Here is a 55485-nt window from a genome sequence, read left to right on the forward strand (position 1 = left end):
CGCTGGATCAACCACGCCATCGCTAACAATATCGGCATCGACGGCGCTTCCGACCATCTGGTCAGCGAGGCGCTTTACCTGACCGATCCTGAGGGCAACGGCATCGAGATCTATGCCGACCGCCGCTATGAGGACTGGAAGTGGAATGGCGACAAGGTGGCGATGGCGACCGAACGGCTGAATATTTCGTCGGTCGTCGCCGAAGTGCCTGCCGGCGATGCCGGCTGGCAGGGGATGCCGGACAACAGCATCATCGGCCACGTCCATCTGCGCGTCGGTCGTCCGGAAGACGCCGAGGCCTGGTGGCACCAGGAGTTCGGCTTCGATACGGTGGCAAAATATGGCAGCGCGGCGGTATTCCTGTCGTCAGGCGGCTACCACCACCACATCGGCGCCAATTCGTGGCAGAGCGCCGGCGCCGGCAGTCGCGATCCTTCTCGGTCCGGCCTGGCCTGGGTCGAAATGCGTTCCGACAATGTGACTGATGCAACGACCCGCGAGGATCCATGGGGAACGGTGATCAGGACCGTTCCCGGCAAGGCCTGAGCGTTTGGAAGCCTGTTAGAGCCGGGCTTTTTCCAACAAGCGGCCGAGCATGAGCAGGCCCGCCGGCCAAAGGCCGAGGCGGGTTTCGTTGCCCATATGGCCGAGGTCGCCGGCGTCGGCGAGGTCCGCGCCCCAGGCGGCGGCGAAGGCCGTCGCCTGGTCGAAGGTGACGCGCGGATCGGTACGGCTGGCCACCACCAGGGTCGGAAACGGCAAGCGTTTCAGCGGCATCGGCGCAAAAGGGCGAACCAGGTCGAAGGAAGGATCAGGGTCGTCGACATTGGTTGCGGCAACCAGCAATGCGCCCGCAACCTTGTTGAGTTGGCTTTCGCTGGCGATGGCCGCCCACTTCACCGCCGTCGCCACCGCCAGTGAGTGCGCAAGCAGCACCACGCGCCGAGGTGCCGCGGCAATCGCTGCGTCCACCCGGCCAATCCAGTCCTCAGGGGTCGGCCTGTCCCATTCGGCCTGCAGCACGCGGCTCGAATTGGGGAACGCCCGGCACCAATGCGACATCCAATGATCCGGCCCGGAATTGCCGCGTCCCGGCAGGGCGAGAAAATCGATCTCCAGCCGCGGAAATCATCAGGCTTCTCCGAACACGCGCTTGAAGATCGTGTCGACATGCTTGGTATGATAGCCGAGGTCGAATTTTTCACGAATCTCGGCTTCGGGCAGGGCTGTCGTGACCTCTTTGTCGGACAAAAGTTCCTCAAGGAAATCAGCGCCTTGCTCCCATACCTTCATGGCGTTGCGCTGCACCAGCCGGTAGGCGTCCTCACGCGATACGCCCGCCTGGGTCAGCGCCAGCAGCACACGCTGCGAATGCACGAGGCCACGGAACTTGTTCATGTTCTTCAGCATGTTGTCGGGATACACGAGCAATCTGTCGATGACACTGGTCAGCCGTGACAGCGCGAAATCGAGCGTCACGGTAGCATCCGGGCCGATCATGCGCTCGACCGACGAATGCGAAATGTCGCGCTCGTGCCAGAGCGCCACGTTCTCCATCGCCGGCAGCGCGAAGGAACGCACCATGCGCGCAAGCCCGGTGAGGTTTTCGGTCAGCACCGGGTTGCGCTTGTGCGGCATCGCCGACGAGCCTTTCTGTCCGGGTGAAAAATACTCTTCCGCCTCCAGCACCTCGGTACGCTGCAGATGGCGGATTTCTGTCGCCAGCCGTTCGATCGAGGAGGCGATGACACCGAGCGTCGCGAAGAACATCGCATGGCGGTCGCGCGGGGTCACCTGCGTCGACACCGGTTCCGGCTTCAGTCCGAGTTTCTTCGCCACATGCTCTTCGACATAAGGATCGATATTGGCAAAGGTGCCAACAGCACCGGAGATGGCACAGGTCGCAATATCCTCACGCGCGTGGACCAGCCGCTCGCGGCAGCGCGAAAATTCGGCATAGGCCTGCGCCAGCTTGACGCCGAAGGTGGTCGGCTCGGCATGGATGCCGTGGCTGCGGCCGATAGTAACGGTGTCCTTGTGTTCAAAGGCGCGACGCTTGAGCGCCGCAAGCAGACCGTCGATGTCGGCCAGAAGGATATCGCTAGCGCGGGTGAGTTGCACGGCAAAGCAGGTGTCGAGAACGTCCGAGGACGTCATGCCTTGATGGATGAAACGGGCGTCCGGCCCGACGAATTCACTGAGATGGGTGAGGAAGGCGATGACGTCGTGCTTGGTGACACGCTCGATCTCGTCGATGGCCTCGACGTCGAACTTCGCGGCCCCGCCTTTTTCCCAGATGGTCTTGGCGGCCTCCTTCGGGATCACACCGAGCTCGGCCAATGCGTCGCAAGCGTAGGCCTCGATCTCGAACCAGATGCGGAACCGGGTTTCGGGCGACCAGATGGCCACCATTTCCGGCCGGGAGTAGCGAGGGATCATCGGTCAATCCTGACTTGCGAGGGCGTTCGCTCGCGTCCTAACAGAGGCAGACAAAATGCTCAACGCTGCTGCCGCGCAAACCAGATGCTGGCGAGAGCGAGCGCGATGAAACCGAGCGGAAAATAAAGCCGGATGCCCAGGACGACGAATTGATAGAACGCCGTCGCCACGGTGTGCACGAACTGGATGGCCCACGCGATGGTCAGTGCGGGTTCATGCCACTGAGCATAGTAGGAACGGTATTGCAGCGCAAAGAGTCCACCGGTGAGGCCGATCGTAGTGGCAAGAAGGCAGACAAACGCGGCCGCCAAGGCAACTTGCCAATGCCGTCCGAGCGAGACGAGCCGCGCAAGGAACAGACCGACTGGAAAGGCGAGCGCACCGCCGACCGCATAGAGCAACGAGACGAAGCGGATCTTTGCCGGGCTCTCCCAGTCGTCCACCAGCAGATTGACAAGCGCGCTGGCGCCCATCGCTGCGGCCCACAGCAGGGCGCCGCAAACCGCGGCGCGCGGTGATGGCAAGGCCTTGCGGATATGACCCATGCGGTTGCGTATGGCGGGGAGCGGCGTCACAGCCGGCCGGTCACCGCGATCCAGCGATAGTCCGGCCCTTCGAAGCCGTACTGGCGCACCGCGATCAGCACGGCATAGGCGCTGAGGCCCTGCATGGAAAATGTCTGCACCGCGCCGATCCGATAGCCGTTCGGGCAGCCTCTGCTTTTGGGGATCGACTTGTCCTCGTGCAGAAGCTCAGTCTTGCCGCCGTCTTTCGCCTCGATGCGCAACAGGCGAAACCCGTTGATCTCGCCCAGGCCCTGGCAGGTTTCGGTGTCGTTCATGCCGATCTCGTCGAGCCGGAACTCGAGCGGATCGTCGACCGGCGAAAAGATCGGGCGCGGGTTGACCACCATGCGGAACGGATCGGCCGAAAGTTCGGTCACCGGGTTGAAGCCCGCGGTGATGCCGCGATTCGCGGTCAATTCCGCCTGCTTGATGATGGCTTCGCCTTTCTGCCGGGCTGCAAGGCGCGCCGCGTCAAGCGTTGCGTTCTCGTCGTCAAGCCGCACCCTGACCGGTGTGCCCTTGAGAAAACTGTCGTCGGCGGTGTTGACGTAGTAGCGATTGGCATAGGGAAATCCCGATCCGTCCTGAATGCCATACTCCTTGAAAGCGAAGGCGCCGCCATTCCCAGTGAAGCCGAGGATTTCAAGCTCGGCGACGTCACCGGCATGGGCGGCCAACGAGGTTGCAAACTGGCCAACGAGGGAAACGGCAAACAGGACAAGGATTCGCATCGGATTTCCGTTTGAGCAGCCAGCGTTGTTTCGATCACTATCACGACATCGTCAAATCGTCGTGCCCTCTGAGACGCAAAGCGGATGCATCCAATCGCGCTGTCATTTGTTTATGTTGGCAGCTTCACCGCATCGGCCCGAAAATCGGAATCGATTTTCGAAAAGGATAATGCGTTGATTTAAAGTGTTTAGAGCGTCCTTTGCGCGTCCAAAAGGACGCGCGGCGCTCTAATGGAGAACCCACAATGATCGATGCAGCCAGCATTCGTGAACATATGGAAGTGATCGGCGCCGACGGCGTCCATGTCGGCACCGTTGACAAAGTTGAGGGACAACGAATCAAGCTGACCAAGCGCGACAGCGGCGAGGGCGCTCACAGGGGGCACCACCACTATATTCCGCTCAGCCTGGTAGCCGAAATCGAGGGCCAGAAAGTGCGACTGTCGGCGAACTCGGATGTTGCTGTCACATTCGAGGAAGAAAAATCCGATCCCACCTGATGACAGGCCACGGCATTGCGCATTAGAGCGACGACCAGACCGGAAACAGGTCGCCGTCGGCAGGCGTCGCGGCAAAGACGCCGCGGCTGATGGCGCGCGCCATGGTGGCGCCTGCCGCTGCGTAGAGGTCGATGGCGTCATTGGGCGCGAGTTCGATGCCGCTCTTGCCGGTCGCCAGCGCGAAAACCAGATCCCCGTCGGCCGGCGTGTGTGTCGGCCAAATGGCGCGCACGAAGCCATCATGCGCTGATATCGCCAAGCGTTTGGCAGCGGCCTTGGTGAGGACGGCGTCCGTGGCGATGACGGCGATGGTCGTGTTGCCGCCGACCTTCGCCCGCTTCCCGATATGCTTGTCGCGAAACTTCAGCAGGATCGTTTTCGCGTCCTGCGGCATAGGTGAGGGATAGCCAAGTCCTCCGAACTCGTCGCCGATCTCGAAGGGCGCCGCCCAGAAGTGGCGGGTTTGGGCGATCGTCACCGAGCCGGTCGGATTGACGGCGGCGAGCGCACCGATGGTGACGCCGCTGTCGAGCACCGTCGAGGCCGAGCCGAGGCCGCCCTTGAGGCCGGAACTCAACGCGCCGGTGCCTGCGCCGACAGTGCCGAGCGGAAAATCGATGCCGACTGCCTGTGCCGCCTCATAGCCGAGATCGCGGTAAGGCGGATAGCGACCCCAATCCTTCTCGCCGCCATTGCGCAGGTCGAACAGGATCGCCGCCGGCACGATCGGCACGCGAAAGCCGCCGACCTCGACACCGATGCCCCTTTCACGCAGCGCCGCCTGTACGCCGGAGGCGGCGTCGAGACCGAAGGCCGAACCACCCGAAAGCACCACAGCATGGATCGCCTCGATCGAATTGTGCGGCTCGAGCAGGTCGGTCTCGCGGGTGCCCGGCGCACCGCCCAGGATCTGGACACCGGCCACCGCCGGTACGTCGCAGACGATGGTGGTTACCCCGGACCTCAGCCTCACATCGGAAGCGTTGCCGACGCGCAGGCCGGCGACATCGGTGATGAGATTGCGCGGCCCTGTCCGAAACATCATTTGGCCTCCGCCGGCACGAAATGCGCGCCGTCGAAACGGAAGACCCGATAGCGGTTCTCGGTCAAGTCGCCCTTGCCGTCAAAGCGGATGGGCCCGATCGCGGTGCTGAAGTCATGCGCGGTAAGCGCATCGGCCAGTGGCTTGCCGGAGGTTTCCGCCAGGGCCGTCGCCGCTTCGGCGATCTCGACTGCCGCATAGGCCGGCAGCGTGTAACCCTCTGGCACGATTTTTTGTGCGGCAAAGCTTTCGAGCACCTTGGAGTCGGCCACGTCATCCCATTCGGGCGGCGCGATCATCAGCGTGCCCGTGGCGTAAGCCACGTCGCCGGGCGGTGTGCGTAGCGCTTCGCCGCCGGCAAAGGTGATGCCGGCATCGAGCTGGTCGGCGTCGCGGCCCATGATGGCGATGTCGTCGCCGTCGCCGCCGGCGAAGACATGCGTTGCGCCGGCTTTCCTCAGCCGACCGATCAGCCCGATCTGGTTGTCGAGTTGCGGCCGAAATGTGTCGACGAACACCGGTTTCAGCGCCGCCTGCTCGGCTGCCGCCCGAAGTGTCTCGGCGATTTCGCGGCCGTAAATCGTGCCGTCGTCGACGATGGCGAACAGTTCGTTCTGCCATTGGCGGGTGAGATTGGAGGCGACGGCGTTGCGCTCGTCATCGCCGCGCGGCCCAAGCCGAAAGATCGGCCAGCCGGTCTTGGCGCGGCGGTCAGTCAGACTTTCGGTGCGCACGCCGACGGTGATGACCGGTATGTTGGCGTCCTTCAGGATCGGCAGTGCCGCCTCGATCGCCTCTGTGCAGAGGAAGCCTACGACCACGGTGACTTTCGCCGCGGCGAATTCCCTTGCCGCGTCAGCCCCGCCATCTGCCGTGCAGGCGTCGTCGACCGTCTTGAGCTCGATACCGTTCGCCTCTGCCGCCAGGCCGGCGCCCGCCTCGATCTGCTTGCCGAGGATCGCCGACGGCCCGGACAGTGGTGCTGCGACGCCGACCAGCAGCGTCTCAGCGTTCGCATCACCGGCGAGAGACAGCCAGGCCAGCACCGCTATTGTCGTTGTCGTGCTTATTGTCCGGGGTCGCATGCGTGCGAAGAATTCCTTCGCGCCGGTCGCGTGTTTGCCGGCGCCACTTCCTGCCAAGACCTAAAGGCTGGTCAGCTTTCACGCAACACGCGAAATTCAAGATGCATGTCAACCACTTCGCTTGTGGCATGCAATATGCCGCCATATATAACGGTTGGGTTCACCTCGCTTCAAACCAATGGAAATCGCCGGTGCTGAAGAAGAACGACATAGGGCCGCAGGCCTATCGCGACGCGATGAGCCATTTTGCCGGCCATGTCCATGTGGTTACCACCGACGGTCTCGCCGGCAGGCGCGGTGCGACGGTCATTGCAGCCTGTTCGGTCTCGGACACGCCGCCGACCATCCTGGTCTGCCTCAATCGCGAAAATCCCAAGAACGAGCCGTTCGTGAAGAATGGCAGGTTCGCCTTGAACACGCTGGCTTCGGACCAGGAGGCGCTGTCGGTCGGCTTTTCCGGGCTCACCGGTCTGCCCGTCGAGGAACGTTTCGCGTTGGGCGATTGGGACGTGATCTCGACCGGTGCGCCGACGCTGAAGGGCGCGCTCGCCGTGTTCGACTGCGAACTGATCGACACCAAGGAACTGGCCACCCACCGTGTGCTTTTTGGCAAGGTGACAGGCCTGCGCACAGGCGATAATTTGCGGCCGCTGATCTACCACGACCGCGGCTATCACGCTCTGTAGAGGCCCTGGATGGCTGCACCCACGGAGAGAGAATGACCGAGTTGAAACCGCGTCCCGCGCCGCGGACGATCGACGAGACGCTCGATCTGCTGACCGGTGCGGACTATGTGGCGGACCGGTCGCTGGCGACCGTGCTGTTTTTGTCGCTGCGCATGAAGCGGCCGCTGTTTCTCGAGGGCGAGGCCGGCGTCGGCAAGACCGAGATCGCCAAGGTGCTGGCGCAAGCGCTCGGCCGCCGGCTGATCCGCCTGCAATGCTATGAAGGCCTCGATGTCTCGTCCGCCGTCTACGAGTGGAACTACGCCGCGCAGATGATCGAGATCCGCATGGAGGAGGCGGCCGGCAAGGTCGACCGCTCCGACATGGAACGCAACGTCTTTTCCGAAAAATACCTGATCCGCCGCCCGGTGCTCGACGCACTGACCGGCAAGGCGGGCGCCGCCCCGGTCTTTCTGATCGACGAGCTCGACCGCACCGATGAGGCCTTCGAGGCATTCCTGCTCGAAATCCTCTCCGACTTCCAGGTGACGGTGCCCGAACTTGGCACGATTAGGGCGGAGGAACCGCCGATCGTCATCATCACCACCAACCGCACCCGCGAGATCCATGACGCGCTGAAGCGGCGCTGCCTCTATCACTGGGTCGACTATCCCAACGCCGAGCGCGAACTGGAGATCGTGCGCAGAAAAGTGCCGCAGGCCAACAGCCGGCTGTCGGCAGAGGTGGTATCGTTCATCCAGAAGCTGCGCCAGATCGAGCTGTTCAAGGTGCCTGGCGTCGCTGAGACCATCGACTGGGCCGGCGCGCTGACCGAACTCGACAAGGTGGCGCTCGATCCGGAAACCGTTTCCGACACGATCGGCGTGCTGTTGAAATACCAGGACGACATTGCCCATATCGAACAGGGCGAAGGCCGGCGCATCCTCAACGAGGTGAAGGCCGAGCTTTCGGCGGCGGAGTAGGGCGATGGCAACGCCGCGTCCCGAACCGAAAGAGGCCACTCCGGACGGGCGGATAGCCGACAACATCGTCTATTTCGCCCGCACCTTGCGCAAGGCCGGCATGCGGGTCGGCCCGGCCTCGGTCAAGGACGCGATCGAGGCGGTGCTGGCGGCCGGCATCGGTTCCCGCGACGATTTCTACTGGACGCTGCACGCCGTGCTGGTGTCGCGGCACGAGGATCACCCCACCTTCGACGAGACTTTCCGGCTGTTCTGGAAATCGCACGAGCTGATCGAAAAGATGCTGGTGATGTTTTCGCCGGTTGCGCCCAACAATCGTGAGAAGCAGAAGCCGCGCGCTGCAGAAAACCGCGTCAGCCAGGCAATGTTCGAGGGCCACCAGAAGAACCAGCCGGTGCAGGAAATCCCCGAGATCGAGGTCGACGCTCGCTTCACGTTTTCCGGGAACGAGGTGCTGAGGGGCAAGGATTTTGCCCAGATGAACGCCGCCGAGATGACTGACGCCAAGAAGGCGATCGCCGAGTTGCGGCTGCCCTTCGACATGGTCAGGACACGGCGTTTCAAATCCAATGCGCATGGCCGACGTATCGATCCGCGCGCCATGATGCGCTCGGCCGCGCGGACAGGCGGCGAACTGATCCTGCCGAAATTCCGGTCGCCGCGCGAGGTTCACCCGCCGCTGGTCGTGCTTGCCGATATTTCCGGTTCGATGAGCCAGTACACGCGCATCTTTTTGCATTTCCTGCATGCGCTGACCGAAAAGCGCCGGCGCGTGCACGCCTTCGTCTTCGGCACAAGGCTCACCAATCTGACGCGGCAGATGCGCCATCGCGATCCCGACGCTGCACTCGCCGATTGTTCGGCGGCGGTGATGGACTGGTCGGGTGGCACTCGCATCGGCGACACGCTGGCCGAATTCAACCGGCTGTGGTCGCGGCGCGTGCTGGCGCAGGGCGCTGTCGTTCTCCTGATCACCGACGGACTGGAGCGCGACGACGTCGCCGGCCTGTCGGAGGAAATGGAGCGCCTGCACAAATCCTGCCGGCGCCTGATCTGGCTGAACCCGCTGCTGCGCTTCGACGGCTTCGAGGCGCGCGCCCGCGGCGTCAAGGCAATGCTGCCGCACGTCGACGAGTTCCGCTCGGTGCACAATCTCGATGCGCTCGCTGATCTGTGCGCATCGCTGGACAAGAATTCGGCGCGCTCCGTCGACCCACGCAGATGGATTGAGGGTGGCGGGAGAAGCGCCGCATAGCCATATGCTTTCTCCAGGAGAAACGGTGATGGACAACAGCATTTATCTCGATGAGGCGCGCGATCCGTTGATCATCGCCGAAGGCTGGATGAAAGACGGCAAGGATGTCGCCATTGCTACCGTGGTTGAGACCTGGGGCTCGGCGCCGCGCCCGGTCGGCAGCCACCTTGTCATCGACGCGGAAGGCAATTTTCACGGCTCCGTCTCTGGTGGCTGCGTCGAAGGCGCGGTGGTCACCGAGGCGATCGATGTCATCGACAGCGGCAAGGCAAAGATGCTGGAATTCGGCGTTGCCGATGAAACCGCATGGCAGGTCGGCCTGTCCTGCGGCGGCCGCATCAAAGTCTATGTCGAGCGCTTAGGTTAGGCCCGGCACGATGGATCCGTACGCGCTGAAAACGCTGAACGCCGAACGCCGCGCCCGCCGCGCGGTGATCCTGGTCACCGACCTTGGCGATGGCCGCGGTCGTATCGCGCGCGAGGGCGACCAGGTTGCCGGCGAATTGGGCGCTGCAATTGCCAAGGCGTTTCGCACCGGTAATTCCGGGTCGGTCGAGGCTGAAGGGCGAACCTTTTTCCTCAACGCTTATCTGCCGCAGCCGCGCCTGGTGGTGATCGGTGCCGTCCATATCAGCCAGGCGCTGGCGCCGATGGCCAAGATCGCAGGCTATCCCGTCGAGATCATCGATCCGCGCACCGCCTTCGCCACATCAGACCGCTTTCCCGATGTCGCGCTGCATGCCGAATGGCCGGAGGATGTCCTGATGCGCCAGCCGCTCGACAGCTATACCGCGCTGGCAGCCGTCACGCATGATCCGAAGATCGATGATTTCGCGCTGAAAGCGGCGCTCGACGCCAACTGCTTCTATGTCGGGGCGCTTGGCAGCCGCAAGACCCATGCTAAGCGCGTCGAGCGCCTGCTGGCATTGGGTGCGACCGCCGAGCAGATCGCCCGCATCCACGCCCCGATCGGCCTCGACATCGGCGCAGCGAGCCCGGCCGAGATCGCTGTCGCGGTGCTGGCGCAGGCGATTCAGGCCTTTCGTTCGCGCGGCCTGGAAGCCTCCGCATCGGCCCAAAGATCGGAATCGATTTTGGAGAAGCACCATGCGTAGATTCAAAGTAGTAGAGCGTCCTTTGCGCGTCCAAGAGGACGCGCGGCGCTCTACGGATGCGGCGGCGTGAAATTCGGCTCGATCCCGATCGACACGGCCGAAGGCGCAGTGCTGGCGCACGCCACCACCGCCGGGGAACGGCGTTTCCGCAAGGCACATAGGCTTAGCGCCGACGATGTGTCTTTGCTCAAGGCAGCGGGGATTTCGGAGGTTGTCGCGGCTGTTCTTGCTTCCGACGATTTGAGCGAGGACGCTGCTGCCGAAAAAATCGCCGAAAGCATGATCCATCGCAACATCGAGACGAAGGCCGCTGCGACCGGCCGGGTCAACCTGCATGCCCAGGCGGCCGGTATCTTCACCGTCGATGCAGCTATGATCGACGCCATCAACGCTGTCGATCCGACCATCACCATCGCCACGCTGGCGCAGCATGTGCCGGTCGAAAAAAGCCAGATGGTTGCAACGGTGAAGATCATTCCCTTCGCGGTCAGCTCCATGCTGGTCGATTCGGTGGCGAGGATCTGCGCCGGCGGCGAGATATTTGCCGTCAATGTCTATCAGCCGGTCCGTGTCGGCGTCATCCAGACGGTTCTGCCCGGCATCAAGCCGAGCTTGCTCGACAAGACGATGCGTGTCACCGAAGCCCGCCTGGCACGCTCGGGCGGCCGGCTGACGGCGGAGCGCCGCACACCGCACGCGGTTGGCCCGGTTGCTGAGGCTGCGGCCTTGCTGGCGCGCGACAACGATATGGTGGTAATCTTCGGTGCCTCGGCGATGAGCGATTTTGGCGACGTCGTCCCGGCGGCGATCGAGAAGGCCGGCGGCACCGTCATCCGCGCCGGGATGCCGGTCGATCCCGGCAATCTGCTGGTGCTCGGCACGCTTGGCGGCAAGCGCGTCATCGGCGCACCGGGCTGCGCCCGCAGTCCCAAGGAGAACGGCTTCGACTGGGTTCTCGACCGGCTGATCGCCGGCCTCGACGTGACGGCTAAGGATATTGCCGGCATGGGTGTCGGCGGTCTGCTGATGGAAATCCCGACGCGGCCGCAGCCGCGCGAGCCGCTGCCGGCCAGGGCCGAGCTGAAGGTCGATGTCGTGCTGCTGGCCGCCGGCCGCTCCAGCCGCATGGGCGGCCCGAACAAGCTGCTGGCGCTGTTCGACGGCAAGCCGCTGGTCCGCCGCACCGCCGAGCGCGCGCTCGGCTCGAAAGCCGCCGATACAATCGTCGTCACCGGCCATCAGCGCGAGCGCGTGCGGACGGCGCTGTCGGGCCTGGACATCACCTTCGCCGACAATCCGGATTTCGCTGACGGCCTGTCTTCGTCGCTGAAGGCCGGCATCGCGCAGGTTGCCGGCGACGCTGCCGGTGTCATGATCGTGCTTGGCGACATGCCTGGCGTCGCGTCAGCCGACCTCGACAGGCTGATCGATGCATTCCGCAAGTCCGAGGGCCGATCGGTCGTGCGCGCCTCGCATGAAGGAAAGCGAGGCAACCCGGTGTTGTTGCCGCGCTCACTGTTTGCGGCGATCACTCATCTCGAAGGCGATACCGGCGCGCGCCATCTGGTCGAGGCCGAGGGGCTCGATGTCGTCGATGTCGAGATCGGCAAAGCAGCTTCCATCGATGTCGACACCCGCGAGGCGCTCGAAGGCGCCGGCGGCGTACTGCAGGATTGACAAACCGAAGCCGAAAAACGATGCCTTTGGCATGGCTTTCCGTTTACCCCTTCTGACCTCGATATTTCTTTTGTTTTCGGGTTTGGCGCATGGTCAGACGCTGTCGCTAAAGCCCTTCAAGGATGACCTGTTCGCCTATCCGGCCATCCTCTCGTCCGAGAACAACGGCGCCTACATGGTCGTCGATTATCGTGAGCTGCGCGACATCAACGCCCGCGACAAGGTGCCGGAGCGCCGCGCGCAGGCGCAGTATGTCGACACCGGCGTGCGCAAGGTGCAGCAGGATCTGCTGTTGAAGACCGGCGCCGGCAATGTCCGCCACGTCGCCGTCGGCCGCACGCAAGGCGCTGGCATCATCGTGCTCTATTTGCACGGGCAGGGCGGCAGCCGTAAGCAAGGTGCTGACGACTTCACCTTCGGCGGCAATTTCAACCGCATCAAGAACCTGATGGCCGGCAATGGCGGCCTCTATCTGTCACCGGATTTCTCCGATTTCGGCGACACCGGCGCGGCCCAGATCACAGCGCTGAGCCGCCACTATGCCGAACAGTCGCCGGGCGCGAAGATCTTCATTGCCTGCGGCTCGATGGGCGGCGCATTGTGCTGGAAGCTAGCCGCCCGCAAGGATATGGGCGGCCTCATCGATGGGCTGCTGCTGCTCGGTTCGCTGTGGGATGAAAGTTACTTCTCGAGCCCGGCCTTCAAGCGCGGTGTCCCGGTCTTCTTTGGCCACGGCAGCAAGGACCCGGTGTTTCCGGTCGAGAAACAGGAAGCCTTCTTCCGTTCGATACTGGCCAAATCGAAAACTTATCCGGCCCGCTTTGTCCGATTCGAGACCGGCACGCACGGCACGCCGATCCGCATGACCGACTGGCGCGGCACGCTCAACTGGATGCTGTCGAAGGCCCCTTAGGGCGCGGTGTTGTGGTCCACCACCGTCTGCGGGTTGATCTCGCCGTCATAGGAGGCATCGACGTCGTATTGCACCAGCGAGAAATTGCCGTTGCGGAACAGATAGGTGCCGGCTGACGAGGCGTCGCCGACACCGCGCCACTTGTTGTGAGACGAGATCGTCTTGGTGGCGTCGTCATATTCGGAATTGACCAGCTGGTCGTCGGTCTGGAAGCCGATGACGTTGATCGCCTCGACCTTGCCTTCGCTATTGTTGTTCTCATAGTGGATATCGAGTTCCGGCGAGGCGAACTGCAGCTGCCGGACACCGGATACGTCGTCGTAGACATAGTAGACGGCACTCTCATTGTAGGCAGCCATCGAGCAGAAAAAGCGGAACAGCCGCGTCTCGCGTTCGGGCTCGTCAGCCTCGGCGCCAGCATCCTTGTAGCGGAGGGAGTAGGCGTCCGGCTCTGCCAAGGGCTCGCCGCCAGGCATCTCCTTGTCGCATTGTTCGCCATAGGTGGCCGCAAACGCCTTGTTGGCCTGCTCCAGCGCCGCATCCTTCTTCGGCGGCGGTGGTCCGTCGCCGCAGCTTTCCGGCACGGCGTCCTCGAAATCGGCCTTGGACGGTTTCAGCGCGCCCTTGTCGACGAAGATCGGGCGGAACGGCGGTTCCTGAATCGAGGCATTGACCTGTCGCAGCGTGTAGCAACCGGCAAAGACATTTTCGCTGCCATCCATGGCTGTCGCCCGGATGGCGACCGGAACATTGTAATAGATGCTGCCGGCTGCACCGTCTTCCGACACGCCGCCGGTTTTGACGTCGACTCTTTCGGTGCCGTCATAGCCCTTGACGAACGCACCGAAATCCTTGGCCGGCTTGGTGTCGCCGAAATAATCCCAGGCGCGCGCGAATTCTTGCCGGTTGATGGCGCTGTAGAGCGAGCGGATGACCGCTTCGGCGTCCGACCGGTCATCGACATAGGGCGTTTCGGCGGCGAGCACTGGCTGGCCTGTCACGGCAAGGGAGAAAAAAGCGGTCGCTGCGAAAAGGTCGCTTCTCATCGGGAATCTCCACCAGATGGGAAATCCTATCATACCGATTGCGGCGACGTGGTGACGCTTGAAGAATCGCTTGGGAAGGCGCTACGTCCCGCCGTCGGCGTTCCCGCCGGATAGGAGATTCACGTGACCATATCGATGTACGAAGCGTCTGTGCCGGTGTTTTCGGCCAGGCTGAAGGCGCTATCCAACGTGCTGAGCATTGCCGAGCAGAATGCGCTCGACCGGAAGATCGATCCTCAGGTGTTTTTGACGTCGAGACTGGCGCCGGACATGTACGCGCTGACCAGACAGGTGCAGATCGCCACCGACCACGCGAAAGGCGCGCCATCGCGGCTTGCCGGCCGCGAGGTGCCCAAATACGAAGACAACGAGGCGAGCTTTGCCGATCTTCAGGCGCGCATCACCAAGACCATCGATCTTCTGGCGACATTCTCCGCTGCCGAATTCGATGGCTCCGATGACAGAATGATCGAACTGAAGCTTGGCCAGCGCGAATTCTCGATGGCCGGCATGCAGTATCTGCTGCATCTCGCCATGCCCAATTTCTATTTCCACGTGACCACCGCATACGACATCCTGCGCCACAATGGCGTGCCGCTGAGCAAAGCGATTTTCATGGGATCTCGTTGAAGAACGGCGAGGCGATATCCCGGCCAAGCCGGGATATCCGTACGACCTGACTAACGTGAGGACATTTCGCGAGCGACGCGCGGAAAATCGGCTGGTTTGATGCTGATGTCGGCACGGTCGGTATTGCTCATCGAATGGAGCAGCACCAGAGCCGCGCGGTAGCGCAGATGCTCCTGCGGACGCGGACGGGCGAACATTTCAGTGAGGAAACCCATGATTCAAGCCCCTGGTTGGTCCTCCCCGATTCCCAATATAGACAAATCATGACAATTGTGCAGTGCAGCATTTGCATGGCAGCCATGCTGCGCCGGTTTTTTGACCACAATCGACTTGTCCGGTGAAACTTCCGGCGCGGACGGACCGTATGTCTCACGGCCGGCATTAGGGCCGGTTTTTCCTCGCCACTCCTGGCGAACTTCCGGACTGCATGAAAATGCAGTCCGGCTTTTTGTTGACTGCCGCGTAGGCGTTGGCTGGATCCTACGGAAATGTCGCCGGCCGATTGGCGGCGGGCTTGGAGACAGCCCGCGCATTCCTGTATGCTGCGGCTTCCTCCCCGCGCAGCCGCGCAAAAACTTCCCGCCGGAGAAAGTTCCATGCACAAACGCCGCCTCGGTCGGACCGATCTTCTTGTTTCCCAAATCTGCTTGGGATCGATGACCTGGGGCCAGCAGAACACCGAAGCGGATGGCCACGCCCAGATGGATCTGGCCTTTTCACGCGGCGTCAACTTCATCGACACTGCCGAGCTTTACCCGATCCCGCCCAAGGCGGAGACGCAAGGCTGGACCGAGAAGATCATTGGCAGCTGGATGAGAGCGAAGGGCAACCGCGATCAAGTGATCCTCGCCTCGAAGGTGGTTGGCCGCACCGCCAATGCATGGTTCCGCGGCGGGCGCCCGTCGAAGCTGGTGCGCGCCGACATCTTCGACGCCGTCGAAAAGTCGCTGACCAGGCTCAACACCGATTATCTCGATCTCTACCAGATCCATTGGCCGGAGCGGGACGTGCCGTGGGGCGCCAACCCGAACCGCGTCGGCGCCGTGCCGCTGCGGGCCGATTCCGTCGGCGCACCGGCCGGCGAGACGCCGATCACCGAAACGCTCGCCGTCTTCGACGAATTGGTGAAGGCAGGAAAAATCCGCCATTTCGGCCTGTCGAACGAGAGTTCCTGGGGCGTCATGCGGTTCATCGCCGAAGCTGACAAGGGCCTAGGTCCGCGCCTGGTATCGCTGCAGAACGCCTATAATTTCGTCAACCGCAGCTTCGAGATAAATCTCGCCGAGGTCTGCGAGCGCGAACAGGTTTCCATGCTCGCCTATTCGCCGCTGGGACAAGGCTACCTGACCGGAAAGTACGACCATGGCGCGCGGCCGCTGGGTTCGCGCTCGCAACTCTTCCAACGCGGCCAGCGCTATGAGACGCCCAACGCCGCGGAAGCGCAGCTTGAGTACAATGAGCTGGCGCGCTGTTTCGGCATGGAGCCGGCATTGTTTGCCAACGCCTATGTCACGAGCCGGCCCTTCGTCACCTCGAGCATCATCGGCGCGACGACCCTTTCGCAACTCGAAATGGCGCTGTCTTCCGCCGATGTCGTCTGGACCGAGGACATGCAGAGGGCGGTCGATGCAATCCACCAGCTTGTCGGCAACCCCTGTCCGTGAGCTGCTTTCCGGCGCTGTAAGGTGCGATTGTCAACGATTACAGTAGGGAGGGAGAAAAAGTGAATTTTCCGATTGATGTCGTGCGCGAGAAATTTCCGGCACTGTCGCTGACCGACAAGGGTCGTCGCCGCATCTATCTCGACAACCCGGCCGGTACGCAGGTGCCGCAGGCAGTAGCCGACGCGGTGTCACGTTGCCTGCTGACCACAAACGCCAATCTCGGCGGCTTCTTCGAAACAACGGTCGCGGCGCAACAAATCGTCGATGACGCCCATGCGGCGATGGCCGATTTCCTGGGTGCTGCAAGCCCGCAGGAAATCATCATCGGCGCCAACATGACGACGCTGACCTACCACATGTCGCGAACGCTCGGCCGCACGATGAAACCCGGCGACGAAATCATCCTCACCCGCATGGAACACGAAGGCAATGTATCGCCGTGGCTGCAGCTCGCCGAAGACCTTGGCCTTGTCGTGCGCTGGTTGCCTTTCGACCAGCAGAGCTGGCAGATCGAGGAGGCGGCGCTTGCTGCGCTGCTCACCGACAGGACCCGGCTGGTCGCTTTGAACTACGCCAGCAATCTGACCGGCTCGATCAACCGGGTGAAGGCGCTGACTCGCATCGCCAAGCAGGCTGGCGCCCTGGTCTATGTCGACGCCGTGCAGTTCGCGCCGCACGGCCTGATCGATGTGCAGGACCTCGGCTGCGATTTCCTGATCTGCTCGGCCTATAAATTCTTCGGCCCGCATATGGGTATATTGTGGGGCAGGCTGGATGTTATCGATGCACTGACACCGTATAAATGCCGCTGTTCGTCCAATGCGCTGCCGGAGCGGTTCGAGCTCGGCACGCCGCAGATCGAGCTGATGGCCGGACTGACGGCAGCGGTCGATTATTTTGCTGAGCTGGGCGCGGCGGTAAGCGAGGGCGGTTCGCGCCGCATCAGGATCGCCAAGGCGTTCGAAAGATCAATCGCTTACGAAAACCCGTTGGCGCAAAGGTTGATCGACGGTGTATCGGCTATTTCAGGCCTGACCATCCACGGCATTACCGATCCGGCGCGTGTCGGGGAGCGCGTGCCGACGGTCTCTTTCACGGTCGATGGCATAGAGCCGGAGACGATCGTGCGTCAGATCAATGCGGAAAACATCTTCCTGTGGTCGGGCCACAACTACGCCTGCGAGGTCGTCCACCAACTCGGCATTCCAGCCGAGCAGGGTGTCGTGCGCATCGGCATCGCGCATTACAACACGGCCGCCGAAATCGACGAGACGCTGGAGAGCGTGCATCGCGTCATCGCCATGCTGCGACAGGAGCGATCTTGACGCGACATCCGGCTGATATCACCGCTTTCTGCCGCCGCCGAAGCCGGTAAGGAAAGCGGTAAGATTGTCACCGAGCTCGTCGCAAAGATAACCGCCTTCCTGAACGATGACCGACGGCAGGCTGAGCCCGGCGATGGCCTCGCCGATGCGCGAGAAGCCTGGCGTGGTTACCGTTAGCCCACCGAACGGATCGCCCTCGAAGGCGTCGAGGCCGAGCGCCACGACTAGCGCATCGGGTGCGAAGGCGCGGATGCGTTGGAAAGCCACATCGAGTGCTTCGAGGAACGCGGCATCGCCGGATTTGCGTGGCAGCGGCAGGTTGAGATTGTAGCCGAGGCCTAGCCCTTCGCCGCGCTCGTCTGCATGACCCCAGAAGAACGGATAGAAGCGCACCGGATCGGCATGCAGCGAGACGGTGAGCACGTCCGGCCGCGCATAGAAAACGCCTTGCGTGCCGTTGCCGTGATGCAGATCGACGTCGAGGATCGCCACCCGCGCTGCACTCTTGCGGAGCGCCTGTGCCGCGACCGCCGAATTGTTGATGAAGCAGAAGCCGCCGGCGACGTCGGCAAAGGCGTGGTGGCCGGGCGGACGGCACAGCGCATAGGCAGCCGGTGCGCCCGCCATCACGGCCTCAGCGGCTTCAACCGCACTCCAGGCGCTCCACAGCGCGCTCTGCCAGGTCTCGCCGGAGATTGGGCAAGCGGTGTCGGCCATATGGTAGCCGGCCTGGCCGACCGCCGAGGCCGGATAGGAGCCGTTCCGCGCGATCGGGTGGATGTTGGGGATCACTTCCGCTGAAGCGCCCTCGATGCGCTGCCAGCGCGCGAAGATGTGTTCGAGAAAATCGAGATATTCGGGCGTATGCACCGCGGCAACCGGACCAAGCCCGTGATCTCTCGGCCGTTCGATCGTGCAGCCGGCGGCCTTGGCGCCGACGAGCAGCCGTTCGACGCGTTCCGGCTTTTCCGGATTGGGTTTCTGGGCGCCGCTGGAGAGGAACGCCTTGGGATCGTGGCGCTTCTGTTCTTCGGCATTGAAGGCTTTCATCTTGGTTCCTCATCATCCGGCGCATCGGCGAACGCAAAGAACGCGTCGCCGACGATCTTCTGCACCTGCTCGTAGCTCGACCAGGCAATGCCCAGCCTTTCGTAAAAAGCCTTGGCGGTTTCATTGTCGGTATCGACGGACAGTCTGAGATAGGCGCCACCGTCCTTCCGGCATTCTCGCGCGGCACGGCGCAGCAAGCGCTCGCCGATCCTGCGGCCGCGAAACCGATCCTCGACATAGAGGTCCTGCACGTAGACGCCGGGGCGCCCCATCCAGGTCGAGAAGATCGGGAAATGCAGGCAGAGGCCGGCGAACTCGCTGCCGACTTCGGCGATCAGCGTCGAGAACGCAGGTTTTTCGCCAAAGCCATAGGTGCGAAGGTCTTCGGCCGTAGAAGTGATTTTCGCGGGCGCGCCGATATGGGCGCCAAGCCGCAGGATCGCAGCATGGATGGTTTCGACGTCCTCGACGGTTCCGGGCCGGATGAGAATGTCGTTTGCAGGATCGGTCACGATAAATGGGGCGCCAAGGCACCCCCCTCTGTCCTGCCGGACATCTCCCCCTCAAGGGGGGAGATCAGATCTCGCTGCGGCTTTCGCCAATCGCGAACGTTGCAGGATGTGCGGCTAGATTGAAGTTGCCAATCTCCACCCTTGAGGGGGAGATGTCCGGCAGGACAGAGGGGGGTGCGACGGAACGCAAACATCTCAGGCCACGACCATCTCAGAATGCCACCCTATCGCCGCCCTTGAGCGCCAGCATCTTCCGCGCCTCGGTGGGCGTGGCGACGTCCAGTGACAGCCCGTCGAGCACGCCGCGGATACGGCGCACCTGATCGGCATTGGATTTTGCCAGCTGGCGGCCGTCGTAGAGGCTATCCTCCAGCCCAACGCGGACATTGCCGCCCATCGCCGCCGCAATCGAGATCATCGGCATCTGGTGGCGGCCGGCGGCCAGCACCGAAAACTGATAGCTGTCGCCGAACAGTTTGTCGGCGATACGCTTCATATGGACCAGATTGTCGGGATCGGCGCCGATCCCGCCCAGTATGCCGAACACGAACTGAATGAACAGAGGTCCCGATACCAGCCCGCGGTCGCGAAAATGCGCCAGCGAATAGAGGTGGCCGACATCGTAGCATTCGAATTCGAAGCGGGTGCCGCAGCCCTTTCCAAGTCTTTCGAGCACCATCTCCATGTCGGAAAAGGTGTTCTTGAAGATCGTATCGCGGGTTGCTTCCAGCAGCTTGGGCTCCCACTCGTGCTGCCACTCTCTTGGCCGGTCGAGCATCGGGAACAGCGCGAAATTCATCGAACCCATATTGAGTGAGCACATTTCGGGCTCGGCCCTCAGCGGTGCCGCCAGCCGCTGGTCGAGCGTCATCAGCGAGGAGCCGCCTGTGGTGATGTTGATCACCGCATCGGTCGCCTGCTTGATACGCGGCAGGAATTGCATGAATACATCGGGATCGGCTGTTGGCCGTCCATCCCTGGGGTCGCGGGCGTGAAGATGCAGGATCGAGGCGCCGGCTTCGGCGGCGGCGATCGCCTCCGTAGCGATCTGGTCCGGCGTCACCGGCAGATGCGGCGACATCGAGGGCGTATGCACCGATCCGGTGACGGCGCAGGTGATGATGACTTTTCGCGGCGCCATTTTCAGCCTTCGACCGGCAGATCGAGCTCGCTTGCCAGCACCTGCAGCGAGTCACCGATGATGGCGACGATCTCGCCGATCTGTTCTCTGGTGACGATCATCGGCGGCGCCACCATGAAATTGTCGCCGTCGACGCCGCCTTTAACCTTTCTGCCATAGATGATCAGGCCACGTTCATAGGCGAGATCGAGCAGGCGCTGAGTGGCTTTCTTCGCTGGAGCGATCGGCCTCAGCGTATCGGGGTCGGCGACCATCTCGGCACCTAGGAGCAGGCCCTTGCCACGTACGTCGGCGATGAACGGAAACCGCTTGGCTAATCCCTTCAGCTCGCCCATCATAAGGTCGCCCATCTCAGCCGCATTGGCGATCAGGTCGAGGCGGTCCATCTCGCCGAGCACGGCGAGCCCGGCGGCGCAGGCGAGCGGATTGCCGGCATAGGTGTGGCCATGCTGAAAGCCGCCCGAGGCGAGCAGCGGCTGTACCAGCCGCATCGGTGCCGCCAGCGCGCCGAGCGGCGCATAGCCCGAGCCCAGTCCCTTCGACAGTGCGACAATGTCGGGCTTGCAGTTCCAATGGTCGCCGCCGAGGAATTTTCCGGTGCGGCCCGCACCACTCATCACTTCGTCGTGGATGAGCAGAATGCCGTAGCGGTCGCAGATTTCGCGGGTGCGCGGATAATAGCTGTCGGGCGCCACCAGCGCCGCGGTGGCAGCGCCGCCAACCGGCTCCATGATGAAGGCGAGCACGCTTTCCGGCCCCTCAGCGAGTATCTTCTCCTCCAGCATGTCGGCGTAGCGGATGCCGCGCTGCTCCATCGATAGATTGTCACGGTCGCGCCACGCGGCCGGCGCCGGCACGGTCGGCATGACCTGCATCATCGGCGTAAAAGTTTCGGCCAGCGCATCGTCGCCGGTGACGGACAGCGAACCAAGCGTGCCGCCATGATAGGAGGGAAAACGGGTGATCACCTTCCAGCGCCTGGGCTGGCCTGTCGCCACTGCCCACTGCCTGGCAAGCTTGATGCAGGATTCAGTCGCTTCCGAGCCGCCCGAGACGAAAAAGATGCGGTCCATGCCTTCGGGCAGCTTTCCGGCCAGCTCCCGCGCCAACTCCTCGGCCGGCTCGTTCTCGAAATGCAGCCGGTAGGCGAAGGTGGCGCGGTCCATCTGCCGCTTCATCGCATCGAGCACGTTGCGATTGGAATGACCGATATTGGCGACCATCGGTCCGCTCGATCCGTCGATGAAGCGACGGCCATCCTGCGTCCAGATGTAGATACCTTCGGCGCGATCGACCAGCGGCCTGCGCAAGCTGGACAAATAGAACAGATGCGACGGCGGGCGCGCCTCGGTGTCCAGGGCGGGGGTCTGGGACTTCAGCATGTCAGGTCTTTCCAAGGTAACGGTCGAGAACATTCTTGGTGACGCGCTCGACCATCGCATCCTGCCTTAGCAGGCCGGCGATCCATTCGCAGCTTCCGGCGTGGAACACCTCGCCCTTGCCGTGCTGGAAGTTGACGATCATTCCGTTGCCGCGCTTGACCTTGTCGAGATTGGCGTCGCTCGCCTCGCCGAACAGCGTCTCGGCGGTGAAGCGTCCGTCCTCGTCGCCAAGGAACTGGTCTTCGAACGGGATATCGGCGCTCTCCTCGACCTGGCTGGCAATGCCGACCGCGAGAATTTGCAGCCCATCCGGTGCGCCGCTTGTGTCTGTCGGATAGGGCAGGCCGCCGCGAATCTCGAAATCGAGCCCGTCGACCTCATAGCCATAGACATGGCTGTCGGCGCCGAGCAGGTCGCCATAATAGATGCCGGTGCCGGCGAACGCCCAGTGCTCCGGCCGGTAGACGGGAAAGCCGCGCACGCCGCGCGGCGCGCAGCCGCCCCAGCCGGCATAGACACCCCTCGTCGCATTGAGCCCGAAAGTCGAGGCGCCCGGCCGGCCAATCTCAGGTGCTTCCCAGGAGTTCGTGGCGCGGGTCACGTCGCCGCCTCGATAGGCCGGGTCCTCGGCGCGGGCGCGGTATTTGTAGCAGACCTGCCGGCGGCCCTCGTCCTCCAGCCTGGTCTGCCACATGAAATTGCCGGCGAAGCGTGCCGCATGGCCGCCGCGCTCGACATAGGCGTCGACAGTGTCGCGCATCTCCCAGGTCCAGTATTCGTCATGGCCGACGAAGACGACGCAGTCATAGCCGTCGACGATTTCGGGCGAGAAATGCAGCTCGTGCTGGCTGGCGAGGTCGACGGCATAGCCGGCACGCTCGGCAAAACGAAAGAAATGGCTGTCATAGCTTGCCCAGCCGGACGAGGCGTATTTCTTCGAATGGCCGGTGGCGAAGGCCCATTCCATATGCGGATAGCGCGGCACGGTCTTCGGCGGCACGGCGACCTCGAGCGGCACGCGCGGCGCCTCTTTCGGTAGAACAACAAAGCCGCGGCACCATGGCCGCTGCGTCGACACCATTGAGGCATACTGGTCGCGGTTCGGGCCGGTGATGCCTTCGTAATGATTGGAGCCGCCCCAAGTGTTGTAGGCAAGCCAGGTGCCGGTGGCAGCAACCTGCAGCACACGACCGCGTTTCTTGCCGGGCTGCGGGCTGACGATGAAAAGATGGTGGCAGCGGATCGGCTTGCCGTCGCGGCCGTCCGCCGTCAGCGTGACGCGGTAGGCGCCGGACGGCCAGTCGTCGCCGACGCGGAATTCAAACGAAGCGTCCCAGCCGCAGCCCACGACCGAACATTGGTCGGGTGTATCCTGCCAGCGCCCCGCGATCCCAGCCTTGTCGAGCATTTTCGTTTCGGTAACGCCGTCGCGGACGATCCACATGCTGAAGCTGGAGGCCGTCGAGCTGACATGCAGCACCACCGTCTCGCCCCGGCGGTATGAAAAACGGTTGCTGTAGCACCAGATCTCGCCGCGTTCGCCATCTATGCCCGGCCACTCCCAGTAGTGGCCGCGCACGGCTTGCCGGCGCTGGTGGGGCGTCAGTCCGAAATCGGGGAATTCGGTAGGAAGCTTGGTCATGAACGCCTGTGAAGGGTCGAACTCGTCATTTCGACCATCTGCCGGCCAACCGTCAATTGGAAACGATCGGGCCAGCGATAGATCACAGCCGGCCTTGGCCTTGCCATGCAAACCGACTATCTCACAACGGTGGCCTTTTTCGCCACGGGAGCCGACATGCTGAGAGTGCAAAAGGTTAAGGTGGACGACATCTATGTGCCGACCGCGCGCAGGAAGACGCTGCATCCCGAGACCGTTCGGCATCTTGCCGAGGACATTCTGGAAAACGGCATGAAGACGCCGATCCAGGTGCGCCACGACGGCAAGCGCCATGTCCTGGTCGAAGGCCTGCATCGGCTGGAAGCGGCGAAGTGGCTCGGCGAGGTCGAGATCGACGCCTATCTGGTGCAAGCCAAGCGCCACTAAGCTCTCATTCGGCATCCGCCGGAATCGGCCTGGCGAAGTTTTTCGCGAGACCCGTGTCGGGCTGCGCGTTGCCCGCTCGTCCTTGAGACGGTAACCGGCATTCAAGCCAAATTTTGCAAGCAAGTGAGGAGAACATCATGACCACCAAGCTCGACATCGCCCCCAACTCTGACCGCGAGCTGGTTCTCGCCCGCATCATAGATGCGCCGCGCGAGAACGTTTACCGCTGCTGGACCGAGCCTAAGCTCGTGACGCAATGGTTCGCGCCAAAGCCGTGGACGACGCCGCGCGCCGAAATGGACGTGCGCACCGGCGGCTCCAGCCTGGTCGTCATGGCGGGACCCGACGGCAATGAATTCCCGAACCCTGGCATCTTCCTCGAAGTCGTGCCGGGCAGGAAGATCGTTCTCACCGACGCCTATACGAAGGCGTGGGAGCCGTCCGAAAAGCCGTTCATGACGGTTGTACTGACCTTCGAGGATGAGGGCGAGGGCAAGACCCGCTACATCGCTCGGGTTGCGCATTGGTCCGTCACTGACCGCGAAGAGCACGAGAAGATGGGCTTTCACGAGGGCTGGGGCCAGTGCGCCGATCAGCTCGAAGAAGTTGCCAAGCGACTTTGATATCGGCGGGACGCAAGGAGACCGACATGTCCAGATCGATGTTTTTCGCTATTTTCGCCTCGGTTGCAGCGCTCTTCGCTGCGCCTGGCTCCACCAAAGCCGAGGACGCAAAGCCCGCCATGACCTCCGAGATGAAAGCAATGCCGAAGCCGGCGAAATCCGGCCTGCTGCCGATCAACGGCCTGAATTACTATTACGCCGTCTATGGCCAGGGCGAGCCGCTGCTTCTCTTGCATGGTGGGCTCGGCACGACCGACATGTTCGCGCCGATTCTGCCGAAGCTTGCCGAGAACCGTACCGTCATCGGCGTCGACCTGCATGGTCACGGCCGCACCGCGCTCGGCGACCGGCCGCTCAGCCTGGAGGCGATGGGTGACGACATGGCGGCGATCGTCAAGGCGCTCGGCTACGAGCAGGTCGATGTCATGGGTTACTCGCTGGGCGGCGGCGTTGCCTTCCGCATGGCCGTACAGCATCCCGAGGCGGTGCGCCGGCTGGTGCTGGTCTCGACCGGCTATGCCTCGGATGGCTTCTATGCCGACATGCGCACCCAGCAGGCGCAGGTCGGCGCGGCGATGGCCGACATGATGAAGGACACGCCGATGTACAAATCCTACGTCGCGGTTGCGCCACGCCCGCAGGATTTTCCAAAACTGCTCGACCAGCTCGGCGCCTATATGCGCAAGGATTACGACTACTCCGCCGACGTGCCGAAGCTGAAGATGCCTGTCATGCTGGTGTTCGGCGACAGCGACATGTACCGGCCCGAGCACGAGATCAAGTTCTATCAGATGCTCGGCGGCGGACTGAAGGACGCCGGCTGGATGCGAGAGAACCTGTCGCAGAACCGCCTGGCCATCCTGCCGAACCGCACCCACTACGACGTGTTCTTCGCGCCGGAACTGACAGCAGTGACGCTGCCCTTCCTCAATGGCGAGACCAAGGTCAAGACCTGGGACGAGGTCCTTAGCGAAACGGACTAACCACCTGATACCTGCCGGCCGTCTCGGGTGAGATGGCCGGCGATGCTTAGCCCCTTGAAGCCAGCTTTATGTTCCTCGGCGATCCCGGCATGTGTCGTTGGGCCAAGAACTTCGGTCGCATCACGCCAACAGATAACGCCATCAAGGCTTTTCGATTGACGCTGCTATGGCGGCAGCTACCTTGCCGACAATCTTCAGAAAGAGGGGCGCAGTAATGGCGAAATATCAGGGTGGCTGCCTGTGCGGCGCGGTGCGCTACCGCACCGATGCCGTGCCGATCAACGAACGCGTCTGCCATTGCCGGCTCTGCCAGAAGGCGCTGGGCGCGGCCTTCAACGCCCGCGTGCTGTTCCGCATCGACGACGTGACCATCGACGGGCCGGTGGCGGCGGTGAATTCCTCGCCCGATCTCAAGCGTGGCTTTTGCTCGCGCTCCGGCACGACGCTGTTTTCCCGGCGCGATTCCGCCGGCATCATCGGCGTCACCTCGGGCTCGCTCGACGATCCTTCCATGTTCAAGCCGCAGATGCATATCTGGACCGCCTCGAAGCAGCCTTGGGTGCAGCTCGACGACGGACTGCCGCAATATGAAGGCGCGCCACCCCCGAACTGAAGCACAGGCGAAACTGAAGCGCAAAAGCGTGCCCAAATTTTTCATCCGGGACACGAGATAGCCGGCAAACCGTCATTGGCGAGCCATCATTGCCGCCTATCTATTACGTGCGGGTCGGCAGTCGAGGAGGCGACAGATGAACGACAGAATCAACACCCTGGACGAGCTTTTGAGCGATCCGATGGTCAAGCTCGTGATGGAGCGTGACCGCGTGCAGCCGGCCGAGCTTCGCACGTTGCTTGAAGAAAAGGTTCGCCGGGATGATGCGCCGGTCGTCAACGATCGCCCCGTCAATGATCGCCCCGTCAATGATCGCCCCGTCAATGCTCGCTTTGTACCGCCCGCCCACATGATAGCCACGACCTGCGACAAGCTATGGCTGTGCAGCTAGGCAGCGGTGCCTGATAGGGTCAGATCAGCGTTCCTTCGCGGGCTCTCTGTCCTGCCGAACATCTCTCCCGCACGGGTGGGGCGATTGGCCCTTATCAGGATGCGGTGTTCCGCCTACGCTTCGATTGAAGAGCCCTAACAATTTGATTCAAACTTTGTTGGCAATTTCTCGTTAGTAATCTGGACTGGTTTGTCCGGCGGCGTTGTCTTGCCCTCGGTCTGTTGTGTTCTGCGTACAGGTCCAGATGCGGTTATCAGGCGTCGTCATCTTCTCGATCGCGTCACTTTGCCTTGCCGGCTGCACATCCACGTCCGGCATCGACGCGCTGCAAGTGCCGTCCAGCGAAACGACCAGCTCGGTTGTGCGGCCGCCCGCGCCGGTAGCGTCGGTCGGTGCGGCCGATGCGGCACCCGACTTCACGCAGGACGAGGCGACGGAGCAGACTGTGGCGATGGCCACTCCAGAGCCCGCCGAAAGCATCGAACCACCCGTCGAGCCGATTGCCCTGGTGGCGCCGAAGCGGCTGGCACGGGCAGCACCGATCCTCGCCGAGCCGGTTCAGCGCTATCGTTTTCGTGATGCCAAGCCGATCAATTTCGGCAGGGCCTCGCCCAGACACCTCGCCGTTCACGGCGTCGACGTCTCGCGCTGGCAGGGCAACGTGAACTGGGCAAAGCTGCGCGCGCAGGGCGCGAACTTCGCCTATATCAAGGCGACCGATGGCGGCGATCATCTTGATCCGATGTTCATGAAGAACTGGCGCAATGCCGACGCCGCCGGCCTGAAGCGCGGCGCCTACCATTTCTTCTACTGGTGCCGCACCGCCAGCGAGCAGGCCGACTGGTTCATTCGCAACGTGCCGAGGGTCGAGGGCGCCTTGCCGCCGGTGATCGATGTCGAGTGGAACGGCGAATCGAGATGCAAGCGGCGGCCGTCGCGGCAAAAGGTGCTGGAGAAGATGCAGGTCTTCATGGACAGGCTCGAACGCCACTATGGCCAGCGGCCCATCATCTACACCGCGCCGGATTTCTACCGCGACAATCTGCGTGGCGCTTTCTCCGACTATCCGTTCTGGCTGCGCGCGGTGGCACAGCACCCGTCAAAGGTCTATCCCGGCCGCAAATGGGTATTCTGGCAATATTCCGGCTCCGGCCTGTCGCACGGGGTGAGGGGCCGCATTGACCTCAACGTCTTCCATGGCGACGAGAGAGCCTGGCGGAACTGGGTTGGCGGGCGGCAGATGGTGGCGGAGGCGGAGTAGGGGGCTCCTTCCCGCGCTGGAACTTCTCGCTGCTCGCGCCTGCGGGTGCTGATCGCGGCCGCAGAAAGCCGCCATTGCAGGCCAGCATGAGGTCAATATCGACGGACCCTAACCGCCTGCCGCGGAAGTGTCATCGATCCGTCCTCGCTTTGAAATGTCGTTCCCCCAAGCAGGTGGCTTCCATTCGAACAGGAGACGCCACCCGTGCCCCGCCATTTCGCGCTTTTCGTCCTGACGGCAGCGCTTGCTGCCTCCGTCTCGCTGCCGGCCCATGCCGACATGATGTTCAACCGGGTCGCGAGCTTCGCAGTCGCCGGAAACCTCCCGGCGGACGTCGAGAAGACCACGCCGACGTCGTCCGAGATCATCACGGCGAGCGCAGACGGCATGACGCTGGTCTATTCCGACAGCCCGCTCGGCGCGGTCGGCTTCATCGACATCGCCGATCCCAAGGCGCCCAAGGCCGGCGGCATCGTCAAGATCGACGGCGAGCCGACCTCGGTCGTTGTCATCGGCGGCAAGGTGCTGGCCGGCGTCAACACGTCGGAGAGCAAAGCCAAGCCGTCGGGCAACCTCACCGTCATCGACCTTGCCTCCAAGGCGATCGAAAGCACCTGCGACCTCGGCGGCCAGCCGGACTCGCTGGCGCTGAGCAAGGAGGGCAAGTTCCTGGCCATCGCCATCGAGAATGAGCGTGACGAAGAGCTGAACGACGGAGGAATCCCGCAGATGCCGGCGGGCGACCTCAAGATTTTCAGGCTTGCCGAAGGCCAGCCTGGTTGCGCGACGATGAAGAGCGTGAACCTGGCGGGCATTGACGAGATGGCGGCGGAAGATCCGGAGCCGGAATTCGTCGCCTTCAACGAGGCCGGCGAGATAGCGGTCACGCTGCAGGAAAACAACCACATCGCCATCGTCAACGCCGAAACCGGCGCGATCGTCACGCACTTCTCCGCAGGCTCGGTCACGCTCGACAAGATCGATACCAAGAAGAACGGCGACATCTTCGTCGCCACCGACAACGACGGCGTCGATGATTCTTCCGGCGAAACGCTGTTTCTCCGCTTGGGCAACATCAGCGCCGTGAACTGAGGGTGGTTCTTTCCTTCTCCCCCTGTGGAGAAGGTGGATTGGCGCGCAGCGCCAAGACGGTTGAGGGGTGCTGAACGGAGCACTGTCGGTGCCAAGCTGGAACACCCCTCATCCGGCCGCTTCGCGGCCACCTTCTCCCACAGGGGGAGAAGGGAAGGCGCGGCATTCCGCGCTTGGCCAATCTCGAATGTCAGCGATTTGCGTGACGATGGTGTTGGACGGAGCGCCAAGGCTGGTTAATCTCGCCCGATGCCGCCTCAGCCCGTCGCTCCCGCCAAACGTCGTTTTGCCCGTTCTCTTCGGCATGAGCCAACGGAGGCGGAAGACCGCCTGTGGCAGGAGCTGCGCGGACGCAGGCTCGATCGAATCAAATTCCGGCGTCAGGTTCCTGTCGGCAAATTCATCGCCGATTTCGTTTGCCCCGAGGCCGGGCTGATCGTCGAGATCGACGGCAGAGCCAGCATGCGGATTCGAACTACGACCGCGAGCGAGACGCCGAACTGCAGGCGAGGGGTTTTCGCGTACTGCGCTTCTGGAACGACGACGTGCTACGGGATTTGAACGCCGTTTGCGACACCATCATCGCTTATGTCCGCGATGAGAGTTTGCAACCGTGGCAGTAGCGCAGTCCTGCCTTCTCCCCTTGTGGGAGAAGGTGGATCGGCGCGCAGCGCCGAGACGGAAGAGGGGTGTTGGACGGAGCGCTTGCGATGCCAAGCTGGAGCACCCCTCATCCGACCGAGCTTCGCTCGGCCACCTTCTCCCACAAGGGGAGAGGGGAAGGCGCGGCATTTATGCCTCTACATATTCCGCAAGGCTGACACCTTTGGGCACATCCAGCCCATCGGCACGCAAGCCTTCTATATGAAAGCGTATAGCGTCGCGAATTTCGGTTTCCACCTCAGGCACCGTCGCGCCGGTCGCGACGCAGCCGGGTAGATCCGACACGTAAGCGGAAAAATTATCGCCGGCCTTTTCGATCACCACCGCGTAACGCATATGGTCACTCCTTTAAACCGGACTGCTTGAGGATGCTGTTCAGTGTTCCCGGTGCAACCTCTTCAGACGGCTTGCCGGCCACGGTGACGCGGCCGGCTTTGATTTCATGCTTATATTGGCGATGACTTGCCTTTGGTTGCAACCAGATACCAGCCGTCGGTTTCAGCAGGCGAATGACTTCGCGGACCGTAAGCCGAGGTGGCATCTATCTTAGCTGCACCCGCTCGTAGCCCCACAGGTATCGCACTTCTCACATGTCCCGTTCCGCACCATGGTGAAGTTGTGGCATTCGGAGCATTCGTTGCCGGTGTAGCCCTGCATCAAGGATTGCTGACGCCTTGTAGCGGCAAGCGCCTTGGCCTCGGCCGCTTCTTTCGCGGCATCGTCGGTAAACAGCCCAGTCGGGTCGGTTGCCTCCTCGTAAATGATATCCTCGACCAGTTCCTTCGCCCGCTCCTCATAATCACGCTTGTAGGCGATCGCTTCGTCGCTGGCCGGCTTCAGCGCCAGCACATTGGAGCCTGAGAACGCCGTCGGCGCCGAGCGAGTGGGGGCGGGAGAGGGACTTGAACCCCCGAATCCCTTGGGTTCGGCCCCCATGCCCGACACCAGCTTGACCGGCGAGGCGCCGCGGGTCAGCCCCTTCGAGAACGGCGTCGCCTTGCCTTCGTTGATGCCGCGGCCAAGTGCGGTCTTGTCGAAATCCGACTGGTCGACATGGGCGAGATCGTGGCGCGCAAGATAGGAAACCGCAAGCTCGCGGAACACATAGTCGAGGATCGACGTCGCGTTCTTGATCGCGTCGTTGCCCTGCACCATGCCGGCTGGTTCGAACTTGGTGAAGGTGAAGGCTTCGACATATTCCTCGAGCGGCACGCCATATTGCAGGCCGAGCGAGATGGCGATGGCGAAGTTGTTCATCATCGCCCGGAAGGCCGCACCTTCCTTGTGCATGTCGATGAAGATTTCGCCAAGACGACCGTCATCGAATTCGCCGGTGCGCAGATAGACCTTGTGGCCGCCGACGACCGCTTTCTGGGTATAGCCTTTGCGGCGGTTCGGCAGCTTTTCCCGGTCGCGATAAAGGCGCTCCACGACGCGCTCGACGATTTTTTCGGTCACCTGCACGGCGCGCTGTGAAGCCGGGGCCGCGATCAGCTGTTCGACGGCATCGTCCTCGTCGTCTTCGACGTCGGCAAGCAGCGAGGCGTTGAGCGGCTGCGAGAGCTTCGAGCCGTCGCGATAGAGCGCGTTGGCCTTCAGCGCCAGTTTCCACGACAGCATGTAGGCGCCCTTGGCGTCTTCCACCGTCGCGTCGTTCGGCATGTTGATGGTCTTGGAAATGGCGCCGGAGATGAAGGGCTGCGCCGCCGCCATCATCTGGATGTGGCTGTTGATCGACAGCGAACGCTTACCGATCTTGCCGCACGGGCTGGCGCAGTCGAACACCGGCAGATGTTCGGCCTTCAGGAACGGCGCGCCTTCCAGCGTCATCGCACCGCAGACATGGATGTTAGCGGCCTCGATGTCTTTCCTGGAGAAGCCGAGCGCCGGCAGCATCTCGAACGAGAAATCGTTGAGCTGCTCGTCGGTGAAGCCAAACGTCTCCTTCACCCAGTCCGCACCCAGCGTCCACTGGTTGAAGACGAACTTGATGTCGAAGGCCGATTTCAACGCTGCGTTAAGTGCCGCGATCTTGTCGTCGGTAAAACCTTTTGCCTTGAGCGAGCCGGGGTTGACGGCAGGTGCCTGGTTCAGATTGCCGTGGCCGACCGCATAGGCCTCGATCTCGGCAATCTGCGCTTCCGAATAGCCGAGCGTGCGCAGGGCTTCAGGGACGGCGCGGTTGATGATCTTGAAATAGCCGCCGCCGGCCAGCTTCTTGAATTTCACCAGCGCGAAGTCGGGCTCGATGCCGGTGGTGTCGCAATCCATGACCAGGCCGATCGTGCCGGTCGGCGCGATCACGGTTGCCTGCGCATTGCGATAGCCATGCTCTTCGCCGAGCTCGATGGCGCGGTCCCAGGCAGCCTTGGCATGGACGGCAAGCTCCGGCTGCTTCAGGTCGGAGGCGACCAGAGGCACCGGGTTGACGGCGAGTTTTTCGTAGCCGTCCCTGTCGCCATAGGCGGCTCGGCGATGGTTGCGCATGACACGCAGCATGTTCTGCGCATTGCGGTCGTAGTCGGGGAAGGCGCCGAGCTCGGCGGCCATTTCAGCCGAGGTGGCATAGGCCGTACCGGTCATAACAGCGGTGAGTGCGGCGCAGATGGCGCGGCCCTCGTCGGAATCATAGGGAATGCCCGAGGTCATCAGCAGGCCGCCAATATTGGCGTAGCCGAGGCCTAGCGTGCGGTATTCGTAGGAGAGCTTGGCGATCTCCTTCGACGGGAATTGCGCCATCATGACGGAAATTTCCAGCACCATGGTCCACAGCCGAACCGTATGCTCGTAGGCAGCGATATCGATGGTGCCGTCGGCGTTGCGATAGGGCAGCAGGTTGATCGAGGCCAGGTTGCAGGCGGTGTCGTCGAGGAACATGTATTCCGAGCACGGGTTGGACGCCCGGATCGCACCGGCCGAGGCGCAGGTGTGCCAGTCGTTCATCGTCGTGTTGAAGTGCAGGCCCGGATCAGCCGACGCCCAGGCGGCATACCCGATCTTTTCCCACAGATCCCTGGCCTTCAGCGTCTTCAGCACCTTGCCGTCCTTGCGGGCGGTGAGGTGCCAGTCGGCATCCTCTTCGACGGCGCGCAGGAAATCGTCCTTCAGCGAGACCGAATTGTTGGAGTTCTGGCCCGAAACGGTGAGGTAGGCGTCCGAATCCCAGTCGGTGTCGTAGGTCTTGAACGACATCGAGGTGTAGCCCTGCTTGGCGAACTGGATGACGCGGTAGATGTAGTTCTCCGGCACCCCGTCCTTCTTGGCTGCCTTGATCTCGCGCTTCAGCGCTGTGTTGATCGCCGGGTCGAAGCAATCGTCGTCCTGGCCTTCGCAGTTGATGCAGGCCTTCATGATCGCTTCGAGGTGCTTCTTGACGATCTTGGAGCCGGTGACCAGCGAGGCAACCTTTTGCTCCTCATTGACCTTCCAGTCGATGAATTCCTCGATATCGGGATGGTCGGCGTCGACGATGACCATCTTTGCGGCGCGACGCGTCGTGCCGCCCGACTTGATGGCGCCCGCCGCGCGGTCGCCGATCTTGAGGAAGCTCATCAGGCCGGACGAGCGGCCGCCGCCGGACAGCTTTTCGCCTTCGCCGCGCAGGAACGAGAAGTTGGAGCCGGTGCCGGAGCCGTATTTGAACAGGCGTGCTTCACGCACCCACAGGTCCATGATGCCGCCTTCGTTGACGAGATCGTCCTGCACGCCCTGGATGAAGCAGGCATGCGGCTGAGGATGCTCGTAGGAAGATTTCGACTTGGTCAGCTTGCCGGTGAACGGGTCGACATAGAAGTGGCCCTGGCTCGGGCCGTCGATGCCATAGGCCCAGTGCAGGCCGGTGTTGAACCACTGCGGCGAGTTCGGCGCGACGCGCTGGGTGGCCAGCATATAGGCGAGCTCGTCGCAGAAGGCGCGCGCGTCTTCCTCCGATTTGAAGTAGCCGCCCTTCCAGCCCCAATAGGTCCAGGTGCCGGCGAGGCGGTCGAAGACCTGGCGGGCGTCGATCTCGGAGCCGTAGCGCTCGGCCTCGGGCAGTTTTGCCAATTTGGCCTCGTCGGCAACGGAGCGCCACAGGAAGGAGGGGACGTCATTCTCCTCTACCTTCTTCAGCCGAGCCGGCACGCCGGCCTTGCGGAAATATTTCTGCGCCAGGATGTCGGCGGCAACCTGGCTGAACTGTGCCGGCACATCGATATTGTCCAAGCGGAACACCACCGAGCCATCCGGATTCTTGATCTCCGAAAGTGCCTTGCGGAATTCGATCTCCGCATAAGCCGACTGCCCCTGCTTGGTGAAACGACGCTCGATGCGCATTGGTCCTATCCCTTGCTTGTCTATATATAGCGCCTTTCCCAGGGGATTTCTGCCCCCTTTGCGAAACGCGCATGTCCGCCGTCTGCCGGCGTTCGAAAACGGCCGGCTCCTTTTCACAGGCTCCGCCCGCCCCGCTGGTCGAACTCCTTGCGAAGTAGCCGTCCAACGCGCCGACGAACCCTGCGGGTCCCTCAAAACTGAAACTTTTTTGCGACTCCCTCAAACGAGGGACTTTCACACTATCTAGCGTCGAACCTATCTGCAAACACTAAATATAGTATTAACAGACAATTTAATCCAGTCCGACATTTTTCCCTTTCGTCCCCAAAGACCCCACAACCCCAACGCTTCCGCCGGCCTCGTAAACAGGCGGAAATGCGGCCAAAACGCACGTAATCCGGGAAAAAGACCGGGCTCAGAACTTTCCGGTCGCACTCTCAACAGGAGCGCATGGCCTATAAAAGGCGACTCGTTTTGCGCCGTCAAGGATTCGTTTGTGCCGCTTTTGTGACCCCAACATCTTGTGTGTCACATTTGTGGATAACGGGGATAGAAAGTGGCCCAGGGGATTTCGATTTGCCTACGCGCAGGTAATCGGCCGCGACACGCATCCCAAGCTGGAGTGGCCAAATCGATTCTCTTCGCCAAAGAACATCGTCGGGCGATGCGCGGCAGGTGCGCGGCTTTGGCCGATGCGCCTGTGCTTGCTCAGGAGAACTGGTGCGGGTCGGCACAGAAATAGGCGATAATCTGGCCAAGGTCCGGCTCGTTGACCATGCGCACGGCTTCAGTGGGGCTGACCCATTTGCGGATGCGCGACCGCTTTTCCTTCCACCGGTCGGCGATCTTGTCGACCTGCAGCGGAAATACCAGGACTTCACAAGGCACTTCCTCGCCGGAAGCCAAAGCCTTGGCATAGAAGTAGCGGCCGGCCTCGTGGTGGGAGATCGTGCCGCGCAGTCCGGCTTCCTCGCCGGCCTCGCGCGCCGCCGCTTCGCAAAGCAGTTCCTTGGCCTCTGGCCAGCCCTTGGGAAGCACCCAGCGGCCGGTATCGCGGCTGGTGATCAGCATGATCTCGACGCCATGCCCGGTATCGCGCCAGGGCAATGCTGCAACCTGCAGGCGGCACGGCGCTGTGCCGAAGAGTCGCTGGACCCTTTCGGCCAAATGGTTGTGCGTTGCTGGCGTCGTCAACATCGGAGAAGCTTGCCCCAGCCTCCAGAATCACTTGCCGTCTCGTGAATCTTACGGCTAATCATAAGCCATAAAAGTAAAAAACCTCATACGCACGGGTTAACCACGCCAAGGGGCGTCGATTCAGGAAATATCGTGCGCCGCGGCACTCTTTCAAGAAGTGCTCCCGGCAAGAAGGCGCGCCGGCATGTTACGGGAGAAAAAGCGGTTACCGCGAATCAGCCGGCGTGGTCGTCGGCGATCGGCTTCTGGTAGGTGAAGCCCATGTCCCACGGAAAATAGATCCAGGTGTCCTGGCTGACCTCGGTGACGAAGGTGTCGACCAGCGGCCTGCCTTTCGGCTTGGCGTAGACGGTGGCGAAATGCGCCCTGGGCATCATGGCGCGCACGATGCCCGCGGTCTTGCCGGTGTCGGTAAGGTCGTCGATGATCAGCACGCCGGCGCCGTCATCGGCAAGCAGTGCCGGCGTGACCTCCTTCAGCACCTGCAGTTGCCCTTGGCTGGTGTAGTCGTGATAGGAGGCGACGCAAACCGTCTCGATGACCCGGATGCCGAGTTCACGCGAGATGATGGCGGCCGGAACCAGGCCGCCGCGCGTGATGCAGACGATCGCCTTCCATTGGCCTTTGTTGGCGCCGGCCAGCCGCCAGGCAAGCGCACGCGCGTCGCGGTGGAACTGATCCCAGGAGACGGGAAAGGCCTTTTCGGGAAGGGACATTTTTGCATGCACTCCGCAGCGCGCGAAAAACCGCGCGCAGACACTTGAAGGAATGCGCGCGGAATTAACTGGAAAGCCTAGGCGTTGGCAAGGGCGGCGGCAGGCGATCCTGTGGACTTAGCCCTTGTGGACTTACCGCGACAGGAAGGCTGCCACGGGCAACGTGCGCAGCACCGTGCGCGTGACCCCGCCGAACAGAACCTGGCGCAGCCAGGAATGGCTGTAGGCGCCGAGCACGAGCAGGTCGGCGCCGGTCTCGGCGACCCTGGTCTGGATCACCTCGTCGACCGAGTGGCCGCCCGATTGCAGCACCGAGACGCTGACCGTAGCGCCATGCCTGGACAGGGCGGCGGCGATTTCGGCGCCGGCCGCCTCCGGGGCCTCGTCGAGCGTATCCGGCGGGTCGATGACGACAATATCAGTCTTCTCGGCCTCGGTGATGAAGGGCAGGGCGTCGAAGGCGGCGCGTGCGGCTTCCTTGCTGCCGTTCCAGGCGAGCAGCACGTGCTTGAAGCTGGTGATGAGCGGGCCCGAGTGCGGCACGACCAGCACCGGCCGGCCGGCGTCGTAGACCAGCGTGTCGACATCGGCGCTCGGATCGCCGCCCGACTCGCGCTGCGCGGCGATGATCAAGTCCGCGGTGCGGACGGTTGGGATGCCGGTCAGCGCGCTGTCTCCGGAAAAGCTCTCGAGGCTGCGCCACTCGAAGGACAGGCCGGAATCCTCGATATGCCGGAGGAAAACCGCCCGCAATTTTTCAGCACGCTCCTTGTTCATGTCGGCCGAAACCTGCAGGAACTCGGTGTCGGGAAAGCCGGTGGCCGAGGTGTAGGGGACGGGAAGCGCTTCGGCGTGAATGCCGATGAGATGGCTCTCGAACCTGTCGGCAAGCGGAATGGCGCATTCGAGCACGCGCTCCGCGTCCTGTTCGTTCTGCAGTATGGCGACGATGGTCTTAAATCGCATGGTAACCCCTCAATTTACGGCGATCGAAACTCCGCATGAAACGTTACAGCACCATGCTTGGTTCCGGCTAATGCATGTCGCCCAAAAGTGCGCAGCGGTTGGGATAACGACATGCATAAAAAAGAACCTAAAGCGCGTCGCATGAATCCTCTCAGACGCGACGCGCTTTAGATCAGGTCGCCGCGCTGGCAAGGCCTGCGACCATCGCTTCGACATCGGCGCGGGCGGCGTCCAGCGCTTCCTGGCTGCGGGCACGGACGACCAGCTCCGTCCAGAACTTGCCGTCGCCATATTTCGGGTAGGACCCGATGATCGTATCCGTATGCGCCTTCTGGATGTCGCCCAGCGGTCCGCCGACCAGGCCTTCGCCGAACGGACAGTGCACCGTGGCCGACAGCATTTTGGTGCCGGCCTTCAGCGTCGGCACCACATTGTCGAGCATCGCCTGGAAAATCGCCGGCACGCCGGCCATGACATGGACGTTGCCGATGCGGAAGCCAGGCGCGATGGACACTGGATTGTCGATATGGTCGGCACCGCGCGGCATCCGCGCCATGCGCTTGCGAGCCTCGGTATATTCGATGCCGCGCGCGGCGTAGCTCGCTTCCAGCATGGCATAGGCCTTGGCCTCGTATTCGCAGGGCACGCCGAAGGCCTTGGCAATCGCATCCGCGGTGATGTCGTCATGTGTCGGGCCGATGCCGCCGGTCGTGAAGACATAGGTGTAGCGGGTGCGCAGGGCATTCACTGCGGCGACGATCTCGTCTTCCTCGTCGGGAACGATGCGCACCTCCTTCAGGTCTATGCCGATCGCCGTCATGATGTCGGCGAGGTGGCCGACATTCTTGTCCTTGGTGCGGCCGGACAGAATCTCGTCGCCGATGACGAGCATGGCGGCGGTGACGATTTCGGACATGGGAGGCTCCGGCAAAAAAGTCGCCTAGGCAGACAGGGTCGCCTGAGATAGCGCGGCGGATGGCCTGCGGCAATGCGCCAGGATATTGGCGCGCACTGGTGCGGCTCTTCCTTTCTCCCACAAAACAAGGGGAGAAGGGAGAAGGTGCGCGCCCACAGGCGCTATTCCTTCACCGCACCGGTCATCGAGGACACGTAGTGCTCGACAAAGAACGAATAAAGCACGACCACCGGCAGCGAGCCGATCAGGGCTCCGGCCATCAGCGCTCCCCACTCATAGACGTCGGAACGGACAAGCTCCGTAAGCACCCCGACCGGCACGGTCTTGTTTTCGGACGACTGGATGAACGTCAGGGCGTAGATGAATTCGTTCCATGACAGGGTGAATGCGAATATGCCGGCCGAGATCAGGCCGGGCACCGACAGCGGCAGCACGATCTTGGTGAGGATCTGCCATCGGCTCGCCCCGTCAATGAGCGCGCATTCTTCCAGTTCGAACGGGATCGAGCGGAAGTAACCCATCAGCAGCCAGGTGCAGAACGGGATCAGGAAGGTCGGGTAGGTGAGAATGAGCGCGAAGGGCGTGTCGTAAAGCCCAAGGTTGAACACCATCACCGACAGCGGGATGAACAGGATCGACGGCGGCACGAGATAGGCGAGGAAGATCGCGAGCCCGACCTGCCGCGCCCCCGAAAACCTCAGCCGTTCGATCGCATAGGCCGCGAACACCGCAGCCAGCAGCGACAGGAACGTGGCGGCGGTCGAGATGATGATCGTGTTGAGCAGCCAGCCCGGATAGGACGTGTCGAACAAGAGATAGCGGATGTGCTGGAATGTCGGATGCACGACCCAGAACGGATTGAAATTGGCGTAGTCGGTCATCTCGTGATTGGGCTTAATCGCCGTGATCGTCATCCAGTAGAACGGGAACAACAGCACGATGACGAACACCAGCAACGGCAGATAGACCGTCACCACGCGCCGCGGCAGGCTCTGAAGGTAGCCCATGCCGCCTTCGTCGAGTTCCGGACGTTTCGTTTTTTTGGTCGTGGCCCTCTTGATCGTAGCCATGTCAGTCTCCGCCGCCCTGCTGCCATTTGCGGCGTTGCAAGCCGAAATAGCTGAACAGGATCGCCGCAAGCAGGAACGGGATCATGGCGACCGCGATGGCGGCGCCCTCGCCAAGCTGACCTCCCGAAATGCCGCGCTGAAACGACAATGTCGCCATCAAATGGGTGGCATTGACCGGTCCGCCGCGGGTCAGCACATAGATCAGCTGGAAATCGGTGAAGGTGAACAGCACCGAAAACGTCATGGTGATGGCGATGATCGGCGTCAGCAGCGGCAGCGTCACAAAACGGAACAATTGCCAGCGGCTAGCGCCGTCGAGCGTGGCGGCCTCGTAAAGCGACTGCGGAATCGTCTGCAAGCCGGCTAGCAGCGTGATGGCGACGAACGGAATGCCGCGCCACACATTGGCCGCGATCACCGAAGCGCGCGCGTTCTCCGGATCGCCGAGGAAATTGATGCGATGGTCGATCAGGCCCATTTCCATAAGCGCCCAGGACAGGATGGAGAACTGCGAGTCGTATATCCACCAGAAGGCGATGGCCGACAGCACCGTCGGCACCACCCACGGTAGCAGGACGATCGCGCGGAAGAACGATTTGAAGGGAAGGTTCTGATTGAGGATAAGCGCCAGCCAGAGGCCGAGCGCGAACTTCAGGATCGAGGCACTTATCGTGTAGAGCAAGGTGTTGAATACGGAGAGCCAGAAGACGGCGTCATCCGACAGATATTGGTAGTTTTCGATGCCTATGAAGATACCGGGGCGGCCGATCCGGGCATCGGTGAAGCCGAGCCAGATACCGAGCCCCAACGGATAGGTGAGGAAGACCAGCAGCAGCGCTGCCGCCGGCAGCATGAAGCCGAAGCCAAGCGCGTTCCGGCTGTCGGCCAGGAGCGACAGGCTCCGCGACAGGATCGACGGACGCGGCTGAACGGCAGCGGACGACACGGCCATAGGACGGCTCCTCATAAGGTCTGCTGGCATGGTGGCCTGAGAGGCCGCCACACGATTCTGGGAACCAGACCGGGCAGCGCGGTCGCGGCTGCCCGGCTCGGCTGTTTTTAAACGCGATAGTACCGGTTGGCGCGTTTCTCCGCCTCTTCCATCGCCTCCTGCGGCGTGGCCTGGCCGGTCACCGCCTTGGCGAACATGTCGACCAGGACATAATCGGCCATAGTCGCCGCCGAGGCGTAGCCGAGCGGCCCGGCATAGCCGTTGGGACGCAGCGTCGCCGAGGCCTTGGCGTAAGCGGCATTGTTCGGGTCGGCCGTCCACACCGGATTGTTGTCGAAGGCCTTGAGTGTCTGGCAGCAGTAGCCGGCCGAGGAAGTGATCCACTCCGCCATTTGCTGTTCCTCGAACATGAACTGCAGATAGGCTTTGGCCGCGTTCGGGTAGGGCGTGTAGTCGAAGATCACGGCCGTGGTCACCTGGAACAGCTCGACCGATTTCCCGACGGGACCGATCGGCAGGCTGGTCGTGCGCATGTCCTTGGCGATTTCAGTCAGTTTCGGATCATTGTCCTTGTTGGTCTTGGCCGTGTTATACACGGAAATGCCGTTGGCGATGACGCCCAGTTCGCCGGCCAGGAAGGCGCGGTTGTTGTTCACGTCGAGCCAGCTTTCGGTGCCGGGGATGAAGGTCTTGTAGAGTTCCTGCGCGTATTCGATCGCCTTGAGCGTCTCGGGGCTGTTGATCGTCACCTTTCCGCTCTCGTCGACCATCTGGCCGCCATGGCTCCAAAGCAGCCAGTGCGCATAGTTGTTGCCGTCGCCGACGCCATGACCGTGCGTGAAGCCGGCCGGATGCCCCTTCGCCTGCAAGGCCTTGCAAAGCTCGAGGAAGCCTGCCGTGTCCTTCGGAAATTCCGAGAAGCCAGCCTCCTTCACCCAGCTTTCACGATAGACGATGGCGTTGCCGATGGTGGCCAGAGGCAGGCCGAGGAATTTTCCCTCGCGCGTCGCATACTGCTTTGGTCCGTCGTGCCAGCCGCCGTATTTCGTGCCGAGATACTCACCCAGTTCCGACACGTCGTGCAGCTTGTCTGGATATTGATGCGGGTCGTCGAACCAGACCAACATGAGATCTGGACCAGAGCCGACATTGGCGGCGACCGCCGCCTTGGGGCGAATGTCCTCCCAGCTTTCCTTGTCGACACGGACCTCGACGCCTGTCGCCTCGGTGAACCGCTTGGTGTTGGCCAGCCATTGATCCTCATCACCCTGTACGAATGGCGACCAGCGCAGCATCCGCAGCTTTGCGCCGTCCTCGGGCTTGTAGGTCAACCCCTCCTGGGCAAAGGCGGGAGAGCCGACGAACCGGCTTCCCAAGGCTCCCGCCGCCACGCCGGCGGTCGTGCGGATCACGTCACGTCTGGTGAATTTCATGCTCGTCTCCTCCTGTTTATGTCCTTGCCGTGGTTCTTACTGCCGGGTGCGCATTTCGAAGCGCTGCCCGGTTTCGCCATGAAAGAGATGAATGAGGCCCGGCTCGGCCGTAAGCCAGACGGTTTCGCCCGGCGTGAAGGAATGGCGCTCGCGGAAATTGGCGACGATCTCTTCGCCGCCGGCCGTCCGGCCGATGAGCTGCACTTCCGATCCGGTCGGCTCGACCACCGCGACGGTGACCGGAATACCTTGGCCGTCGGACAGCTGCAGATGCTCGGGCCGTATTCCCAGCACCACGGGATCGCCATTGCCGATGGTAGGTGCTGCAGCCAATGGGATTGAAATCCCCCCGGAGCCTCGAAAGGACGGTGAGCCGCCATCGGTTGCGATTTCGCCCCTCAGCATGTTCATGGCGGGCGAGCCGATAAAGCTGGCGACGAAGAGATTGTTCGGCCGGTCGTAGAGTTCCAATGGCGGCCCGATCTGCTCGACCAGGCCGTCATGCATGACGACGATCTTGTCGGCCATGGTCATCGCCTCGATCTGGTCGTGGGTGACGTAGACCGTCGTGGTCTTCAGCCGCTGGTGCAGTTCCTTGATCTCGGCGCGCATCTGCACCCTGAGCTTGGCGTCGAGATTGGACAGCGGCTCGTCGAACAGGAAGACCGCCGGATCGCGCACGATCGCCCGGCCCATGGCGACGCGCTGGCGCTGGCCGCCGGAAAGCTGCCGGGGATAGCGCTCCAGCAACGGCACCAGTCCCAGGATTTCGGCGGCGCGCTTAACGCTGGCAGCGCTTTCGGCTTTCGAAACACCCTTCAGCATGAGCGAGAACGCCATGTTCTCGGCGACGGTCATGTGCGGGTAGAGCGCATAGTTTTGGAAGACCATGGCGACGTCGCGTTCTTTTGGCGCAACGTTGTTGACGATACGGTCGCCAATCGCGATCTGGCCGCGTGAAATCTTTTCCAGGCCGGCGATCATCCTGAGAAGGGTCGATTTTCCGCAGCCCGACGGCCCGACCAGCGTGACGAACTCGCCGTCGTCGATGTCGACGCTGACGCCGTGGAGAATTTCGACCGTTCCGAATGATTTGTAAACATCGCCAATCGCGACAGACGCCATCGATTTCCTCCCGAATGCTTCCTGCGACGTCTTCGAAGGAAACCGCTGCTTAACTGGCCGCGGCAGCTCCCAAGCTCCTCCCTGGTCACGCGCGATGATGAAACGGTAGCGCTACCAAGCCTGCCTGTAAAGCGGCTGCGCCGCAAGCACTCTTCTTTGTTGCTCGTGATTGTGGGCGTCCCCGGCACGGACTGAAATTCGCCACGTCCGGGATCATAGCAGGGGGATGCTTTGTCAAGCCCCAGCTCTTAAAACCAGAGATGCGCGAAGCCATCAGCAACGACGCCTGCCTAGTCGGAAACTTCGGTTTGCGGCCGGTCCCGGCCGTCGGCGAGCTCATCGTGCCATTTACCGTCGGCGTCCTCGTACTGGATGCCGTCCGTGGTGCCGGCGACCTGCTGTTCGGCCGAAGCTATCTCGGCGGCGCGCAGCGCGTCCTCGTGAGTAGGGAACGTCTCCGAAAATGTCTCGCCGACCTTGTAAGCCCAACCCCCGTCATGCTCGACGATCTTGTAGGTCAGCTTCGCCATGAATCCTCCAGTGGAAAAAGCTCAGTCTGCTCAATGCAACTTGCCTTGGGGCAGTTTGCCTTGAGGCAGTTTGCCTTGGGGCAATCTCTCGTCGGGAACCAGCACGTCCGATTCCTTCGCGGCTTCGACCAATGCCCGGCGTGCATCCGCTGTCGAACGATAACCCTCCAGCACTTTTAGGCAAGTGTCGAGAGCATCGCGATGCCGAGGACCACGATTGAGTGGCCAGACCGTCATCAGGCACTCCGCTGCTTCCTGGGTGCTGCGGATCTCACGGTATTTGCCGACATGGCCGAGTTCGACCACGACTGGCTTTTCGAAAGGCTTGTTGTCCATCATCGCCGGCAACGCGGGGCGGCCGATTTGGTTGCACGCCCCTCCGCGTAAATGTCTCAACGCTGCGGCTATTGGGGTCGCAGTCATGGAAACGGGCGGTCAGCCCGCCGCCTTCATCCAGTGCTGCATCGTCGTCACCGAGCGGGCAAGCTGCGGCGCCGGGTGGATCGTCTCGCCGAAGGTGGCGGCGGCGCGCCACGCCCAGCGCGGATCGGCGAGGAAGGCGCGGGCCAGAGCCACCATGTCGGCACGGCCCTCGGAGACGATCGCCTCGGCCTGCTTCGGGTCGTCGATCAGGCCGACGGCCCGCGTCGGGATGCCGGCGCCGTTGCGCACGGCTTCCGCCAGATGCACCTGGTAGCCCCGGCCTGTCGGCAGCTTCTGCAGGGGCGAATTGCCGCCGCTCGAGCAGCAGAGATAGGCGACGCCCGCTGCCTTCAGCGTCTTGGCCACTTCGATCGCGTCCTCGACATCGAAGCCGCCATCGACCCATTCCTTGACCGACAGGCGCGCCCCAAGCATCAGCTTGGGCACTGCCTTCCTCACCGCCTTGGCGATCTCGACGACAAAACGCATGCGGTTTTCCAGCGAGCCGCCCCAGCGGTCGGTGCGCTGGTTGGAAAGCGGCGACAGGAATTGGAAGATCAGATAGCCGTGTGCTGCGTGCAATTCGATGAAATCGAAGCCGGCCCGTTCGGCCCGTCTTGCCGCCTCGCCGAAGCGCTCGATGATGTGCAGGATTTCCTCGTCCTCCAACGCCCGCGGCACCTGCCAGCCCGTGTCGTAGGCGATTGCCGAGGCGGACACGATCGGCCACGGGTCCTGATCGGCCTTGAGCGGCCCGCCGCCTTCCCAAGGTTTCTGGTTGGAGGCCTTGCGGCCAGCATGGGCAAGCTGCGTGCCGAATTTGGTGCCTGGCGCGGCGACGCGCTTGGCGGCATCCAGCGCGCGCCGGGCGGCCGCCTCGTTGTCGTCGGAATAAAGGCCAAGGCAGCCATGCGAGATGCGGCCCCGCCGCTCGACGTCGGTCATCTCGACGGTGACCATGCCGGCGCCGGACATCGCCAGGTTCATCCAGTGGTACAGGTGCCAGTCGCTGGCGGAACCGTCATCGGCGGAATACTGGCACATAGGCGCCACCGCAATGCGGTTGGGAAAGGTGAGGCCGTCAAGCGTGATCGGATGGAAGAGGGACGTGGTCATCAGAAAACTCCGGGGAGGGCTGTCGCTATTTAGGCGGTGGTTTGCGCCTGCGCCATACACGAGGCGGTGAAGCGCGCCTCTGGACCAATTGCTGTCGGGATTGCGCAAATGCCGGTTCGCGGTTACGGCTCGCGCCGGCAGCACGGAGTTCACCATGGAAGACCGCATTCGCATCCGCTCGGAGGAAGTCCTTTCCGACGACTGGGCAGTCCTGAAAAAGACAGTCCTCGATTATCGCCGGCGCGACGGAAAATGGGAGACGCAGATCCGCCAGACCTACGATCGCGGCGACGGGGCGGTGATCCTGCCCTACGACCCCGAGCGCTCGACGGTTCTGCTCGTGCGGCAGTTCCGCTACCCAGCCTACGTCACCGGCCATCGCGAGCCGCTGATCGAGGCCTGCGCCGGTCTGCTCGATGAACACGATCCGGAAACCTGCATCCGCAAGGAGGCGGAAGAGGAACTCGGCTACAGGCTGAAGGACGTCGAACGGCTGTTTTCGCCCTATATGAGCCCCGGCAGCGTAACCGAGCGGCTTTGGTTTTTCGTCGCGCGCTATTCGCCGACCGACCGCATCTCCGACGGCGGCGGCGCGCCGGGAGAAGGCGAAGATATCGAGGTCCTGGAAATGCCGCTCGACGAGGCGCTGGCCGGCATTTACGACGGCAGCATTGTCGACGCAAAGACGATCATCCTCATCCAGCACCTGAAGCTGAACCCGATCCGGGCCTGATTTGAGCCGGCGCGGTGCTCGAAGCAGAACCAGCGCGATGGCGCCGCTGCTTGGCAAAGCCCAATCCCGCATTCTTGCCACGGCCTGGATGCTAGCATTTATGGTGCTTAATACGGTTGGAGCGGCAGACGCCTTAGTCAAGCGCTAGCTAATTGTATGAGCCCGCTTCATCCAATCGATGGATGAAGCTCATCATGGGCCGCTGCTACCTTGATCCATGGCGCGACTTACCCTGCGTCACCTATGGCAACGCCAAGGGCGGCAACCCGGTTTTTTGCTGCCCAAGAAGCCCGCTGGCTCTAGGGGCTAAATATGAGCAAGACGACTCTCATTGCTATCGCTATCCTCGCGATCACTGTCCGCTATGCGGAAGCCAAGGACCGTAAGGTCGAAACCGCGACCCTCGGGACCTACGCCAATTCGAAGAGCCTGCCGGTTTGCACCGCGTCAAGCTCACTGTTCGAAGTCCTCGGTGACAAGTGTTTTCTCGTCAAAGGTTCGATGATCTATGGCGACATCGCCGGGCTATCCCAGATAATCCCTTTGGGCTGGTAGGCGGAACGGCGCTAGACGCTAATCTTTCGCAACCTTACCTCCAGGCGCCGCCGCCAGGATGCGCTGTCAGCAGCAAAGATGAAATTGTCTGCCACCTTGCAGCAGAGCTCCGATTCCCGGCAAGAAAGCCAAATTGATGTTTCATTTCAACATGGTGCGGACGACGGGAATCGAACCCGTACGATCAGAGATCGAGGGATTTTAAGTCCCTTGCGTCTACCAATTCCGCCACGTCCGCAGGCCAGTCCTTTTCAGACGCCAGCCAAAGGCCGTCAAGCCCATCTCTGTCATCGAAAAAATCTCACACTGGAAGCACGCTTTGTCGCTGCGCCGCAAGAAACGACATGCGGCTTAAAAACTGAAGCCTGCCTCAATGTCCATTGACGGCCCTGAAACCTAGTTCCGCGACACAGTAATTTGACAGGTGGGGCCGATCGGCCGCGAACGTCCACAGTCCCTTCAGCGGCCAATTTCAGTGGGCAGGTCGCAGACCTTCGAGATTAGCCGAAACACCCCTCCACTTCGTCATCCGAGGGCGGAGCAAGGAGCGAAGCGACGCGGCGCAGACCCTGGGATCCATGCCGTTACCTCGCGGCAGTGCTCCAGCGGACTAGAACAGAACGCTACCACCCCGTTCCGCGAAAAAGCTCGAACCACTCTGGATTGGTTTTCTCGATCAGCTCGATCTTCCATTGGCGCGGCCAACGCTTCAGCGACTTCTCGCGCTGGATAGCATCGCGAATGTCGAAATGTTCTTCGCACCAGACCAGACGCTGCACGCCGTAGCGGCTGGTGAAGTGCGAGCGCAGTTGCGGATGCAAGCGCCGTTCTGAGCCGCTGCATTCTTCGGCTGAGGTAACGGAATGGATCCCAGGGTCTGCGCCGCGTCGCTTCGCTCCTTGCTCCGCCCTGGGATGACGAAGTCGTGGTGACTTATGCCCAATCGCCAGCGTCAGAGATGGCGGCTGGAGGCCGGCCGACGACCGTCCACAGCCGCTTTCAGGCTCAGTCTAAGAACCGAATCCTCTGTGCAGAGGAACTGGTACAAAAACCGCCTTGGCGGCAGGTCCGTGGCGCAAATCAGCGCCGTGCCGAAAAATCCACAGCATAGCTGCGGCGACCCGGCCAGCGGCAATCCCCTCGCCAGCGAGGGGCCAATCACCCACAAAGATTCAAACAAGATCGTTTCCACCTGGAACTCTTTCGCGGCGGCTGAGTTTCGGACTAAAGTTACTGGAATCCCGAACATGGCAGAGTTTGACACAGGACAAGGGCAGTCTGTTGCAAACGCCGTACGGCAATTGATCCGGTCTGAAGACAATCGCCGGTATTTACACGGTGTGCTGGATCTTGGCGTGGACCTCCGGTTGCCCAGCACCCTTGTTCCATTGCTTGAGGCGCTTGATCATGCCGGGCGGGAACCGTTTCCGCATTCCCGGGACCCCAAACGCGTTGCGTCATGGGGTGAAGGAGAGAATTTAGCGGGTTTTACCCGGTCATCGTTCGTCTGGAGATCCCTCAAAGGATGGCAGCTTTGTGCTCCGATTGAAGATGCCCGCCGGCTACAAAATTGCCGCACACAATCATCCCACCTCGGAATATCTAACGGTGCTTTCCGGTAACTTTCACATTGGGATGGGCGATAAGTTCGACGAGGCGAAAGGCACCGAACTGCCTGCTGGCGGCTTCGGCGTCGCGCCGCAGGGATGAATCACTTCGCCTGGACGACGAGCGACACGATTATCCAGGTTCATGGCGACGGGCCGTTCGCGATCACCTACGTCAATCCGGCGGACGATCCGAGCAAGAAGTGACAGTTGCGCGGAGTGCAGTAACCCTCTGAACGGCCGGTTCAGGCAATTCGAGTCTCTGATCGAAGCTTTCCCCGAACGTCGATTCAGGAAGATCCGCTAACGAGGGGCAACCTGCTTTTGCCGCAAACGGAATCGTATTCCGGTTGGGCACTTTGCCGTGGATGGCGCCTGAAACAAAAAACCCGCCTCGGCGGCGGGTCGTTGGCGCAAATCAGCACCATGCCGAAATCAATAGCATAGATGCCGTCACAAAGCAACGAATCGCGAGCTCGCGACGAGACTCGAAAATCGCGGTCATTGTGAAGGCCGAGGAGCGCTCAAGCAATCCGCTGATCTCGCTGGCCAAAACGCCATCGGCTTGGCACAGTCGGGAAAACAGGAGTCTCTCATGGTGAAGACCGCGAATGCGACGAAACCAAAACCCTGGGCCGAGGCGGCCACGCATCTGGTCGACGTCGCGATGGGCAGGAGGCCCGCCGATCTCGTCATCCGCAACGGGCGCTGGGTCAACGTTCATTCCGGCGAGATCATCGCCGGCACCGACATTGCCATTGCCGGCGGCCGCTTCGCCTATTGCGGGCCGAATGCCGGCCACGCCATCGGCCAGGGCACCAAGGTGGTCGACGCTGGCGGGCGCTATCTGGTGCCGGGCCTTTGCGACGCGCATATGCATGTCGAGAGCGGCATGCTAACGGTGACGGAGTTCTGCCGCGCGGTCATCCCGCATGGCACCACCTCGATGTTCATCGACCCGCACGAGATCGCCAATGTGCTCGGCCTTCCGGGTGTGCGGCTGATGCATGACGAGGCCGTCGCCATGCCGATCAACGTGTTAGTGCAGATGCCGTCCTGCGTGCCCTCCGCACCGGGGCTGGAGCATGCCGGCGCCGAGCTGACGGTCGCCGATGTCGCCGAGGCGATGGCGTGGGAAAACATCATCGGGCTTGGCGAGGTTATGAACTTTCCCGGTGTGGCGGCTAACGATCCGGTGATGGCGGGCGAGATCGCCGCGACGGTGAGGGCGGGCAAGACCGTCGGCGGCCATTATGCCTCCCGCGATCTCGGCCTGCCGTTCCACGGCTATGTCGCCGGCGGACCCGAGGACGACCACGAAGGCACGCGCGCCGAGGACGCCATCGCCCGCGTCCGCCAGGGCATGAAGGCGATGCTGAGGCTGGGCTCGGCCTGGTACGACGTCGCCTCGCAGATCAAGGCGGTGACGGAGAGCGGGCTCGACCCGCGCAACTTCATCCTGTGCACCGACGACAGCCATTCCGGCACACTTGTCCATGAAGGCCATATGGACCGGGTGGTCCGGCACGCCATCAGCCAGGGGCTGAAGCCGGTGACGGCGATCCAGATGGCGACGCTCAACACCGCCCAGCATTTCAGGCTGGAGCGCGAGCTGGGTTCGATCGCGCCGGGGCGGCTTGCCGATCTGCTGATCGTCTCCGATCTGGCCGCAATGACCATCGATGAGGTCTATGGCCGCGGCGTCAGGCTGGCCAAGGGCGGCAAGCTCGACATCGACATTCCGGCCTATAACTATCCAAAGACGGCGAAGAACACCGTTAAGCTCGGCAAGAAGCTCAAAGCAGGGGATTTCGACATCATCGCGCCCATCGGCGCCAACGAGGTGCGGGTGCGGGTCATCGGCGTGATCGAGAACCAGGCGCCGACGCGCGCGCTCGAGGCCGATCTTCCGGTCGAGGACGGGCTGGTCGCTATGGACCGCCGCAACGACATCTGCCAGATCGCGCTGGTCGAGCGCCACAGGGGCACGGGCGGCGTCACCAACGCCTTCGTCTCCGGCTTCGGCTATATGAGCGACTGCGCCATGGCCTCCAGCGTGGCGCATGATGCGCACCACATCATCGTCGTCGGCACCAGCAAGCAGGACATGGCATTGGCGGTCAACCGGCTCGGCGAGGTCGGTGGTGGCGTCGTGCTGTTCTCCAAGGGCAAGGAGCTGGCGCTGGTCAAAATGCCGATCGCCGGGCTGATGTCGGACGAGCGCGCCGAAATCGTCGCCGCCAAGGCCGACAAGCTGACCGAGGCAATGCGCCAGATGGGCTGTTCGCTGAACAACGCCTACATGCAGCACTCGCTGCTGGCGCTGGTCGTCATCCCGGAACTGAGGATTTCCGACGTCGGCCTGATCGACGTGACGACATTCCAGAAGGTCGACCTGTTCGTCTGACGACGACCAAGGGCGAGCCCCGCGTCAATCATCCGCCGGTGGCGATGGTCAGCACCTTGAACGGTGTGGTGATGACGATCTCGGCGACGGAGCCGACGGCCTTGCTGATGCCCTGGCCGAGATTGTCGATCGGCTGCGCCGGATTGACCTCGTCTGATGCCAGGCCGGCCGGCGCGCGCAGCCGGTCGCCGAGCAACTGCACCAGGAACGGGTTGTCGGCGAACTTGGCGTGGTTCAGACGGTCGCCGCCTTTGGTCTTGCTCAGGTCGACCACCGAAACGCCGTAGCTGGCGAGGTCGGCCGCGTCGCCGTAGTCGCCGACGCGCGGCTTGTCGCCGGAGATCAGGGAGGACAACCTGAGGGCGCGATCGTCGCCCGAAAGCAGGATGGCGAAAGGCTTGTCGGGCTTGCCATAGCGGATCATCTGCTTCTTGAACACATCGACATCGATGTCGGGCGAGGCCAGGATGACATAGCCGAGCTTGTCGCTGAGATCGCGGTCGCCGGTAATGGCAAGCTGGCGCAGCGCCTCCATCGTCACCCAGGTGCCATCGAATGGGCGATGATGTCGATGCTCTTGGCCCTCGTCTTGGCCAGCATGCGCAGCGTCTCTTCGAGATCGTCGCGCGCAGCGTTGGCGCTTTCCTTGTCGTAGATATAGCCCGTGGTCTTGCCGCTCGACGCCCATGAGAACAGCACCGGCGTGCCGGGATATTTCGTGTCGTGCGCGATCTCTGTCAGCCGGTAGATGCCGTCGTCGAAACCGTTGTTGAAGCCGTGCACGAAAACCAGCGCGCGGTCGCCGCGCATGGCGATGTCGGCGCCGACCGCCTTGGCGAATTGCGGGGCGCCTTCGTAGAATTCGACCTCGGTTGCCGTGAAGTCCTTCGCCGGATTGCTGTTGGCGGAGCCCCTGACCCGCTCGATGGCGCCGACCTGATGGACCTTCGGAACGGTGACCTCGACGCTGGCAAAGCTGGTGGTCGGTGAACGGTCACCGTCGAACACCTGCCGCGGATCTTTCGTGGCTTTCTTGCGGGTGGTGGCGACGAATATCTCATGCGTGGCCGCGATGTCGGAGGCAGGCACAGTCACAGCCGTCGTGTTTAGAAGGTCGTGTGTCTTCCGGCCGGCGCATCCGGCAACAGCGAGCGCGAGCGCAACGACGAGAAAAATCTTCGAACGTACGGTCACGCAGGCTCCCGCAAGGGGGACGTCAAGCTGGTGACGTCGATAAAGCCAGAGCCCGGCCTGGTCCAGTTGAAAGTGTTGTGACGGTGCCGCAACCGTGAACACACACAACGAAAGCCTGTGGAACGGGGCGTGGAACGCACCTACTCTCCGAGCAGGCTGATGCGGTCGGTCACCTCGCGGTCGCTGGCAAATCCGTCATCCTCGCGCAGCCGCTGGCCGATCATCTTCACCAGCTCGGGGTTGTCGGCGAATTTGGTGTGGTTGAAACGGTCCGATCCCTTGACGTTGGAAAGATCGACGACGCTCACGCCATAGTCGGCGAGGTCGGCGGCGTTCTTGTAGTCGCCGACACGCGGCCGCGAGCCGGCGATCAGGCCGGAGAGCCGCAGCGCCCGGTCGTCGTCGGACAAAAGCAGGATGAATGGCTTGTTCGGCTTGCCGTAGCGGCGCATCTGGCTCTTGAACACATCGACATCGATATCGGGCGAGGCCAGCACGACGTCGCCGAGCTTGCCGCCGAGATCGCGGTCGCCGTTGATGGCGAGCTGGCGCAGCGCTTCCATGGTGACCCAGGTTCCCAGCGAGTGCGCGACGATGTCGATGCGTCGCGCGCCGGTCTGCGCGAGCATCCTCAGCGTCACTTCCAGCTGGTCGCGGGCAGCACTGGCGCTTTCCCGGTCGTAGACATAGTCCCTGGTCTTGGCGCCCGACGCCCAGGAAAACAGCACCGGCGTGCCCGGGTAGCCGGAATCATGGGCGATCTGGGTGACGCGATAGACGGCGGCGTCGAAGCCGGTGTTGTAGCCATGGACGAAGACCATGACGCGGCCGCCGCGCGCGGCGATGTCGGTGCTGAGCGCGCTGGAGAATTTCGGCGCGGTGTCGTAGCCGACGACGTCGGAGGCCATGAAGTATTTGGCCGGGTCGTTCGACTTGCCGCGCGAGCGCCGCTCGATCTGACCGGTTTCGTGGGTCCCCGGCACGGTGACGTTGACGCGGGCATAGTTCAGCGTGGCCGAGCGCTCACGGTCGAAAACCTTGCTGGGATCGTCGGAGCGCTTGCGCGTCGTGGCGATGAAGATGCTGTGGTTGCCGGCGATGTCCGTCACCGGCGCGGACACCATGGCGCTGCCGAGCAGTTCCTCGGTCTGCCGGCCGCCACAGCCGGCAACAAGCAAGGCAAGGGCAAGGATACAAATCTTCTTCAACTCTAGAATTCCACTCCGGCCGAAAGGCCTATCCAACCTCCGCGAACCCTCCCGGACAGCCGAAGTGCGGCAGAAGTAAGTCATATCCCGCCGAAATGCGCTCAGCGCCTCGCGACGGCCATCGCACTGTTGCGCGAAAGCCAGAACGATTGCCCTGATCAAACACGTACGGCGTATGCTAACTTCGTGACCACCAATCGCACGCGAAGACCACAGACGATCCGGGTGATCTTGCCATGACCAGTTTCTCCTCCCGTGTCGCTGCCGCTGCCGCCGCGATCCGCCAGATTTTCCCGGAAACGCCGCTGCAGGAAAACGATTATCTGTCGAAGAAGACCGGGGCGCGCGTGCTGCTGAAGCGCGAGGACCTGTCGCCGGTGCGCTCCTACAAGATCAGGGGCGCCTTCAACTTCTTTCGCAAGGCGCTCGACGCCGGCAACGATGCCGAGCTGTTCGTCTGCGCTTCCGCCGGCAACCATGCGCAGGGCTTTGCCTTCGTCTGCCGTCATTTCGGCAAAAAGGGCGTCGTGTTCATGCCGGTGACGACGCCACAGCAGAAGATCGACAAGACGCGGCTGTTCGGTGGCGAGTTCGTCGAGATCAGGCTGGTCGGCGACTTTTTCGACGACTGCTACCGCGCTGCCTTCGAATTCACCGAAAGTGCCGGCGCGCACATGGTGCCACCATTCGACCACAAGGACATCATCGAGGGGCAGGCGACCGTCGCCTACGAGATATCAGGCCAGATGCCGGGCGCGCGCATGCCAGACATCATCATGCTGCCGGTCGGCGGCGGCGGTCTGGCAGCCGGTGTGACGCATTATTTCGCCGACCAGCGCCGCGACACGCGCTTCGTCTTCTGCGAACCGGCCGGAGCGCCAAGCCTGAGCGAGAGCCTCGCCACCGGCAAGCGCATCAAGCTCGCCAAGGTCGACAATTTCGTCGACGGCGCGGCGGTGGCCGAGATCGGCCGCGAGCCGTTGCGCCATCTCAGGGAGTTTGCCACTGAGGCCGTGCGGCTGATCCCGGAAAACCGGCTCTGCGCGACCATGATCGAGATGCTGAACGTCGAAGGCGTGGTGCTGGAGCCAGCCGGCGCACTGGCGATCGACGCGCTCAAGGATTTTTCGAAGAAGGAAATCAGGGGCAAGACCATCGTCGCGGTGGTTTCCGGCGGCAATTTCGATTTCGAGCGGCTGCCGGACGTGAAGGAAAGGGCGCTGCGTTTCGAGGGGCTGAAGAAGTACTTCATCATCCGCTTTCCGCAGCGGCCGGGCGCGCTGCGCGACTTCCTCGAATTGCTGGGGCCCGACGACGACATCGCCCGCTTCGAATATCTGAAGAAATCAGCGCGCAATTTCGGTTCGGTGCTGATCGGCATCGAAACCAAGGACCGCCGCAATTTCGATCTGCTCAACGCGAATTTCGAAGCCGAGGGCGTCCAGTATCAGGACATCACCGACAACGAGACGCTCGCCGGGTTCATCATATGAGCGCCCGAATATGAGTGCCCGGGCGAAGATATTCGTTGCATTGTTTTCCGGCATCAATGTCGGCGGCAACCGCATCGTCAAGATGGCCGAACTCCGGTCGTTCTTCGAGGAGCTCGGCTTTCGCAACGTCGCCACCTATGTGCAGAGCGGCAACGTCGTGTTCCGTTCGGCAAAGGGCGACACGGCCACGCTGGCCAAACAGCTGGAAACGGCCTTCGAGAAGAAATGGGGATTTCACTCGCGCATCATGGTGCGCGATCTCGGCTGGTTCGAGCGGCTGGTGGCGGACAATCCCTATCCGGAAGTTGCCGGGGAGCCGACGAAGCTCCACGCCTATGCGCTGGAGCGCGCTTCGACCGCCGACGAGGTCGCGCGGCTGGCCGAAAAATGCACAGGTCCCGAACGGTTCGAGATCAGGGGCGACGTGCTTTACCTGCATGCACCGGAAGGCCTCGGCAAATCGGTGTTTGCCCACCTCATCCCGCGCACGCTGAAGGTGCCCGGCACCGCTCGCAACTGGCGCACGGTGCTGAAGCTGCTGGAGTTGGCCGGCCGAAGCGGCTGAAACGTGGTCGCCTACGCTGCCGAAGCCCTTTTCCAGTCGAACGTCAGCTCTTCGCGGAAAGCGAAGCGTTTGATGTGGTCGGCGACAACCGTTTCCAGGCGCTCCAGCGAGCCGGCTTCGTCAGCGGTTACCGCGATATGCAGCGCTGCCGGATCGGCATCCAGAACCGTGCGGCCCTGTGAGAGATCGATGGTGCCGTGGTTCGGATCGAACTCGACGGGAAACTTGTGCGCCCAGTGCTTGCAGAGCTGCTGCAGATAGCGGCTCGCATGTTCGGTGACGACATCGACATGGCTGGTCGGCATGAATGGATTTCTCCTGAGGCAAGATGCGCCAATTTCGGAAGCAGGCGCGATTGCCGGACAGATAGTCGCGATCTCGACAAACGCCATAAAATGTCCGGCTTGGTCGTACCCGCTCTCGATCTTGTGATGTTTACCAGCTTCCGGTGTTCGCCATCGACGCCCAGGGCTCGGCCTTGGCCTTTGCCGGGCCTTTCTGCAAAAGCTCGATCGAGATGCCGTCCGGCGATTTGACGAAGGCCATGTTGCCGTCGCGCGGCGGCCGGTTGATGGTGACGCCCCTGTCCATCAGCCGCTGGCAGGTGGCGTAGATGTCGTCGACCTCGTAGGCGAGGTGGCCGAAATTGCGGCCGCCCTTGTAGTCTTCCGGATCCCAATTGTAGGTGAGTTCGATCAACGGCGCCTTGTCGGCGATGCCGCTTTGCTCGTCCTCAGGCGCGGCGAGGAAGATCAGCGTGTAGCGCCCCTGTTCGTTTTCGTGGCGGCGCACTTCCTTGAGGCCAAGCTTGTTGCAGTAGAAATTAAGCGATGCATCGATGTCGGCGACACGGACCATCGTGTGGAGGTAGCGCATGTGATTTCCTCGAAAATGTTGTGCTGCGGCGGAACATAGGGGCCACCCGGCCAAAGGGCAATTCCCGATAGCCGGTCGCGCCGGCAAACAATCCGGTATTTCCTGCAACGAACCGTGAAAAAAGGCACGTCAGGTCTTGCACACACCGGAAGCGGCAGTGTTAATCTAACGTCAAGAATCAGTTGCGGTATTTTTGGAAAAAGGGGGGCGTTCTTATGGGGGAAAAAGCCTCTTTCATGGGGCGGGACGGAACCGGTCACGACGCCTTGCAAAGGGACGAGAGCGGCGACGCTGCCGATCTTGTCGAGGTTGCGGGCGCCATCAAATGGTTCGACGTAGCCAAGGGCTACGGTTTCATTCTTCCCGATGACGGCTCTTCCGGCGATATTCTCCTACATGTGACATGTCTTCGAAAAGACGGTTTCCAGACCGCCTTGGAAGGTGCGCGCGTCGTCTGCCTGGTCAAGCAAGGTGAGCGCGGATTGCAGGCGTTCCGCGTGCTCTCCATGGATCTCACCACGGCGACCCATCCGGCGGAGATGCAGGAGCAGCGCACCAACGTCTCGGTGACGCCGGAAAGCGGTCTCGAACGGGCGCTGGTGAAATGGTTCAACCGGACCAAGGGGTTCGGTTTTCTGACCCGGGGCGAGGGCACCGAAGACATTTTCGTCCATATGGAGACGCTGCGCCGCTAC

The 55485-nt window shown here is 62.3% G+C and carries 57 protein-coding genes, 1 tRNA gene and 3 pseudogenes (2 of these 61 only partly in view); 28 read left to right on the forward strand and 33 right to left on the reverse strand.

Features of this window, described 5'->3' with window-relative positions; genetic code table 11:
* Positions 1–546, forward strand: the 3' portion of a protein-coding gene (locus NKH36_RS17710; protein WP_352963626.1) for a VOC family protein. The gene continues 267 nt to the left of window position 1, outside the view; the window shows 546 of its 813 coding nt (coding positions 268–813); its start codon lies off the left edge, out of view; it ends in the stop codon at positions 544–546.
* 15 nt (positions 547–561) lie between these two features.
* Here NKH36_RS17710 and NKH36_RS17715 read toward each other — a convergent pair whose 3' ends face one another.
* From NKH36_RS17715 to NKH36_RS17730, 4 genes are read right to left on the reverse strand one after another with little or no spacing between them, the layout of a single operon-like run.
* Complete coding sequence (locus tag NKH36_RS17715; protein ID WP_352963743.1) at positions 562–1119, reverse strand: RBBP9/YdeN family alpha/beta hydrolase; 558 nt, start codon at positions 1117–1119, stop codon at positions 562–564.
* A gap of 12 nt (positions 1120–1131) precedes the next feature.
* Entirely contained in the window at positions 1132–2439 is a 1308-nt protein-coding gene (gene purB / locus NKH36_RS17720) for an adenylosuccinate lyase (RefSeq protein ID WP_352963628.1), read from the reverse strand.
* 59 nt (positions 2440–2498) lie between these two features.
* Positions 2499–3014 carry a hypothetical protein gene (locus tag NKH36_RS17725; protein WP_352963630.1) on the reverse strand — a complete coding sequence of 172 codons (516 nt, stop codon included), beginning with the start codon at positions 3012–3014 and terminating at the stop codon, positions 2499–2501.
* Entirely contained in the window at positions 3011–3736 is a 726-nt protein-coding gene (locus tag NKH36_RS17730) for a DUF2259 domain-containing protein (protein ID WP_352963631.1), read from the reverse strand. The genes NKH36_RS17725 and NKH36_RS17730 overlap by 4 nt, the downstream gene beginning before the upstream one ends.
* A gap of 245 nt (positions 3737–3981) precedes the next feature.
* Here NKH36_RS17730 and NKH36_RS17735 point away from each other — a divergent pair, with 245 nt between their 5' ends.
* Positions 3982–4236 (forward strand): DUF2171 domain-containing protein, encoded by a 255-nt coding sequence (locus NKH36_RS17735; RefSeq protein ID WP_352963633.1) that lies wholly within the window; start codon positions 3982–3984, stop codon positions 4234–4236.
* 22 nt (positions 4237–4258) lie between these two features.
* Here NKH36_RS17735 and NKH36_RS17740 read toward each other — a convergent pair whose 3' ends face one another.
* Positions 4259–5278, reverse strand: coding sequence for a P1 family peptidase (locus NKH36_RS17740; protein WP_352963746.1), 1020 nt, complete (start codon positions 5276–5278; stop codon positions 4259–4261).
* Positions 5278–6363, reverse strand: a complete 1086-nt coding sequence (locus NKH36_RS17745) for a branched-chain amino acid ABC transporter substrate-binding protein (RefSeq protein WP_352962624.1) — start codon at positions 6361–6363, stop codon at positions 5278–5280. Before NKH36_RS17745 ends, NKH36_RS17740 begins: the two co-directional genes overlap by 1 nt.
* 191 nt (positions 6364–6554) lie before the next feature.
* Here NKH36_RS17745 and NKH36_RS17750 point away from each other — a divergent pair, with 191 nt between their 5' ends.
* The 7 genes from NKH36_RS17750 (at position 6555) to NKH36_RS17780 (ending at position 12971) form a co-directional block, all read left to right on the forward strand.
* Entirely contained in the window at positions 6555–7049 is a 495-nt protein-coding gene (locus NKH36_RS17750; RefSeq protein WP_352962622.1) for a flavin reductase, read from the forward strand.
* A gap of 32 nt (positions 7050–7081) precedes the next feature.
* Positions 7082–8011, forward strand: a complete 930-nt coding sequence (locus tag NKH36_RS17755; protein WP_352962620.1) for an AAA family ATPase — start codon at positions 7082–7084, stop codon at positions 8009–8011.
* A gap of 4 nt (positions 8012–8015) precedes the next feature.
* Positions 8016–9266 carry a vWA domain-containing protein gene (locus tag NKH36_RS17760; protein WP_352963637.1) on the forward strand — a complete coding sequence of 417 codons (1251 nt, stop codon included), beginning with the start codon at positions 8016–8018 and terminating at the stop codon, positions 9264–9266.
* Between the two features lie 28 nt (positions 9267–9294).
* Complete coding sequence (locus NKH36_RS17765) at positions 9295–9633, forward strand: XdhC family protein (protein ID WP_287205644.1); 339 nt, start codon at positions 9295–9297, stop codon at positions 9631–9633.
* 10 nt (positions 9634–9643) lie between these two features.
* Positions 9644–10381 carry an XdhC family protein gene (locus NKH36_RS17770; protein ID WP_352962615.1) on the forward strand — a complete coding sequence of 246 codons (738 nt, stop codon included), beginning with the start codon at positions 9644–9646 and terminating at the stop codon, positions 10379–10381.
* A gap of 66 nt (positions 10382–10447) precedes the next feature.
* The gene (locus tag NKH36_RS17775; protein WP_352963641.1) at positions 10448–12058 is read left to right on the forward strand and encodes an NTP transferase domain-containing protein; all 1611 of its coding nucleotides are present in this window, start codon (positions 10448–10450) and stop codon (positions 12056–12058) included.
* Between the two features lie 31 nt (positions 12059–12089).
* Positions 12090–12971 carry an alpha/beta hydrolase family protein gene (locus NKH36_RS17780; RefSeq protein WP_352962613.1) on the forward strand — a complete coding sequence of 294 codons (882 nt, stop codon included), beginning with the start codon at positions 12090–12092 and terminating at the stop codon, positions 12969–12971.
* Here NKH36_RS17780 and NKH36_RS17785 read toward each other — a convergent pair.
* Entirely contained in the window at positions 12968–14017 is a 1050-nt protein-coding gene (locus NKH36_RS17785; RefSeq protein WP_352962611.1) for a DUF1176 domain-containing protein, read from the reverse strand. The genes NKH36_RS17780 and NKH36_RS17785 overlap by 4 nt on opposite strands.
* 123 nt (positions 14018–14140) lie before the next feature.
* On the opposite strand from NKH36_RS17785, the gene NKH36_RS17790 reads away from it, so the two are divergent.
* The gene (locus tag NKH36_RS17790; protein ID WP_352962608.1) at positions 14141–14647 is read left to right on the forward strand and encodes a DUF1993 domain-containing protein; all 507 of its coding nucleotides are present in this window, start codon (positions 14141–14143) and stop codon (positions 14645–14647) included.
* 50 nt (positions 14648–14697) lie between these two features.
* Here the strand turns inward: NKH36_RS17790 and NKH36_RS17795 are convergent, their stop codons facing one another.
* Positions 14698–14862: a hypothetical protein gene (locus NKH36_RS17795; RefSeq protein ID WP_352962606.1), complete on the reverse strand. Its 165-nt coding sequence runs from the start codon at positions 14860–14862 to the stop codon at positions 14698–14700.
* Between the two features lie 381 nt (positions 14863–15243).
* Between NKH36_RS17795 and NKH36_RS17800 the strand changes: the two genes are divergently transcribed.
* Together NKH36_RS17800 and NKH36_RS17805 are read left to right on the forward strand one after the other, a co-directional pair.
* Positions 15244–16311, forward strand: coding sequence for an aldo/keto reductase (locus NKH36_RS17800; protein ID WP_352962603.1), 1068 nt, complete (start codon positions 15244–15246; stop codon positions 16309–16311).
* A 59-nt stretch (positions 16312–16370) separates the two neighbouring features.
* The gene (locus NKH36_RS17805; protein WP_352962601.1) at positions 16371–17636 is read left to right on the forward strand and encodes a cysteine desulfurase-like protein; all 1266 of its coding nucleotides are present in this window, start codon (positions 16371–16373) and stop codon (positions 17634–17636) included.
* Positions 17637–17654: 18 nt separating this feature from the next.
* On the opposite strand, the gene NKH36_RS17810 is transcribed toward NKH36_RS17805, so the two are convergent.
* The 5 genes from NKH36_RS17810 to NKH36_RS17830 form a co-directional block, all read right to left on the reverse strand.
* Positions 17655–18686, reverse strand: coding sequence for a histone deacetylase family protein (locus NKH36_RS17810; protein ID WP_352963646.1), 1032 nt, complete (start codon positions 18684–18686; stop codon positions 17655–17657).
* Positions 18683–19198, reverse strand: coding sequence for a GNAT family N-acetyltransferase (locus NKH36_RS17815; protein ID WP_352962596.1), 516 nt, complete (start codon positions 19196–19198; stop codon positions 18683–18685). Before NKH36_RS17815 ends, NKH36_RS17810 begins: the two co-directional genes overlap by 4 nt.
* Before the next feature lie 211 nt (positions 19199–19409).
* On the reverse strand, positions 19410–20339 hold the full coding sequence (gene kce / locus NKH36_RS17820; RefSeq protein WP_352963648.1) for a 3,5-dioxohexanoate:acetyl-CoA acetone transferase: 930 nt from the start codon (positions 20337–20339) through the stop codon (positions 19410–19412).
* Positions 20340–20341: 2 nt separating this feature from the next.
* Positions 20342–21721, reverse strand: a complete 1380-nt coding sequence (locus NKH36_RS17825) for an aminotransferase family protein (protein ID WP_352962593.1) — start codon at positions 21719–21721, stop codon at positions 20342–20344.
* A 1-nt stretch (position 21722) separates the two neighbouring features.
* A complete protein-coding gene (locus NKH36_RS17830) occupies positions 21723–23363 on the reverse strand; it encodes a N,N-dimethylformamidase beta subunit family domain-containing protein (RefSeq protein WP_352962590.1) in 1641 nt (546 codons plus the stop codon).
* Between the two features lie 156 nt (positions 23364–23519).
* On the opposite strand from NKH36_RS17830, the gene NKH36_RS17835 reads away from it, so the two are divergent.
* The 9 genes and pseudogenes from NKH36_RS17835 (at position 23520) to NKH36_RS17870 (ending at position 29354) form a co-directional block, all read left to right on the forward strand.
* Positions 23520–23768, forward strand: a complete 249-nt coding sequence (locus NKH36_RS17835) for a ParB N-terminal domain-containing protein (RefSeq protein ID WP_352962587.1) — start codon at positions 23520–23522, stop codon at positions 23766–23768.
* A gap of 137 nt (positions 23769–23905) precedes the next feature.
* Positions 23906–24391, forward strand: a complete 486-nt coding sequence (locus NKH36_RS17840) for an SRPBCC family protein (protein WP_352962584.1) — start codon at positions 23906–23908, stop codon at positions 24389–24391.
* Positions 24392–24417: 26 nt separating this feature from the next.
* Positions 24418–25374, forward strand: a complete 957-nt coding sequence (locus NKH36_RS17845; protein ID WP_352962581.1) for an alpha/beta fold hydrolase — start codon at positions 24418–24420, stop codon at positions 25372–25374.
* Between the two features lie 214 nt (positions 25375–25588).
* Positions 25589–25987, forward strand: coding sequence for a GFA family protein (locus NKH36_RS17850; RefSeq protein ID WP_352962578.1), 399 nt, complete (start codon positions 25589–25591; stop codon positions 25985–25987).
* 136 nt (positions 25988–26123) lie between these two features.
* Positions 26124–26378, forward strand: a complete 255-nt coding sequence (locus tag NKH36_RS17855) for a hypothetical protein (protein WP_352962576.1) — start codon at positions 26124–26126, stop codon at positions 26376–26378.
* A 244-nt stretch (positions 26379–26622) separates the two neighbouring features.
* A complete protein-coding gene (locus NKH36_RS17860; RefSeq protein ID WP_352962573.1) occupies positions 26623–27639 on the forward strand; it encodes a glycoside hydrolase family 25 protein in 1017 nt (338 codons plus the stop codon).
* Positions 27640–27843: 204 nt separating this feature from the next.
* Positions 27844–28674: pseudogene (locus NKH36_RS17865) on the forward strand (choice-of-anchor I domain-containing protein); the annotation flags it as partial.
* A 306-nt stretch (positions 28675–28980) separates the two neighbouring features.
* A pseudogene (locus tag NKH36_RS34855) lies at positions 28981–29124 on the forward strand (DUF559 domain-containing protein); the annotation flags it as partial.
* A complete protein-coding gene (locus tag NKH36_RS17870) occupies positions 29064–29354 on the forward strand; it encodes an endonuclease domain-containing protein (RefSeq protein WP_502912063.1) in 291 nt (96 codons plus the stop codon). The pseudogene NKH36_RS34855 and the gene NKH36_RS17870, both read left to right, overlap by 61 nt.
* Positions 29355–29523: 169 nt before the next feature.
* Here NKH36_RS17870 and NKH36_RS17875 read toward each other — a convergent pair whose 3' ends face one another.
* The 14 genes from NKH36_RS17875 to NKH36_RS17940 all read right to left on the reverse strand — a co-directional run bounded on the left by NKH36_RS17875 (position 29524) and on the right by NKH36_RS17940 (position 44152).
* Complete coding sequence (locus NKH36_RS17875; RefSeq protein ID WP_352962571.1) at positions 29524–29730, reverse strand: type II toxin-antitoxin system HicB family antitoxin; 207 nt, start codon at positions 29728–29730, stop codon at positions 29524–29526.
* Positions 29731–29734: 4 nt separating this feature from the next.
* Complete coding sequence (locus NKH36_RS17880) at positions 29735–29935, reverse strand: type II toxin-antitoxin system HicA family toxin (protein WP_352962568.1); 201 nt, start codon at positions 29933–29935, stop codon at positions 29735–29737.
* 5 nt (positions 29936–29940) lie between these two features.
* Positions 29941–33708, reverse strand: coding sequence for a vitamin B12-dependent ribonucleotide reductase (locus tag NKH36_RS17885; protein WP_352962565.1), 3768 nt, complete (start codon positions 33706–33708; stop codon positions 29941–29943).
* A 708-nt stretch (positions 33709–34416) separates the two neighbouring features.
* Complete coding sequence (locus tag NKH36_RS17890) at positions 34417–34905, reverse strand: NUDIX hydrolase (protein WP_352962562.1); 489 nt, start codon at positions 34903–34905, stop codon at positions 34417–34419.
* Between the two features lie 215 nt (positions 34906–35120).
* Positions 35121–35621, reverse strand: a complete 501-nt coding sequence (gpt, locus tag NKH36_RS17895; protein ID WP_352954604.1) for a xanthine phosphoribosyltransferase — start codon at positions 35619–35621, stop codon at positions 35121–35123.
* Between the two features lie 132 nt (positions 35622–35753).
* Positions 35754–36587 carry a universal stress protein gene (locus NKH36_RS17900; RefSeq protein WP_352962559.1) on the reverse strand — a complete coding sequence of 278 codons (834 nt, stop codon included), beginning with the start codon at positions 36585–36587 and terminating at the stop codon, positions 35754–35756.
* 172 nt (positions 36588–36759) lie between these two features.
* Entirely contained in the window at positions 36760–37503 is a 744-nt protein-coding gene (locus tag NKH36_RS17905; protein WP_352962556.1) for a competence/damage-inducible protein A, read from the reverse strand.
* A 161-nt stretch (positions 37504–37664) separates the two neighbouring features.
* Positions 37665–38573 carry a carbohydrate ABC transporter permease gene (locus NKH36_RS17910; RefSeq protein WP_352962553.1) on the reverse strand — a complete coding sequence of 303 codons (909 nt, stop codon included), beginning with the start codon at positions 38571–38573 and terminating at the stop codon, positions 37665–37667.
* A 1-nt stretch (position 38574) separates the two neighbouring features.
* Positions 38575–39426: a carbohydrate ABC transporter permease gene (locus tag NKH36_RS17915; RefSeq protein WP_370463494.1), complete on the reverse strand. Its 852-nt coding sequence runs from the start codon at positions 39424–39426 to the stop codon at positions 38575–38577.
* A 206-nt stretch (positions 39427–39632) separates the two neighbouring features.
* A complete protein-coding gene (locus NKH36_RS17920) occupies positions 39633–40958 on the reverse strand; it encodes an ABC transporter substrate-binding protein (RefSeq protein WP_352962549.1) in 1326 nt (441 codons plus the stop codon).
* Positions 40959–40994: 36 nt separating this feature from the next.
* Positions 40995–42083, reverse strand: a complete 1089-nt coding sequence (locus NKH36_RS17925; protein WP_352962546.1) for an ABC transporter ATP-binding protein — start codon at positions 42081–42083, stop codon at positions 40995–40997.
* A gap of 290 nt (positions 42084–42373) precedes the next feature.
* A complete protein-coding gene (locus NKH36_RS17930) occupies positions 42374–42613 on the reverse strand; it encodes a DUF2188 domain-containing protein (RefSeq protein WP_077371423.1) in 240 nt (79 codons plus the stop codon).
* A 30-nt stretch (positions 42614–42643) separates the two neighbouring features.
* The gene (locus NKH36_RS17935) at positions 42644–42952 is read right to left on the reverse strand and encodes a DUF982 domain-containing protein (protein ID WP_352962543.1); all 309 of its coding nucleotides are present in this window, start codon (positions 42950–42952) and stop codon (positions 42644–42646) included.
* Positions 42953–43048: 96 nt separating this feature from the next.
* On the reverse strand, positions 43049–44152 hold the full coding sequence (locus tag NKH36_RS17940) for an NADH:flavin oxidoreductase/NADH oxidase (protein WP_352962540.1): 1104 nt from the start codon (positions 44150–44152) through the stop codon (positions 43049–43051).
* Between the two features lie 154 nt (positions 44153–44306).
* On the opposite strand from NKH36_RS17940, the gene NKH36_RS17945 reads away from it, so the two are divergent.
* Positions 44307–44885, forward strand: coding sequence for an NUDIX domain-containing protein (locus NKH36_RS17945; RefSeq protein WP_352962537.1), 579 nt, complete (start codon positions 44307–44309; stop codon positions 44883–44885).
* Between the two features lie 312 nt (positions 44886–45197).
* Entirely contained in the window at positions 45198–45440 is a 243-nt protein-coding gene (locus NKH36_RS17950) for a hypothetical protein (protein ID WP_352962534.1), read from the forward strand.
* Positions 45441–45592: 152 nt separating this feature from the next.
* On the opposite strand, the gene NKH36_RS17955 is transcribed toward NKH36_RS17950, so the two are convergent.
* Together NKH36_RS17955 and NKH36_RS17960 are read right to left on the reverse strand one after the other, a co-directional pair.
* Positions 45593–45678, reverse strand: a tRNA-Leu gene (locus tag NKH36_RS17955).
* A gap of 385 nt (positions 45679–46063) precedes the next feature.
* Entirely contained in the window at positions 46064–46309 is a 246-nt protein-coding gene (locus NKH36_RS17960; RefSeq protein ID WP_502912064.1) for a GIY-YIG nuclease family protein, read from the reverse strand.
* A 682-nt stretch (positions 46310–46991) separates the two neighbouring features.
* Between NKH36_RS17960 and NKH36_RS17965 the strand changes: the two genes are divergently transcribed.
* Both NKH36_RS17965 and ade read left to right on the forward strand, forming a co-directional pair.
* Positions 46992–47150 (forward strand): cupin domain-containing protein, encoded by a 159-nt coding sequence (locus tag NKH36_RS17965; protein ID WP_352962531.1) that lies wholly within the window; start codon positions 46992–46994, stop codon positions 47148–47150.
* Positions 47151–47642: 492 nt separating this feature from the next.
* A complete protein-coding gene (gene ade, locus NKH36_RS17970) occupies positions 47643–49454 on the forward strand; it encodes an adenine deaminase (protein ID WP_352962528.1) in 1812 nt (603 codons plus the stop codon).
* Positions 49455–49482: 28 nt separating this feature from the next.
* Here the strand turns inward: ade and NKH36_RS17975 are convergent.
* A pseudogene (locus tag NKH36_RS17975) lies at positions 49483–50648 on the reverse strand (alpha/beta hydrolase).
* A 140-nt stretch (positions 50649–50788) separates the two neighbouring features.
* Entirely contained in the window at positions 50789–51856 is a 1068-nt protein-coding gene (locus NKH36_RS17980) for an alpha/beta hydrolase (protein WP_352963663.1), read from the reverse strand.
* A 236-nt stretch (positions 51857–52092) separates the two neighbouring features.
* On the opposite strand from NKH36_RS17980, the gene ilvA reads away from it, so the two are divergent.
* Both ilvA and NKH36_RS17990 read left to right on the forward strand, forming a co-directional pair.
* Complete coding sequence (gene ilvA, locus NKH36_RS17985) at positions 52093–53349, forward strand: threonine ammonia-lyase IlvA (RefSeq protein WP_352962522.1); 1257 nt, start codon at positions 52093–52095, stop codon at positions 53347–53349.
* Between the two features lie 10 nt (positions 53350–53359).
* Entirely contained in the window at positions 53360–53914 is a 555-nt protein-coding gene (locus NKH36_RS17990) for a DUF1697 domain-containing protein (protein WP_352962519.1), read from the forward strand.
* Between the two features lie 11 nt (positions 53915–53925).
* On the opposite strand, the gene NKH36_RS17995 is transcribed toward NKH36_RS17990, so the two are convergent.
* Entirely contained in the window at positions 53926–54219 is a 294-nt protein-coding gene (locus NKH36_RS17995) for a DUF2218 domain-containing protein (protein WP_352962516.1), read from the reverse strand.
* Between the two features lie 130 nt (positions 54220–54349).
* Positions 54350–54790, reverse strand: a complete 441-nt coding sequence (gene gloA / locus NKH36_RS18000) for a lactoylglutathione lyase (RefSeq protein WP_352962514.1) — start codon at positions 54788–54790, stop codon at positions 54350–54352.
* A gap of 215 nt (positions 54791–55005) precedes the next feature.
* On the opposite strand from gloA, the gene NKH36_RS18005 reads away from it, so the two are divergent.
* A protein-coding gene (locus NKH36_RS18005; protein ID WP_502912061.1) for a cold-shock protein crosses the window boundary here: on the forward strand, positions 55006–55485 show its 5' portion. The gene runs 117 nt beyond the window's last position; only the first 480 of its 597 coding nucleotides appear in the window; the start codon lies at positions 55006–55008; its stop codon lies off the right edge, out of view.

The sequence above is a fragment of the Mesorhizobium sp. M1312 genome (genome assembly GCF_040318115.1).
Classification (GTDB): domain Bacteria; phylum Pseudomonadota; class Alphaproteobacteria; order Rhizobiales; family Rhizobiaceae; genus Mesorhizobium.

What these genes read in the sequence shown, in the direction of transcription:
- NKH36_RS17885 (WP_352962565.1), bottom strand. Translation starts at nt 33,708, where the DNA reads ATGCGCATCGAGCGTCGTTTCACCAAGCAGGGGCAGTCGGCTTATGCG.
- ade (WP_352962528.1), top strand. Translation starts at nt 47,643, where the DNA reads ATGGTGAAGACCGCGAATGCGACGAAACCAAAACCCTGGGCCGAGGCG.
- NKH36_RS17810 (WP_352963646.1), bottom strand. Translation starts at nt 18,686, where the DNA reads ATGAAAGCCTTCAATGCCGAAGAACAGAAGCGCCACGATCCCAAGGCG.
- NKH36_RS17945 (WP_352962537.1), top strand. Translation starts at nt 44,307, where the DNA reads ATGGAAGACCGCATTCGCATCCGCTCGGAGGAAGTCCTTTCCGACGAC.
- NKH36_RS17800 (WP_352962603.1), top strand. Translation starts at nt 15,244, where the DNA reads ATGCACAAACGCCGCCTCGGTCGGACCGATCTTCTTGTTTCCCAAATC.
- NKH36_RS17930 (WP_077371423.1), bottom strand. Translation starts at nt 42,613, where the DNA reads ATGGCGAAGCTGACCTACAAGATCGTCGAGCATGACGGGGGTTGGGCT.
- NKH36_RS17825 (WP_352962593.1), bottom strand. Translation starts at nt 21,721, where the DNA reads ATGCTGAAGTCCCAGACCCCCGCCCTGGACACCGAGGCGCGCCCGCCG.
- NKH36_RS17785 (WP_352962611.1), bottom strand. Translation starts at nt 14,017, where the DNA reads ATGAGAAGCGACCTTTTCGCAGCGACCGCTTTTTTCTCCCTTGCCGTG.
- NKH36_RS17950 (WP_352962534.1), top strand. Translation starts at nt 45,198, where the DNA reads ATGAGCAAGACGACTCTCATTGCTATCGCTATCCTCGCGATCACTGTC.
- NKH36_RS17855 (WP_352962576.1), top strand. Translation starts at nt 26,124, where the DNA reads ATGAACGACAGAATCAACACCCTGGACGAGCTTTTGAGCGATCCGATG.
- purB (WP_352963628.1), bottom strand. Translation starts at nt 2,439, where the DNA reads ATGATCCCTCGCTACTCCCGGCCGGAAATGGTGGCCATCTGGTCGCCC.
- NKH36_RS17840 (WP_352962584.1), top strand. Translation starts at nt 23,906, where the DNA reads ATGACCACCAAGCTCGACATCGCCCCCAACTCTGACCGCGAGCTGGTT.
- gpt (WP_352954604.1), bottom strand. Translation starts at nt 35,621, where the DNA reads ATGTCCCTTCCCGAAAAGGCCTTTCCCGTCTCCTGGGATCAGTTCCAC.
- ilvA (WP_352962522.1), top strand. Translation starts at nt 52,093, where the DNA reads ATGACCAGTTTCTCCTCCCGTGTCGCTGCCGCTGCCGCCGCGATCCGC.
- NKH36_RS17795 (WP_352962606.1), bottom strand. Translation starts at nt 14,862, where the DNA reads ATGGGTTTCCTCACTGAAATGTTCGCCCGTCCGCGTCCGCAGGAGCAT.
- NKH36_RS17940 (WP_352962540.1), bottom strand. Translation starts at nt 44,152, where the DNA reads ATGACCACGTCCCTCTTCCATCCGATCACGCTTGACGGCCTCACCTTT.
- NKH36_RS17730 (WP_352963631.1), bottom strand. Translation starts at nt 3,736, where the DNA reads ATGCGAATCCTTGTCCTGTTTGCCGTTTCCCTCGTTGGCCAGTTTGCA.
- NKH36_RS17755 (WP_352962620.1), top strand. Translation starts at nt 7,082, where the DNA reads ATGACCGAGTTGAAACCGCGTCCCGCGCCGCGGACGATCGACGAGACG.
- NKH36_RS17740 (WP_352963746.1), bottom strand. Translation starts at nt 5,278, where the DNA reads ATGTTTCGGACAGGGCCGCGCAATCTCATCACCGATGTCGCCGGCCTG.
- NKH36_RS17770 (WP_352962615.1), top strand. Translation starts at nt 9,644, where the DNA reads ATGGATCCGTACGCGCTGAAAACGCTGAACGCCGAACGCCGCGCCCGC.
- NKH36_RS17890 (WP_352962562.1), bottom strand. Translation starts at nt 34,905, where the DNA reads ATGTTGACGACGCCAGCAACGCACAACCATTTGGCCGAAAGGGTCCAG.
- NKH36_RS17905 (WP_352962556.1), bottom strand. Translation starts at nt 37,503, where the DNA reads ATGTCCGAAATCGTCACCGCCGCCATGCTCGTCATCGGCGACGAGATT.
- NKH36_RS17860 (WP_352962573.1), top strand. Translation starts at nt 26,623, where the DNA reads ATGCGGTTATCAGGCGTCGTCATCTTCTCGATCGCGTCACTTTGCCTT.
- NKH36_RS17995 (WP_352962516.1), bottom strand. Translation starts at nt 54,219, where the DNA reads ATGCCGACCAGCCATGTCGATGTCGTCACCGAACATGCGAGCCGCTAT.
- NKH36_RS17875 (WP_352962571.1), bottom strand. Translation starts at nt 29,730, where the DNA reads ATGCGTTACGCGGTGGTGATCGAAAAGGCCGGCGATAATTTTTCCGCT.
- NKH36_RS17965 (WP_352962531.1), top strand. Translation starts at nt 46,992, where the DNA reads ATGCCCGCCGGCTACAAAATTGCCGCACACAATCATCCCACCTCGGAA.
- NKH36_RS17910 (WP_352962553.1), bottom strand. Translation starts at nt 38,573, where the DNA reads ATGGCTACGATCAAGAGGGCCACGACCAAAAAAACGAAACGTCCGGAA.
- NKH36_RS17850 (WP_352962578.1), top strand. Translation starts at nt 25,589, where the DNA reads ATGGCGAAATATCAGGGTGGCTGCCTGTGCGGCGCGGTGCGCTACCGC.
- NKH36_RS17735 (WP_352963633.1), top strand. Translation starts at nt 3,982, where the DNA reads ATGATCGATGCAGCCAGCATTCGTGAACATATGGAAGTGATCGGCGCC.
- NKH36_RS17920 (WP_352962549.1), bottom strand. Translation starts at nt 40,958, where the DNA reads ATGAAATTCACCAGACGTGACGTGATCCGCACGACCGCCGGCGTGGCG.
- NKH36_RS17830 (WP_352962590.1), bottom strand. Translation starts at nt 23,363, where the DNA reads ATGACCAAGCTTCCTACCGAATTCCCCGATTTCGGACTGACGCCCCAC.
- NKH36_RS17765 (WP_287205644.1), top strand. Translation starts at nt 9,295, where the DNA reads ATGGACAACAGCATTTATCTCGATGAGGCGCGCGATCCGTTGATCATC.
- NKH36_RS17880 (WP_352962568.1), bottom strand. Translation starts at nt 29,935, where the DNA reads ATGCCACCTCGGCTTACGGTCCGCGAAGTCATTCGCCTGCTGAAACCG.
- NKH36_RS17745 (WP_352962624.1), bottom strand. Translation starts at nt 6,363, where the DNA reads ATGCGACCCCGGACAATAAGCACGACAACGACAATAGCGGTGCTGGCC.
- NKH36_RS17845 (WP_352962581.1), top strand. Translation starts at nt 24,418, where the DNA reads ATGTCCAGATCGATGTTTTTCGCTATTTTCGCCTCGGTTGCAGCGCTC.
- NKH36_RS17925 (WP_352962546.1), bottom strand. Translation starts at nt 42,083, where the DNA reads ATGGCGTCTGTCGCGATTGGCGATGTTTACAAATCATTCGGAACGGTC.
- gloA (WP_352962514.1), bottom strand. Translation starts at nt 54,790, where the DNA reads ATGCGCTACCTCCACACGATGGTCCGTGTCGCCGACATCGATGCATCG.
- NKH36_RS17900 (WP_352962559.1), bottom strand. Translation starts at nt 36,587, where the DNA reads ATGCGATTTAAGACCATCGTCGCCATACTGCAGAACGAACAGGACGCG.
- kce (WP_352963648.1), bottom strand. Translation starts at nt 20,339, where the DNA reads ATGGCGCCGCGAAAAGTCATCATCACCTGCGCCGTCACCGGATCGGTG.
- NKH36_RS17915 (WP_370463494.1), bottom strand. Translation starts at nt 39,426, where the DNA reads ATGCTGCCGGCGGCAGCGCTGCTGCTGGTCTTCCTCACCTATCCGTTG.
- NKH36_RS17835 (WP_352962587.1), top strand. Translation starts at nt 23,520, where the DNA reads ATGCTGAGAGTGCAAAAGGTTAAGGTGGACGACATCTATGTGCCGACC.
- NKH36_RS17760 (WP_352963637.1), top strand. Translation starts at nt 8,016, where the DNA reads ATGGCAACGCCGCGTCCCGAACCGAAAGAGGCCACTCCGGACGGGCGG.
- NKH36_RS17780 (WP_352962613.1), top strand. Translation starts at nt 12,090, where the DNA reads ATGGCTTTCCGTTTACCCCTTCTGACCTCGATATTTCTTTTGTTTTCG.
- NKH36_RS17935 (WP_352962543.1), bottom strand. Translation starts at nt 42,952, where the DNA reads ATGATGGACAACAAGCCTTTCGAAAAGCCAGTCGTGGTCGAACTCGGC.
- NKH36_RS17990 (WP_352962519.1), top strand. Translation starts at nt 53,360, where the DNA reads ATGAGTGCCCGGGCGAAGATATTCGTTGCATTGTTTTCCGGCATCAAT.